The following is a 57,671-nucleotide window of genomic DNA, read 5'->3' on the forward strand; positions in this document are numbered from 1 at the left end:
GCTTCCAGGCGTTGCAGCATCGGATGGCCGATTTGCTGCTCGAAATCGAACAGGCGCGCTCGGCGGTGATCAATGCGGCCGCCGCACTTGACGGCGAGCGCCGGGGGCGCGAGCGTGCGCTATCGGCGGCGAAGTACAGCATCGGCAGGATCGGCGCGCTAGTTGCCGAGGAATGCATTCAGCTGCATGGCGGGATCGGTATGACGTGGGAACTGCCGCTCGCTCATTATGCGAAGCGCCTCGTGATGATCGATCATCAGCTGGGGGATGAGGATCATCATCTTGAGAGGTTTGTGGCGCTGGGGGCGGAGTGAGGGTTGTGGCCGTGTGAGAGATGCGTCAGGGGGCGCGCACGGTATGCGCGACTTTTTTTGCTAACGACGACGCATCCAAAAAAGGCCTCACAAGCAATGCTTGTGAGGCCTTGATTTCTTTGGCCGGGGCGAGAGGATCAGATATCTGCCCGCATGTTGACGCTGGCATGCCCCCTCATCCCAGCATAACGGTCGTCCGACAGCGGCAATCGCGGACGGCTGCTGTGACATCGACGAACGCGTACTTGCGACCCGCTTCTGCCGTTCGACCCGGCGGCTACCTCGAAGGCAGCTTTCAGGGAGTGCCGCCGTCATTCACGCGTTCGAATCGCACTCCAGGTTGACGTGAGAAGAGCTCTTGCTGTTCAAGCCCGTTCCAGACTGAATTCCGTTAGTGCATTTGCCAGAATGTTCACGGCCTGCTCTGTCACGGCGTTGTAAAGAGACGCCCGCAAACCGCCAATTGAACGGTGCCCTTCCAGTCCAATGATGCCCCGCTCACGAGCCACCTCGATAAACGCATCGTCGAGCCGCGAATCGCCGAACGTGAAAGCCACGTTCATCTGCGAACGCCAGCGCCTGTCCGCGTGAATCGTCACGCCCCCCTCCAGGGCGTCCAGCGTGTCATATAGCCGTCGCGCCTTTCTTTCATTAATGCTTTGCATCGCGTGCAGACCGCCAACATCGAAGCGCAGCCAGCGCGTAATCAACGTCAGCACATAGATCGCAAACACGGGCGGCGTGTTGTAGTTGGAACCATGCGATACATGAGTGCGAAAATCGAGGATTGCCGGCAAACCATCGGGGACGCGTTCAAGAAGCGAACGCTTGATTACCGCTACCGTCACCCCGGCCGGCCCCAGATTCTTCTGGGCATGGGCATAGATCATCGAATAGGCGTCCGGCCGGATGGGCTTCGACAGAAAATCGGACGACATGTCCGCAATCAGCGGTACCTGCGTCGCCGCTTCGCAAACCGGGAATTGCAAGCCTTCCACGGTCTCGTTCGACACATAGTGCAGATAAGCGGCGGAGCTGGAGATATCCAGTTGATCGAGATTGGGCAATTGGCGGTAGCCCGTCGCGCGGCCGTCCCATGCAACTTTTGTCCTGGTGACCTTTGCAGCCTCCGATGTCGCCCGCCCGCTCCAGTAGCCGGACGTCACATATTCGGGCGGCGCGAATCCTTCCCCGGCAAAGTTCATCGGGACCATCGCGAACTGCAGACTACTTCCTCCCTGCTGGAAAGTAATGGCGTAGTCGTCGGAGATGCCAAGCAGAACGCGCAAATTCAATTCGGCTTCGTTCAGTATCGAGCGGAACCACTCTGAACGATGGCTCATGCCGAGTACGGAAATGCCAGTTTCCGGCAACGCGTCGATCGCGACGCGCGTCTGCTCCAGGACCGTTTCGGGGAGCGCTCCGGGACCACCGGAAAAATTCAAAGCATTGGACTTCACTATGCCTCCATGGCCAGAAGTTAGATTTGATCCGAGTTCGACGCCGCGCGGCGCAGCATGTCATGAAAGGCGTCAGCGACCCGCCGAATTTGAGGGGCCTTGTAAGGAAAGATGTCCGGGTCGTCCATGTCATGCACGACCATACCCGTCGCTATCTCGAATATGAGCAGTCGGCCATCGTTCGTTTCGGCGCAATCGAATCCTACGTAGTCGAGACCGGTCAATTTGGCGATGTTGTGAAATGCCTCGCGGTGACGTAACGCAAACTCGGCGTCAAAGCTCGCCATCAGGCGCGCTTCTTCGTCTCGCCGATCGGGATGGGCCAACATTTCCGCGTAAGGGTAGTGAACCATCCATTCTCTCGATATGCCCATATGGCACACGAATGGCTTCCCCTCGATTATCACGATCCGGTATTTCCGAAACAGGCCGTCGGCGCTACTGTAGTCGACGAAGGGCGCCATGTAATATTCCGTGGCATCCGACTCTGCCATGTAACGGCCGAGCTCCTGTTCGTCAGACACCTTTGCAAGTCCTTGTCCGGCGTGCGATCCTATCGGGCGGATGATGAATGGATAGTTTCCGTCCAGCACATCGGATAGCTTGAACGCACCCGCAGCCGCTTCATTGACCTGCTCGCGGGACAGGCGCACCGTGTGGGCCATACAGATACCGGGGGCAGCGCCCAGCAGAGCATAGGCGGAGTCGCGCATTGTCTTCGCAACATGCTCGGACCGGTTTAGTATGCGGCAGGCCGCCCCGCTGGTCAGCGACGTAATTTGGGCGAGAACGCCGGCGGTTTCATCTGACGCACACGCCGCCACGAAGATAACGTCGTGCTCGGGTAACTCGGCGTCCACCAGGGGCCGCGCATCGGCATACAGGACTTCTAACTGAAGGTCGGCGTTTTCAAGCAGACATTCAAGAGGCGTGTTCGCCATCAGATCGCCCGGCGCCTTGAGTACGAGCACCTTCAAGGGAGACTGTGTCGTCTGGGCGCTTTTTAGCCGATAACGCCTGGTGATTTGAAACGCTTGCTGTTGGACCGCGAGAGCAGCCGCCTTCTGGTATTTCAGTTGGAGCACGAGCGACAAGTCTAGTAGAGCGTATGGGTCGTCATGGCGCTTTACGTGCTCAAGCAGCAATTCGCCCAGCGGCGTCAGATCGTTTCCAGCGGTCGCTGCGCGGAGCAACGTAGCCAGTCCGAGTGGCTGATGCATCCATGGATGGCCGGCATCACCCGTTGCTTGAGTTCGAACAGTATTCATGGATCGCGCATTTCAGTGGAGTGAAAACCCCCGGCCGCAAAAGAATCCGTTTGCCGGTGTTGATTTAGATGAAGTCCGTCCAGGTCATTGACGGTGACCGTGAGTCGAGACGCGGGCACCCGCCGGCGTTTCGCCGATGTAACCGACCTCTTCGTCGAACCATCTTTGTGGCATCCGCTCGCCCGTCGTTGCTTCACGCTCCGGGGGAACGGCGGCGGCACTCGACTTGTTGACCACGAGGCACAACCTGGCCGAGCCGGCGCGTCGGTTTTCAAATGACATGCATCTCTTCCTTCGATATGAACAGCAGGTGTTTGTAATCCGCAACGTGTCTGGCAAGCTGCTTTGATTCCATTGTGCAACTCATGATACGAGCCAGAAGCTGAGCCGAAACGAGGGAACAGAGGGGCGATTGGGCCTCTATTCAGAGGCTTTTGAGCAAGCTCATCGAAGGCCATAACATAGGCCATTGAAAGCAGGATTCCAGTAAGAGACGTCGAAATCGGCAGCCTGAGCTTCAGCAATCCGGCGCTGAGCGACTAACCAGCTTCGCTTATCGGCGTTCGCGTATTTGCGTTCCTGCGCAGCATCTGTGAGCCCATCGTCCTGTTGACGCGGGGCCATGGCTTTTTTGTCAGGTCGGCCAGCGCTTCGACGCCCGCGGTGTTTTCTTTGCCTGGTTGAATTCGAGCAGCAGCATGTCGCGAAACCCTTTTGCCGCCGTAGACAACGGTCGAGCGGTCGACGTAATCAGATACGCGCGATAGTCGATGCGCGGCTTGAACGCGGCGATGTGATAGCCGAGATGCGCGAACTCGAGCGCCGACTCGCGGATCACGAGCCCGACGCCCAGACCATGCGCCACCATATGGCAGACCGTCGATGCCCACGGGGTCTCCGCACGAATGCGTCGCTCGACGCCGCTCGAATCGAACACCGCATCGATCGAAGTGCGCGCCTTCACCTTGGCTGCCATCGAAATGAAGTCTTCGCCGGACAGATCGGTCGGCTGCAACACAGGTCGTCCAGTCAGGCGGTGCCCTTTGGGCAGAATGCAGACGATCTCCGAACTGGTGATTTCCTCGCTGCGCAAACCCTCGCGATCCGATGCGCGCAGCGCGATGCCGAGATCGATGGTCTGCCGCGACACGGCTTCGATCACGCTATCGGTCGACATCGGCTCCAGCGACGTCAGCAGTTCCTCACGCCCCGCGACATAGCGTGTGATGCGCTCAGTGATCCAGCCCTCGGCGAATGCGGGGAATACGCCGACGCGCAAATAGCCGCGCCGCGTGGTGCCGATTTCTCTCGCCACTTCGTTCAGATAATCGAGGCCGCGATATACCTGCGTGACTTCGGCGAAGAAAATTTCCGCTTCTGGCGTCGGCACCAGCTTGCCTCGGCGCCGCTCGAAAGCGACGAAACCGGCCTCCTGCTCGAAGCGCTCGATCATCCGGCTCACGGCCGGTTGCGATACGTTAAGGCGCTGTCCGGCGGCGGTGATCGAGCCGTGCGTCATCACCGCGACGAACACTTCCATCTGCTTGGCATTGAGCCTGGCCACGAGCCTGTCTCCCCGATTATTGGCGCAACGCGGTGGTGTTGAAAGCCACCGTGCAGCAATCCTAGGGCATTACATAGAGTACGATCAAACGAACAAAATTGTACTGGATGTAATAGTTTTGCCTGCCTATAGTCGCTTCATCGACGCATTGCGCGCCTTTCAAAACGACTGCTTCACGAGGACAGGCCAGTGGACATTGAAGCTCGAGAAGACATGCAGGACCCCGCAGCGTTTTTCACGGAGACGCCGCTCGCCCGCAGGCAAAATGGCGCAGTGTGCAAGGCCGGCGTGCAGCAGCCTGCGGGCTTGCGCATTCACGCGCGCCCGAAGAGATCCGACTGGTTCTGGTACGCCATGCTGCTTGTCGTCGTCATACTGTTCGTCGAACTGGTCGTCGACAACCCGCGCTGGCAATGGGACATCGTCGCCCATTACCTGTTCAACAAGCGCGTGATGAAGGGACTAGGGAATACGCTGATCCTGACCGCGTTGTCGAGCGCGCTTGGCCTGTGTTTTGGGGTCGTGATCGCCGCCTGCCGGATGGCGGACAACGCAGTGCTGCGCGCCGCCGGTTACGTGTACATCTGGATCATCCGCGCGACGCCGCCGCTTGCGATGCTGCTGTTCCTGTTCTTCCTGTCGGCGCTAATCCCGCGGCTCTATCTGCCGCTGCCGTTCCTTCACGCGAATCTGTTCGACATCGACACCAACCAGATCATCTCGCGCTTCAGCGCGGCCGTGATCGGTCTTGCGATGTACCTCGGCGGCTATAGCGCGGAAATTTTTCGCGGCGGCGTCTCGGCCGTCGATCGCGGCCAGCGCGAAGCCTGCAAGGCGATCGGCATGAGCGATTTCCGCACGATGTGGCATGTAGTCATGCCGCAAGCGGTGCGCATCATCATTCCGCCGCTCGCCAACGAGCTGATCACGATGTTCAAGAACACGTCGCTCGTCACGGTCATCGGATATGTCGAACTCCTGACAACCGTGCAACTGATCTACGCGACCAACTTCGAAACGATTCCGCTGCTGACCGTCGCCTGCATCTGGTATCTGGCGCTGACGAGTCTCGCAATGGCGGCGCAGAGTCTGCTGGAACGTCACTTCAGGAAAGGGGTGCGGACGTGAACGGGATCCTCAAGGACACATCGGCAATGAACGACACGACACGCTTCCTGGACATGCGCGCCGTCACGAAGCAGTTTGGCGACTTCACCGCGCTGGATGCCGTGGACTTCTCGCTGTCCAAAGGCGAAGTCGTCGCGATGATCGGGCCGTCCGGTTCGGGCAAGAGCACACTGCTACGCTGCATCAATATGCTCGAGTTGATCGACGCAGGCAGCATCACCTTCAAAGGCGAAGTGCTCGGCACGGAAATGCGCGGTACGCGCTGCGTACGCCTGCCGAAGAAAGCGCTCGACCAGCAACGCCGTTACTTCGGCATGGTCTTTCAGGGTTTCCATCTATTCCCGCACTATTCGGCACTCGACAACGTGCTGGCCGGCCCGTGCATCGTCGGGCGCAAGCGCAAGCGCGACGTGATGGAGCGCGGCAAGTATCTGCTCTCGCGCGTTGGACTCGCGGACCGAATGCACCACTACCCGGCCGAACTGTCCGGCGGACAGAAGCAGCGCGTCGCGATTGCACGCGCACTCGCGATGGAACCCGAGGTGATGCTGTTCGACGAGCCGACCAGTGCGCTCGATCCGGAACTCGTCAACGAAGTGCTCAACGTGATCAAGGAACTGGCGCTCGCGGGCACCACGATGATCGTCGTCACGCACGAGATGGAATTCGCGCGCAAGGTGGCGAGCCGCGTGGTGTTGATGGACGCCGGCCGCATCGTCGATGAGGGAACACCGGCTTACATCTTCGACGGTGGTGGAACCGAACGCTGCAAACGCTTTCTTTCGAGCCTGCGCACCTAGCGCATGACGGTTAATCGGTGTTTTGGAAACTTCGATCGGGATTGTAAAAATGACTGCTACAGACGGAAAGATCAGAATTGGCCTGTCGATGCGCTATCTGGGTTATCACATGGCCGCATGGCGGCATCCGGATGTGCCGACTGCAGGCGCCATCGATTTCAATTATTTCCTTCGTACTGCAAAGAAAGCCGAAGAGGCAAAACTCGACATGATTTTTTTTGCCGACGGAATCGGCATCCGTGCAAACGATACGCCTAAAGGATCGCTCGCCCGCGACGCAAAGAATGCCGAACTCGAACCACTGACCTTGCTGGCGGCGATCGGCGCGTGCACGTCGCATATCGGCCTCGTCGCGACGGCTTCGACGACGTACAACGAGCCTTTCCATATCGCACGTAAGTATGCGTCGATCGACCATATCAGCGGCGGTCGCGCGGGCTGGAACGTCGTCACGTCGTGGTCGCAGCAGGAAGCGTGGAATTTCAGCCGCGACGAGCATCTCGGCTATGAAGAGCGTTATGAGCGCGCGGACGAGTTCGTCGAAGTGGTCAGGAAGCTGTGGGATAGCTGGGAAGACGACGCGTTTATCCGTGACAAGGCGAGCGGTGTCTTCTATGACGAGGCCAAGCTGCACGTGCCGGATCACAAGGGCAAGCACTTCAAGGTGCGCGGCCCGCTGAACTCCGCCCGCACGCCGCAAGGCCGTCCAATCATCGTGCAAGCCGGTGCCGCCGAAGCCGGACGCGGGCTTGCCGCACGCTATGCCGATGTCGTTTATAGCAATGCAAGCGGCATGGAAGGCGCTAAGGCCTATTACGACGATCTCAAAGGCCGCCTTGCGAAATACGGCCGCAGGCCGGATCAACTTTTGATCATGCCCGGCGTCACACTGTATGTCGGCAAGACGCGCGGCGAAGCGCAGGACAAGTTTGATCAACTGCAAAACCTGATCGATCCGCTTAGCGGACTGGCCATTCTGTACGGCGTGCTCGGCGATCTGTCCGAATACGATCTCGACGGCCCGGTGCCCGATGTCGGCAATCAGCGTGTGCGCAGTATCGCGGAGAATCTGCTGGCGCTGGCGCACAGGGAAAACCTGACGATCCGCCAGATGTACAAGCGCGTGGCCTCGGGCAATAACTGGCAAATCGTCGGTACCGCGGAAGACATCGTCGACGAAATGGAAAAGTGGTTCCGGGCCGGCGCCGCCGATGGCTTCAATATCTGCCCGGCGACGCTGCCCCAAGGTATCGACGACCTGACGCAATACATCCTTCCCGAGTTGCGCAAGCGCGGACTGTTCCGCACCGAGTACGAGGCGAGCACGCTGAGGGGCAATCTCGGACTGCAGCCCCTGCACTTTGGCGACTAGATTTCAGCGACTAAAAGAGTATCGTGCACCGCTTGCCAACGAGCGGTGCCTTTCTGACGCGAGGCGTTTCACATGAGCACCGACACGACCGACCAAAATTTCCGCAATGCGATGGCGCGCTTCACCAACGGCGTCACGGTCATCACGACCGCTACGAACGGCACGCCGTTCGGCCTGATCGCGACATCGGTGTGCAGTCTTTCAGCCGATCCGCCGACGGTGCTCGTCTGCGTGAACCGAAGCGCGAGCGCACACGACGTGATCCTGGGCGCGAAGATATTTGCCGTCAATCTGCTGTCCGCCGATCAGAAGAACGTCGCGCAACGCTTTGCCAGCGAGAAAGGGCCGTCCCGTTTCGATCCGGCGCAATGGACAGCGGGCAAGAGTGGCGCGCCGTTGCTGACCGGCAGTATCGTCTCTCTCGATTGCAAAGTCATCGCGACGCACAACGGGTATTCGCATACGATCTTTATCGGCGAGATCACCGATTCATCAACGCACGACGATCCGTCCGCGCACTGTCTGTTGTGGCATCAGCGTCATTTCGCGGCCGCGGCGATGCAAGCGCGATGAGCGTCACAGCAGAACATACGCTTTAGTCCGGTCAACCCTATTCGAATCATCCCCACATCATGACCAAGTCCGTCCGTTTCACCCGGATCGTTGCGCGACTCACCGTTGTCGCCGTGCTCTGTCTGAGCGTTGCACCGTGCGTCGTGTCACCCGCTTTCGCCGAAGACGCGGCGAATCTTGACGCGATCACCGCCAACCCCGCGCTTTTCGCGCTCGTGCCGGAGTTCTATCGTCAGAAGCAACCGATCACGGTTGCGGTCAATCCGGAGATCGCGCCCGTCAAGTTCATCGACGAAGACGGCGATGTGGCGGGTTTCGCGCCCGATCTGATCTCTGCCGCAGCTAAAGTGCTGGGGCTGAAAATCAAGTTTGTGCAGGCATCGTTCGATTCGTTGATTCCGGGCCTCGCGGCGAACCGCTTCGATGTGCTGCTGTCGCTTGGCGATTTTCCCTCGCGCCATAGCAAAGTGACGTTCATCGACTACTTAAACGTCGGCCAGACGATCGTCGCCTCGCCTAAGCGACAGATGACGCTCAAGTCGCTCGATGATCTATGTGGGATGCAGATCGCGCTGCCGCGCGGCACGGCGCCGATGCAACGGGCCAATGAAGTGAGCAACAAATGCGTAGCGGACGGTAAGAAAGCGATCTCGATCGCCACCTATCCGGACACCAACATGACACTGATGTCGCTGACCAACGAAGCAAGCCAGGCCGTGTGGGTCGACTCGCCCGCTGCGAACTACAACATCAAGAAGTTTCCAGACAAGTACCAGGCGGTGTATTACTACGACCTCTCGTCGTACGGAATCGGCTTTGGCGTCGACGAGAACGGCAAGCGGCTCGCTCATGCGTTCCAGCAAGCCCTGATCAAGCTGCAGAAGCAAGGGTTCTATCAAAGTGTGATGCAGAAGTGGGGGCTGTCGGCGAAGGACGGACGCCCCACCTTCCCCGTCAACGATCCGCAGATGTGAAGGCCCAGGCGGGAAGCGAGCCAACCTACGGCCTTTGTTTCTTCCTGCTCTGCGCCGCCACCCAGGCACGCGCGTGCTCTTGACATGCCTTGACTGACGTCTACCGGTCGCAAGGCAAGTACGGGAGAATCAATGTAGGACCGTCATCCGTTGGTCGCAGGTTCGAATCCCTCACGGTACCAAACATCAAACAGAAAGCCGGTCATCGCGACCGGTTCTTTGCATTTCTGGTGGGTGTCCGGTGTATTCCGGTTGAGGACCGTAAGGCCAAGTCGATCGCCCCATGCACTTGCCTCAGGGGGCAGCGATGCGGTGCTCCGTTCCGCCGCCCCCTTGACGCTTTGTTCACCATCCCCGAATAGCGCGTAAATTGTGTGCGACCAAGCGAAACGCCACAACCTGAGTACGGATTCGGGCACCGTCTCGCCCCGTGGAAAATTCCGCTTTGTTCCCGCGAGAGCCGTCCGTTTTGTGGGGGCAAACGTGGGGGCAAATTCCAACCCAAACGAAAAAGGCCTCACAAGCATTGCTTGTAAGGCCTTGATTTCATTGGTCGGGGCGAGAGGATTTGAACCTCCGACCACCTGCACCCCATGCAGGTACGCTACCAGGCTGCGCTACGCCCCGAACAGCACAAAATTATAACAGACACTTCATTCGATTAGAACCGCTTCGTACGAACAAAGTGACCTAATGCTTCAACAAATCGATCACGTGCAGCAATTCCTTGCGCAACTGTTCGACGTCCACCGCGGCTGTCGCAACCGCAGGCGCCTGCGCGGCGACTGCGCCCTCGCCTTCCTCGACCGATTCAGGCGGTGCACCATGCGCGCCGCCGCCGTGCGAATCGAGCCGGTTGCGCGCGCCGTTGATCGTGAAGCCCTGCTCGTACAACAACTCACGAATCCGCCGGATCAACAGCACCTCATGATGCTGATAGTAGCGACGATTGCCGCGCCGCTTGACCGGCCTCAACTGCGTGAACTCCTGCTCCCAGTAACGCAACACATGCGGTTTCACACCGCATAGTTCGCTGACCTCACCGATCGTGAAGTAGCGCTTCGCCGGAATCGGAGGCAAGACGACTTTTTCGATCGTCGCTGTCATCGTCAGTTAGCCGTCGTAGTGGTTGCGCATGAGCGCGCGAGTCAATCAGCGCGCGAAGCTCGCTTCAGCGCCGTTCTCAACCAGCGCCTTCAGCTTTTGACTTGCATGGAACGTCACAACGCGACGCGCGGCGATTGGAATCGCCTCGCCGGTCTTCGGGTTTCTGCCGGGACGCTGGGGCTTGTCACGCAACTGAAAGTTGCCGAACCCCGACAGCTTCACACTGTCGCCACTCTCCAGCGCATCGCGAATCACCTCGAAGAACGCTTCGACCATGTCTTTCGCTTCCCGCTTGTTGAGCCCGACATTGTCGAACAGCAACTCGGCAAGCTCCGCTTTGGTGAGCGTCGGCGTTTCAGTCGAAACGACGGCGGGTGATGTCGGAATATCGCGAATCATGGCGCTGCGTTGCGCCGTAAGAAGGGCTTCGAAATCACTCGAGTTCATTTCATTCATATCTATCAAATGGCGCGCCAAGCAAAAGACAAAGGATGCGGAAACAGCCGTGCAATTGTTAAATGCGGGTTATCCGCGCAACCGTGCGCCATATACTCGAGCCAGACGTTCCACCAGAGTTTGAATGGCCAGATCGACCGTTTCATCCTGAAGGGTTCCGCCAGTATCTTGCAAGGTCACACGGAACGCAAGGCTTTTCTCGTGAGCGGCCAAGCCACCGGAAGTGTTTGATTTTGGACGAAATTCGTCGAAAAGCGCAACCTTCTGAACGCTCTTGCAAGCGGGTTCGGACTGGGCTTTCTGGAGCTCGTCGAGCAGCGCCTGGACCTCGATTTTTTGATCGACGACCACCGCGATATCGCGACGCACCGGCGGGAATTTAGATACTTCCGCGGGAGTCGGCAATACGCGCTGCATTAATGCTTCCGCTTCGATTTCAAACAGAATCGGCGCATGCGGCAAATCGTATTTCTGCATCCAGCGCGGATGCAATTCGCCGATCCAACCCACTGCGCGGCCATTTACTTCGACACGCGCGCTGCGTCCCGGATGCAAAGCCGGATGCTCCGCTTTCACGAAACGCGCCACCGCCGGCGCCACCAGCGCTTCCAGATCGCCCTTCATGTCGAAGTAATCCACCGTGCGCGTCGGCGCGCCCCACTGCTCGTCGAGCGCGGAACCGTACGCGAGTGCGCCGATCATCTTCGGTTGCGCGAAACCTTCGACCGTCAGCTCACCCGCCTTGATCGACGGATCGTGCAGGAACACACGGCCGGCTTCGAACACGCGCACGCGATCCGCCGCGCGGCGATTCAGGTTCGTGCGCAGCACGTTGATGAGGCTGCCGAACAGCGTCGTGCGCATCACCGATAACTGGCTCGCGATCGGATTAAGCAGACGAACCGGCTTGTCGTTGCCGGCGAAATCCTGCTCCCACTCGGCGTCGACGAAACTGAAGTTCACCGTTTCAGCGTAATCGCGCGCGGCGAGCGCGTGACGGATCACGTGGATCGAGCGCTGCGTTTCGTTGGTCGGGAGCATTTCGCTGGTCGCGACCGGCGGGCGTGCCGGAATCTTTTCGAAGCCGTAGATGCGCGCGACTTCTTCGATCAGGTCTTCTTCGATTTCGATATCGAAGCGGTACGACGGCGGCATCACCGCGAAGGTATCGCCGTCGCGCTCGAACGAGAGGCCGAGGCGCGTGAAAATCTGCGCGATTTCTTCCGCGTCGATCTGCACGCCGATGATGCGGTTTGCACGCGACACACGCATTTTCACGGGCTCGCGCTTCGGCACGTTGACGATCTGGTCGTCGACCGGACCAGCCTCGCCGCCGCAGATATCGAGGATCAGTTGCGTGATGCGCTCGATATGATCGACCGTGGTCGCATAGTCGACGCCGCGCTCGAAACGATGGCCCGCATCGGTCGAGAAGTTGTACTTGCGCGAGCGGCCGCGAATGCTATCGGGCCACCAGAACGCGGCCTCGAGATAGATGTTGGTGGTGTCGAGCGTAACGGCCGTGCTGTCGCCGCCCATGATGCCCGCGAGACTTTCGATGTGCTGCTCGTCGGCGATCACGCCAACGGTTTCATCGAGCTCGACGGTGTTGCCGTTCAGCAGTTTGAGCGTTTCGCCCTTGCGGCCCCAACGCACGTCCATGCCGCCGTGGATCTTGTCGAGATCGAACACGTGCGACGGACGGCCCAGTTCGAGCATCACATAGTTCGAGATGTCGACGAGCGCGGAGATGCTGCGCTGGCCCGAACGCTCGAGGCGCTCGACCATCCAGTGCGGCGACTTCGCGCGCGCGTTCACGCCGCGAATCACGCGGCCGGAGAAACGGCCGCACAGATCGGGCGCGGAGATTTTGACCGGCAACGTTTCGTTGAGCTTGACGTCGACCGGCTTGATGTCCAACGGGCGCAACGGCGCGCCGGTGATTGCCGACGTCTCGCGCGCCACGCCGAACACCGACAGGCAGTCCGCCTTGTTCGGCGTCAGCTTGATCTCGAAAACGGTGTCATCGAGGTTCAGCGTTTCGCGGATGTCCTGGCCGATCGGCGTCGCTTCCGGCAGGATCATCAGGCCGCTATGATCTTCCGAAAGTTTCAGCTCACGTGCGGAGCACAGCATGCCTTCGCTTTGCACGCCGCGCAGCTTCGAGAGCTTGATCGCAAACGGCGCGCCGCCCTCTTCAGCCGGCGGCAGTTGCGCACCCACCAGCGCAACCGGCACCTTGATGCCCGGCGCCACGTTCGGCGCACCGCACACGATGTTCAGCGTCGCGCCGGTGCCGGCGTCGACCTGACACACGTTGAGCTTGTCCGCGTCCGGGTGCTTGACAACTTCCAGCACCTGGCCGACGACGATCTTCGAGGTCGGCGGCGCGGCCGGCCGCAGGTCTTCGACTTCGAGACCGGCCATCGTCAACGCGTGCGACAGTTCGTCGGTCGTCAGTTGCGGATCGACAAAGGTTCTCAGCCAGGATTCCGGGAATTGCATGGTTCTGTGTACGTTCTGATCAGGTTAGGTCCACGTCCGGCAGGGGCTTCGCGTGACTCGGGATTCGTACCCGTTTCACTCGCAACGCCCCGCCGGGGACGCTGGCGGCATGCACGAGGTGCGATGCCGCGCTCTATGCTTGTCGCGTTCGTACGCGCCGGTTCAGGCGAATTGACGCAGGAAACGCAGGTCGTTTTCGAAGAACAGACGCAGGTCTTGCACGCCGTAACGCAACATCGTGAGCCGCTCGAGGCCGCTGCCGAAAGCAAAGCCGATGTAGCGCTCCGGGTCGAGGCCCATGTTGCGGATCACCGTGGGATGAACCTGGCCCGAGCCCGAAATTTCGAGCCACTTGCCGGCGTTCTTGCCCGTTTCGAACAGCATGTCGATTTCGGCCGACGGTTCGGTGAACGGAAAATACGACGGACGGAAGCGCACGAGAATGTCGTCACGCTCGAAAAATTTCTTCAGGAAGTCGGTGTAGACGCCCTTCAGGTCCGCGAAGCTGATGTTCTCGTCGATCCACAGGCCTTCGACCTGGTTGAACATCGGCGAATGCGTCGCGTCGCTGTCCACGCGATACGTACGCCCCGGCACGATGACCTTGATCGGCGGTGTGTTGGTGCGCGCGTAGCGCACCTGCATCGGGCTCGTATGCGTGCGCAACAGCAGCTGGCGACCGTCGGCGTCTTTGCCGTCGACGTAGAAAGTGTCCTGCATCGAACGCGCCGGATGGTTTTCCGGGCTGTTCAGCGAGGTGAAGTTGTACCAGTCGGTTTCGATCTCGGGGCCGTCGGCCACGTCGAATCCGATCGTACGGAAAATCTGTTCAACGCGCTCCCATGTGCGCATCACCGGGTGCAGGCTGCCTGCAGCGGTGCCGCGGCCGGGCAGCGTGACGTCGATGGCTTCAGCGGCGAGGCGCTGATTCAGCAGCGCGTCGGCCAGCGCCTGACGGCGGGCCGTCAACGCGGCTTCCACTTGCTGCTTGACGAGGTTGATCCGTGCGCCTTCGGTCTTGCGCGTTTCGGGATCGAGTTTGCCAAGGCCCTTCAACAGCTCGGTCAGCGCACCCGATTTGCCGAGAAAGCGCGCTTTCTCGTTCTCGAGGGTGGTGACGTCGGAGGCTTCTGCGAAGGCTTTTTGCGCGTCGGCGACAATCTGGTCCAGATCCATTGATCCCATCATTTCAACGTCAGTGTTCAATCGAAGCAAACTGGTTCTACCAACAAAAACGGGGCTCGGTGAGGAGCCCCGTTTTTGCTGCAACGTCACCGAGACTACCGGATATTCGCTGCAACGAACCACGCAGTGTTAATTGCCAGAAGCGCAATCAGGCTGCAACGGCGGCTTTCACCTGCTGAACGATCGCAGCAAAAGCAGCCTTGTCGAACACAGCCATGTCGGCCAGCACCTTGCGGTCGAGTTCGATCGAAGCCTTCTTCAGGCCGTTGATGAACACGCTGTACGTCATGTCGTGCTGACGCACCGCCGCGTTGATACGCGTGATCCACAATGCACGGAACACACGCTTCTTGTTGCGGCGATCGCGGTAGGCGTATTGGCCTGCGCGCATGACCGCCTGCTTGGCGATGCGATAGACGTTATTGCGACGGCCGCGGTAACCCTTGGCCAGCTTGATGATCTTCTTGTGGCGGGCCCGTGCGGTAACCCCACGTTTTACTCGAGGCATGTCTTGCTCCTATGAGTGTCGGTTAAGGGTTAAGCGAACGGCAACATTGCGCGCACGGAGTTCAGATCGGAATCATGAACTGCCGTCGAACCGCGCAAATGGCGTTTGTTCTTGGTGGTCTTCTTGGTAAGAATGTGGCGCTTGAAGGCCTGACCGCGCTTGACGGTACCGCCCGGACGCACCACGAAGCGCTTTGCAGCACTCTTCTTGGTCTTCATCTTCGGCATGACAACTCCATTATTAGATGGATATGGGTGTGCGGTCGGCCAGATGGCCATCACCCGCCCTTCGAAACCCATTCCACTTGGTATGCAGACCGCCAACACCGCCGGCGGCCGCTTTTCAGGAATCGGCGCGCACTTGCATGCACGCCGCTCCGAAACCTGCCGACACCGCGCCGGACACCCGGCACCGCATCGTTTCAAACTTCAATTCAAACTTATAGCCACCGGAGCACGCACCACGTGGCGCGCCGCCACTCCAGCCACTTACTTCTTTTTCTTCGGAGCGAGCACCATGATCATCTGGCGCCCTTCCATTTTCGGCATCTGCTCGACCTGACCGACTTCGTCGAGGTCCGTGCGCAGGCGCTCGAGCATGCGCATACCGATTTCCTGGTGAGCCATTTCGCGGCCACGGAAACGTAACGTGATTTTCGTCTTGTCGCCGTCATCGAGGAAGCGGATGAGGTTGCGCAGCTTGACGTTGTAATCGCCGTCGTCGGTGCCCGGACGGAATTTGACTTCCTTGACCTGGACGACCTTCTGCTTGAGCTTGGCCTCGTGTTGTTTCTTCGCTTCCGAGTACTTGAACTTGCCGTAGTCCATCAAGCGGCAAACCGGCGGAACCGCTTGCGGCGCGATTTCGACCAGATCCACGTCTTGCTGTTCCGACATGCGGAACGCATCAGCGAGTTTCACGATGCCGAGCGGTTCGTTCTCGACGCCGACCAGACGCACCTCGGGTGCCGTAATTTCACCGTTGATGCGGTGCGCAGACTTATCAGTAGCGATGTTACGTTTCCTCTAAAAATTAAAAAAAACGAGCCGGCCTACCAAGTGGCTCAATTGAACGACTGCACGTCCTGGCGCAGACGCTCAATGAAGGCATCGAGGGGCATCACGCCCAGATCGACACCACCACGGGCACGCACGGCTACCGTTTGGGCTTCACGCTCTTTGTCGCCGACCACGAGCAGGTACGGGACCTTTTCCAGCGTGTGCTCGCGTATTTTATAGCTAATCTTCTCGTTGCGCAAATCGGCCTCAACTCTAACCCCTTGTTTTTGCAACGATTGGGCTAGCGACTGCGCATATTCGGTCTGATTTTCCGCGATATTCATCACGACAACCTGCATCGGCGCGAGCCATGAAGGCATTGCACCGGCATGGTGCTCGATCAGAATCCCGAGAAAACGCTCCATCGATCCGACGATTGCCCGGTGCAGCATGATCGGGCGGCGGCGGCTGTTGTCTTCTGCGACGTATTCGGCACCGAGGCGCTCCGGCAGCACCATATCGAGCTGCAACGTGCCACATTGCCACGAGCGGCCGAGCGCGTCCTTGATGTGGTACTCGACCTTCGGGCCGTAGAACGCGCCCTCGCCCGGCAACTCCTCCCACGTCACGCCGCAGGCCGTCAGCGCCTCGCGCAGGCCTTGCTCCGCGCGATCCCACGTTTCGTCCGTGCCAGCGCGCGCGTCCGGGCGCAGCGACAGCTTGATCTCGACGTTGTCGAAACCGAAATCCTTGTAGACGCTCATCGCCAGCGTGTTGAACGCGATCGATTCGCTGATGAACTGGTCTTCGGTACAGAAAATGTGAGCGTCGTCCTGCACGAAACCACGCACACGCATCAAGCCATGCAACGCGCCCGACGATTCGTTGCGATGGCACGAACCGAACTCCGCGTAGCGCAGCGGCAGATCGCGATACGAGCGCAACCCGTGGTTGAACACCTGCACGTGACCCGGGCAGTTCATCGGCTTGATCGCGTAGTCGCGCTTTTCCGATTCCGTCGTGAACATGTTTTCACGATAGTTCTGCCAGTGGCCCGACGCTTCCCACAGCGAACGGTCCATGATCATAGGCGTCTTGATTTCGAGGTAGCCGGCGTCGTTCACGCGACGGCGCATGTATTGCTCGACCTGCTGCCACAGCGTCCAGCCACGCGGATGCCAGAACACCATGCCCGGCGACTCGTCTTGCATGTGGAACAGATCGAGCTGCTTGCCGAGCTTGCGGTGATCGCGCTTCTCCGCCTCTTCGAGCATGTGCAGATACGCTTCCTGGTCTTCCTTTTTGGTCCAGGCCGTACCGTAGATGCGCTGCAATTGTTCGTTCTTCGAATCGCCGCGCCAGTAGGCGCCCGCGACCTTCATCAGCTTGAAGACTTTCAGCTTGCCCGTGGACGGCACGTGCGGGCCGCGACACAGATCGGTGAAGCTGCCGTGCGAGTACAGCTTGATCTCGTCGGTCGACGGAATCGATTCGATGATCTCAGCCTTGTACTTCTCGCCAATGCTCTTGAAGTAGTCGATCGCCTCATCACGCGATACGACGCGGCGCGAGACCGGCTCGTCTTTCTTCGCGAGTTCCTGCATGCGCTTTTCGATCTTTTCGAGATCTTCCGGCGTGAAGGGACGGTTGTACGCGAAGTCGTAGTAGAAACCGTTGTCGATGACCGGGCCGATCGTAACCTGCGCTTCCGGATACAGATCCTTCACTGCATACGCGAGCAAGTGCGCCGCCGAGTGACGAATGATATCGAGACCGTCTGCGTCTTTTTCAGTGACGATGGCGAGCGCCACGTCGCGATCGATCAGCGCGGAGGTATCAACCAGTTCACCGTCGATCTTGCCGCCGAGCGCAGCCTTAGCGAGGCCGGGGCCGATCGAGGCGGCCACTTCGGCGACGGTCACCGGATGCTCGTACTGTCGAACAGAACCGTCAGGCAGACGTATCGAAACCATTGCGTTCTCCGTGGTGCCGACCGGCGGCGGCACATACATCAAGGTCAAAAAGCCAAAAAAAATGCGGCCCCGCTTTCGAGGGGCCGCATTCACATTTCCTGCAAACTACATTGGCGAAAGTGGTCCTCGACTAGCGTCGCTCCGAAGTGCTTTCGGTCAACGTTCGCGGTGTCATAACCGTATTCGCCTTTTGCGCCACAAGCGCTTGCTGCAGTTCGCGAAACCCCGGCAAAACCGGAATTTCTCTTTCGTTGGTAGGCTCGATTGGACTCGAACCAACGACCCCCACCATGTCAAGGTGGTGCTCTAACCAGCTGAGCTACGAGCCTGAAGAAACGAGATTATATGGAGCCCCACACCGCTTGGCAAGTACTTTTCTGCACCGGCTTTAAATTTCTACCCATGTGCGCAAGTGCGTCCTGCGAATGCACGGCAGATAGATGCGCGGCAGAAGCTTCCACGCGCGCCATCTTACACACGCGTCAGTTCTTGCGTGATGCGCGCACCACGCCCGTCACCTCGCCGAGCAGCGTGCACGCGCGCTGGATCTGCGAGGCGCTCGACACTTCGACGGTGAATTGCATGAACGCGGCATTGCGGCGCGTTTGTGTCTTCACGCCGATCACATTCATCTTTTCACGCGCGAACACTTCGGAAATATCACGCAGCAAACCCTGCCGGTCCGTCGCTTCGATCGAGAGGTCGACAGGATATACGGATTGGCCACGGCCGCTCATCACATCCGCCGACCACGCCGTCTGCAACACACGCTCCGGCGCGCGCTCGGCCATCCGCCGGAACGTCGGGCAATCGCTGCGGTGAATCGACATGCCCTTGCCACGCGTGACGAAACCGCAGATGTCGTCGGGCGGTGCCGGCCGGCAGCAGCGCGCAAGCTGCGTGAGCAACGCATCGACACCGACCACCAGCACCCCCGTGGACGCTCCGCGCGCGACGCTCGCCCCGCTGCTGCGCTTCTCGAATTGCTCCGGCGCCTCGACCACGGGCTCCGGCGGCGGCGCGTCGTGCAGCGCCTGCTCGACGAGCCGCAGACTGAACTCCTCCTTGCCGACCACGGAGAACAGATCGTCGGTGGCTTTGAAGCCGAGCTTGGCGGCCAGCTGATCGAGATTGACCGACGTCTTGCCCTCGCGCTGCAAGGTCTTTTCGACCATTGCACGGCCGCTCGCGATGTGCTCCTGCAGCTCGACCGCGTTGAACCACGCCCGCACTTTCTGCCGCGCGCGCGGACTGTGCAGATAGCCGAGTTGCGGGTTGAGCCAGTCGCGCGAGGGACCGCCCTCCTTCACCGCGACGATCTCGACCGTCTGCCCGTTCTGCAACTGCGTATTGAGCGGCACCATCGCGCCGTCGACGCGTGCGCCGCGGCAGCGATGCCCCAGCTCGCTATGCAGGTGATACGCGAAATCGACGGGCGTTGCGCCGTGCGGCAGCGGAATCACCCGCGCCTGCGGCGTCAGCACGTAGATATGGTCGTCGTCGAGCGTGGCCTGGCGCAGTTGCTCCCACGGCTGCGCCGCACGCTGCTCGCCGTGCTCGCCCTCGGTGACTTCATCCTTCCACGCAAGCAGTTGCCGCAGCCACGCAATCTTCTCGTCGTACTTCTCGTTGGCGGCGAACTGCCCGCCATAACCACGCGTGCCGGCCTCCTTGTAGCGCCAGTGCGCGGCCACGCCGTACTCGGCGAACTGATGCATTTCCTGCGTACGGATCTGCACTTCGAACGCACGGCCGTCATCGCCGATCACCACCGTGTGCAGCGATTTGTAGCCGTTCGGTTTGGGCCGCGAGATGTAGTCGTCGAATTCTTTCGGCACCGGCTGCCACAGGTTGTGCACGATACCGAGCACGGTGTAGCAATCCTTGATGTCCGGCACGATCACGCGAAACGCGCGCACGTCGTAGAGTTCGGCGAAGTCGAGTTCCTTGCCGCGCATCTTGCGCCAGATGCTGTAGATGTGTTTCGGCCGGCCGCTGACTTCCGCGCGAATCTGCGCCGCGGCCAGCTCCTCCTGCAGGCGTTCGATCGCCTGCGCGACATAGCTCTCGCGCTCGACGCGCTTCTCGTCGAGCAGCTTCGCGATGCGCTTGTATGTATCCGGCTCTTCGAAACGAAACGCGAGGTCCTCGAGTTCCCACTTCAGCTGCCAGATGCCCAGACGGTTGGCGAGCGGCGCATAGATGTCGAGCGTCTCGCGTGCCACGTCCGGTGAAGGCGTGACTTTCGCCGCCGCGTAATACCGCAGCGATTGCAAACGTGACGCCAGACGGATCAGCACCACGCGAATGTCCTGCGCGAACGCGAGCAGCATCTTGCGCAGCGCCTCGACCTGCACGCGGCGCGCGGCCTGTGCATCGCGCCCGACTTCGGGTATCGCATGCTGCGCGGCGCGCAAGCTCACCGTGCCAAGGCGCAGCAGCTTGCGCACGTCGCCGACCAGTTGCGCGACTTCTTCGCCGAATTTGTCGGTGATCACGCGCTCCGGGTCCTGCAGATGCGGCGTCAACGCAAACAGCGCCGCCGCCAGTACCGCCGGCGGATCGACATTGAGCTTGCGCATGATCGACGCGGTCCCCGCCGCGTGATCCGCCAGCGATTCCCCCGACGACAGCCGCACCTCGCCCGCATGCTCGCGCACGAACGCCATCGCTTCGTCGAAAGAAGGAATGGGCTGAGGCGTGCTCGTAACGATTTCGGTATTCATGGTGCGACGGCCCGCCGGGCCAGACGAATCAAGGGAATTTCAACAACGGTGACCGCGCGAGGCCTAGCTGCGCTGCGCCGCGACCACGACGATTTCGACGAGGCACTTCGGGTTGGCGAGTTTGGCCTCGACGGTGGCGCGCGGCGGCGTGTCGCCTTGCGCGACCCACTCGTCCCACACCGCGTTCATGCCGGCGAAATGCACCATGTCCGAGATGTAGATCTGCACCGACAGCAGATGCGACTTGTCGCTGTTCACTTCACCCAGCAGGCGGTCGATGTGCCCGAGCACTTCGCGCGTCTGCCCCGTGATGTCCTGATCCGTGTCTTCGGCGATCTGGCCTGCGAGGTACACGGTGCCGTTGTGCACGGCGGTTTCCGAGAGGCGCTTGCCGACGTGATGACGAATGACTGCCATGAAAAATCCTGAGATGGGTTGAAAGTTGATCCGAATGCGCTCCGCATGGCGCCCATCGAAGACGCCGCGCGAAACCGTCTATTATGACGCGTCGAGCGCCGGGCCGATAAAGAACCGTCTTGCGAGTTCGATCTGATCGGCCGCGAGAAAGGCAGGTGCATGCCCGACGCCGGCGATCTCCGCGCTCGACACGGCACGTCCGGCCGCGACCATCTTCGTAACGGTTTCACGCGACAGCAGATCGGAATGCTCGCCCCGCACTACCAGCACCGGCCCCTGGAACGACGCAAGCGAATGCCAGAGTGCGGCCTCGCCGAGTTTCGTCGCTTCCTCGGTGGTCGCGGCAAACGGCTGCGCGATGCGCGGGTCATAACGGAACAGCCACGCGCCGTCCTGTTCGCGCAGCAGCGGCGTGTTGATTTCACGCCATTCGTCCGGCGTGAGCGGGCCGAAAGTTTGCGCAAGCAACGCGGCGTGGTCGATGCCCTGTTGCAGCGTCTCGAAGCGCGCAGGCTTGCCGAGGTAGTCGCCGATACGTTGCACGGCGCCCGGCTCCAGATGCGGGCCGACATCGTTCAGCAGCAGTTTGCGAACTGGCGTTTCCGGCAAACCGGCCAGCCCAAGCCCGATCAAACCACCCATCGACGTGCCGAACCAGTCGACCGTTTCGACGTTCAGGCGCGCGATCAGCGTGACCATGTCGGCGACGTATTGCGGAATGCCATATAAGTTGGGGTTCGCTAGCCACGACGACAAGCCCCGCCCCACCACATCCGGACACACCACACGATAGGTTCCGGCGAATTGCGCCGCGACGCGGTCGAAGTCGCGCCCGGAGCGCGTCAGGCCATGCACGCATAGCAGCACGCGCGGATTGTCCGGGTCGCCCCATTCGGTGTACGCGACGCGGTGCAAACCCGCAGCGCTCGCGCACTGCACGTAACGTTGGCGCGGCGCGGGCTGCCCGGCGGCGGAAGCGGAGGTCGGTGCGGTCATCTGGGTTCCTTGCGAAAGCGCTGCGGATTAGCTCGGGCACAGCAGGGACAGACAGGCGTTGAATCTTCAAACGATTGTAAACCGCTTTGCCGCGCGGCAAGGATCGGCCGGAAGACATAGGACAGGCTCGGCACGCGCAGTCGGCACAAGCTCGGCACACGCATTGCCCAGGCCCACGACGCGCGGCACAAAAACAGAACGGGCGAGACTCGCGTCTCGCCCGTTTGGGAAACCGTGTGGTTGCCGCCCCGCCGCTCAAAACTCCGATGGCCGGCCGGCGAGCCGCATCGGCCTCAGCTCACCGCGCTCACGTCGAGCGGTGCGCCGGTCTTCGCCTTGATTTCGTCGACGCTCACGCCCGGCGCCAGTTCGGTCACTTTCAGACCGGCATCCGTCACCTCGATCACGCCGAGGTCGGTGATGATCTCATTGACGACGCCCACGCCGGTCAGCGGCAACGTGCATTCGTCGAGAATCTTGTGCTGGTCGCCCTTCGCGACGTGCTCCATCAGCACCACCACGCGCTTGACGCCGGCGACCAGATCCATCGCGCCGCCCATGCCCTTGATCATCTTGCCCGGAATCATCCAGTTGGCCAGATCGCCCTTCTTGCTGATCTGCATCGCGCCCAGAATCGCCAGATTGATGTGGCCGCCGCGAATCATCGCGAACGAATCCGCCGACGAGAAAATCGACGAGCCCGGCAACGTGGTCACCGTCTGCTTGCCCGCGTTGATCAGATCGGCATCGACTTCCTCTTCGGTCGGCGACGGGCCGATGCCGAGCAGGCCGTTTTCCGACTGCAGCCACACTTCCACGCCCGCCGGCACGTGGTTCGCCACCAGCGTCGGCAGACCGATGCCGAGGTTCACGTAGAAACCGTCCTGCAATTCCTTCGCCGCGCGCGCGGCCATTTCGTCACGAGTCCATGCCATGATCAGTCTCCTTTCGCGCGGACGACGCGTTGTTCGATGCGTTTTTCCGGATGCGCATTCAGCACGATGCGCTGCACGAAGATGCCAGGCGTGTGGATCGCGTCCGGATCGAGTTCGCCCACTTCGACGATCTCTTCCACTTCCGCGACGGTGATCTTGCCGGCCATCGCGCACATCGGATTGAAGTTGCGCGCGGTGCGGCGGTAGATCAGATTGCCCGACTTGTCGGCCTTCCATGCCTTGACGAGCGCGACGTCGGCGGTCAGCGAATGTTCGAGCACGTAATGGTTCTCGCCGAACTGGCGGGTTTCCTTGCCCTCGGCGATCAGCGTGCCGTAGCCGGTGTTGGTGAAAAACGCCGGAATGCCCGAGCCGCCCGCGCGCAGCTTCTCGGCGAGCGTGCCTTGCGGCGTGAATTCAAGCTCGAGTTCGCCGGCCAGATACTGGCGTTCGAACTCCTTGTTCTCGCCGACGTATGACGAAATCATCTTCTTGACCTGGCGCGTTTCGAGCAGCAGGCCGAGGCCGAACCCGTCGACGCCCGCGTTGTTGCTGATGCAGGTGATGCCCTGCACGTTCGAATCGCGCAGCGCGCCGATCAATGCCTCCGGAATGCCGCACAGCCCGAAACCGCCGACGGCGAACGTCTGCCCGTCCTTGACGATGTCTTTCAGCGCCTCGGCGGCGCCTGGATAGACCTTGTTCATCAGTATGTCCCTTCCTCTTATGGAAATCCGCAGCCGGAAAAGCCGGCCTCCGGATCGTTGCGGCCGGTATGACGTTCTGCGGGTCGAACCCGACACGTCATTCTAGTCATCCCCAGCGAGCTGTGCGTCCAGGTTACCCTGGACTTCGCACGGTGCCCGCCGCGGACAGCCTGGCCGCGTTGTGATGTGCTCGAAAGAGTACGCTGCGCATGCCATACGGCACAATACGCAAAACTACATAAGTATTTGCCGCCAACCCATGCCCGCCCTGGATTACCGAACCGCATTCCACCTCGCCCCGATCGGACTCGTGCTGTCGCGCGAGCGAATTATCGAAGACTGCAATGACGAGCTCGCGTCGATTTTCGGCTGCAGCCGCGAGTCGCTGCTCGGCCAGTCGTTCCAGGTGCTGTATCCGTCGGCGGCGGAATTCGAGCGGATCGGCGCACGCATTCCGCCGATCATGACCGCGCAGGGCAGCTATGCGGACGACCGCATCATGAAACGCGCCAACGGCGAATTGTTCTGGTGCCACGTGACGGGCCGCGCGCTGCAGCGCGCCGACCCGCACGCGGCAGGCGTCTGGACCTTCGAGGATTTGAGCGCGACGCGGCGCGTGGCGGTGGAACTGACGCCGCGCGAACGCGAAATCGCCGCGCAACTGGTGACGGGCAAGACCAGCAAGCAGATCGGCCGGGTGCTGGAGATCAGCCCGCGCACGGTGGACGTCTACCGGGCGCGGCTGATGCGCAAATACGATACGGGGAATGCAACCGAGCTGTTGCAGCGGCTGCTTGGGAATTGAAGGACGGGCGTGAAAATGTGCGACTGATTCGCGTCTTCGCACTCGCGCGGTGAAACTGCGGCACTGGCCGGTCGGCTAACGAACTCCACCGGAGGATGAACGACATGTCCGGCAGCGTTCAGTCCACTGCACCCATCAAGCCGCCCTGACCAGCGCGGCACGCTCGATGGTCGCGCGCAGCAGATCGGGCACCGGCACCGACTTGCCCGCCGCGTAATCGATCCAGACGCAGCGCGCGGCGCCACGCGCATACACGGTGTGCGGGTCGTCGGCACGCACCAGCTCGAAGCCGGTGTCGAAGCTGCTGCGCCCAGGGGTTGCCACCGACATCCGGCCGATCACGTCGCCGGGATAGTGCAGTTGCTTGAGAAACTCCATCGACGCATTGACGATCACCGGCCCCTGCCCATTGCTATCACCGCCGATGAACCCCAGTTGCTCGAACCAGGAAATCCGCACCTGCTCCATGTAGCGGAAATAGACCGTGTTGTTCACATGGCCGAACGCGTCCATGTCGCCCCAACGGATCGGCATCGACATCTCAAAAACTGCGTGAAAATCGCTCATCGTACTTCCGTTCTTCTTACTGCCTGACAGGATTGAAACCCACTCGACACATGGGCTGACCGGCGTGTAGCCGGCCCGCCCATGCGCTGCAAGATAACGCGGGCGCTCCTGCAACGGAAGCCCCGCACGCGTAAAACACTTTCTGCGAACCAGCGTCAATCCGGCCCGCTCACGCGAGCCCGAAGCCGTCGTCGGCGGCGATGATCGAGCCGTTGATGAACTGCGATTCGTCAGCCGCCAGCAACAGCAGCAGCCCGTCCAGATCGTCCGGCTTGCCGACGCGATGGCGCGGCAGCATCGACACCAGCTTCTGCCCCTGCTCCGTCGACCAGTGATGATGGTTGATCTCGGTGTCGATATAACCCGGGCAGATCGCGTTGACGTTGATGCCGTGCTTGCCCCACTCCAGCGCCATCGCCTTCGTCATATGAACGACGGCCGCCTTGCTCATCGAATACAGGCCGATCTGCGGCAACACGCGCAGGCCCGCCATCGATGCGATATTGATGATCCGGTATGACGGCTTCTGCGCATTGTTGCCGCGCATGATCATGCGCTTGGCGACTTCCTGCGCGACGAAGAAGGCGCCGCGCGTATTCGTGTCGAACACATATTCGAAGTCGGCCGGCGTAACCTCGGTGAGCTTCTGCGTGGTCGACACGCCCGAGTTGTTGACCAGAATATCGATCGTGCCCGCCTCGGTCTCCGCGTGCGCCACCGCCGCCTTGATGCTCTGATAATCAGTCACGTCGAGCGACACGACATGTGCCGCACCGCCCGACGCCTCGATCTCCGCGCGCAGCTCCTTCAGCCGCTCGGTGCGCCGGCTTGCCAGCACGACCTTGGCGCCCGCCTGCGACAACACCTGAGCAAAGCGCTTCCCCAACCCGCTCGAAGCACCGGTAACCAGCGCGACCTTGCCTTCCAGATTGATCGAACGGCCCATTGACGTTCCTTGTTCGGTTGTAACGACAGATACGGTTGACAGGTGCGGTAGGACCGTCGCTGCGGGTCGATACCGTAACATACAAATAGAACGATCGTGCTAATCTATGCTCCTCCGGTTGCAGTGCGGGGATCGATCGCCCACAATACGAACCCGAAAAAAGCATTCTAACGGTAAGAGGAGCATCAATGACCCCCGCAAGTCTCATTGAGCAGTACGGCCCACGCGAGTCGATGGAATACGACGTCGTGATCGTCGGCGGCGGCCCGGCTGGCCTGTCCGCGGCGATCCGCCTGAAACAGCTCGCGGCTGAAAAAGGCGTCGAGCTGGGCGTGTGCGTACTGGAAAAAGGCTCGGAGATCGGGGCGCATATCCTGTCGGGCGCGGTGATGGACCCGCGCGCGATCACCGAACTGATTCCGGACTGGAAAGAAAAAGGCGCGCCGCTCACCGTGGACGTGACCGAAGACCGATTCCTCTTTCTCACGGAAACCGGCTCGAAGAGCGTGCCGGTCTGGGCGCTGCCGGACAACTTCAAGAATCACGGCAACTACGTGATCAGCCTCGCGAACGTCACGCGCTGGCTCGGTCAGCAGGCCGAAGCGCTCGGCGTCGAAATCTTCCCGGGCTTTCCCGCGGCCGAAGTCCTGTACAACGACGATGGCTCCGTCAAAGGCGTCGCCACCGGCAACCTCGGCATCGGCAAGGATGGCGAGCCGACCGAGAACTTCCAGCTCGGCATGGAACTGCACGCGAAGTACACGCTGTTCTGCGAAGGCGCGCGCGGCCATCTCGGCCGTCAGCTGAACGAGAAATTCAAACTGCGCGAAGGCGTCGATCCGCAGGTCTACGGCATCGGCATCAAGGAACTGTGGGAAATCGATCCGGCGAAGCACAAGCCGGGTCTCGTGATGCACACGGCCGGCTGGCCGCTGCAGAACGATACGTACGGCGGCTCGTTCCTCTATCACATGGATAACAACCAGGTGGTGGTCGGCTTCGTGGTGGGGCTTGGGTATTCGAACCCGTATCTGTCGCCGTTCGAGGAATTCCAGCGCTACAAGACGCATCCTGCGATCCGCGCGATCCTGGAAGGCGGCAAGCGCGTGTCGTATGGCGCGCGTGCGATTACCGCCGGTGGCCTGATGTCGCTGCCGAAGCTGGTATTCCCCGGTGGCGCGCTGGTCGGTGACGACGCGGGTTTCCTGAACGCATCGCGGATCAAGGGCTCGCATGCGGCGATCAAGACCGGCATGCTCGCCGCCGAGGCCGCGTTCGACGCCGTGCAGGCCGGACGCACCAGCGACGAACTCACGGCCTACCCGGAGAGCTTCAGGACGTCGTGGCTGCATACGGAGCTGTACCGCGCGCGCAATTTCAAACAGTGGATGAGCAAGGGCCTGTATCTCGGCACGCTGATGGTCGGCATCGAGCAGAAGCTGCTGGGCGGCAACGTGCCGTGGACGCTGCATCACCAGCATTCCGATCACGAGATGCTCAAGCCGGCCTCGCAGTGCACGCCGATCACGTATCCGAAGCCGGACGGCAAGCTGACGTTCGACCGGCTCTCTTCGGTGTTCATCTCGAACACGAATCACGAGGAGAACCAGCCGGCTCACTTGACGCTGAAAGATCCGTCGGTGCCGGTCAACGTGAACTGGCAGACCTATGCCGGTCCTGAGTCGCGCTATTGCCCCGCGGCGGTGTATGAGTTCGTCAAGAACGACGACGGCAGCGAACGGCTCGTGATCAATGCGCAGAACTGCGTGCATTGCAAGACCTGCGACATCAAGGACCCGACGCAGAATATCGTGTGGGTCACGCCGGAAGGTGGCGGCGGGCCGAACTATCCGAATATGTAAGCGCGGCTTTGCTTGTCTTCGCGTGGCGCCTGCATCTTCGCTGGCGCCGCGCGAAGGCGGAAGTTTCAACGACGCTCGCGCGTCATCGCTTCAATCCTCTCCCGCACCTTCGCCACGACCGGCGCCCAGTCGCCGACGCGCGGCTGTCGAACCAGCTCGATCGAATCGTACCAGGCCGTATGCGGCGATGCATCGCCCCAGAACCACGCGGAGACGTGATCGATCATCAAACAGGTCGGCACGCCGAGCGCCCCTGCCAGATGCGCGGGCCCGCTGTCGATCGTCACGACCAGATCCAGATTCGCCAGCAACGCGGCGACGTCGTCGAAGCCGGACTGAAAGTGACCGGTCATGTCGATCACGTCGAGACCCCTGGCTCGCCACTGCGCAGCCGTTTCGCCCCGCCCCGGCGACAACGCAAAATAACTCACGTCCGCCACGTTCAATAGCGGTTCAAGTCGCTCGACGGGCACCGAGCGCCGCATGTCGCGGATATGTTCGGGATTGCCGTTCCACACCACCCCGACTTTGAGATTGCCTCGCGTGGCCGCAAGTTGCGCGTCGACCCGCTCGCGCCATGTCCGCACATGCGCCGGATCGGCGCTCAGGTACGGCGCGCCCCACCCCGCTGCATCGACGATGCCGAGGCGCAGCGGCAAGCTCATCAGGCCGCAGTGGAAATCAGGCCGGGTGTCGAGACTCGTTTCGAGCGGCAGACCGGCGGGCAGTGTCCGCTCGAACAGATGACGCAGCGGCCCATCATGACCGAAGACCACCCGTCCGCCTTCGCACCGCGCCCGCTCGGCCAGCAGCGGCAGAAAGCGTACCGCCCACAGGCAGTCGCCATTGCCCTGCTCGCCGTAGACCACCAGCGTCTTACCGGCCAGCGATTCACCCTGCCAATACGCGCTGATCGCTGCGAGCGCATGCTGCGCGTTGTTCATGCCATCGGCGAACGCGATGCGCGACTCGTAATGCGCCCAACCATCGGCGAAACGGTCTGAGCGGATTTCGAGTTCAGACAGATCGAACAACGCATGCGCGTTGTTCGGCGACAGCGCCAGCACTTGCCTGAGCAATGCCTCGGCTTCGGCGAAACGCGCCTGCTCCTTGATGCACAGCGCGAGCTTGTGAAGCGCCACCGGATTGGCGGGCACGACGCGCAGCGCTTCGCGCAGCAAGCGTTCGGCGGTGGCGAAGTCATCGCGCTGCTGCATGACGGCCGCACGCCACATCAGCGCGTTGGCGTCTTCGGGATGGTGCGAGAGAAGCAGTCCGGCCGCCGAGTCTAGCAGTGCCCAGTCGCGCACGATAAAGGCCATCTGCGCAATCATGGGAAGCAAAGTGGGTTCGCTCGAAGGATCGAGCCGGTAGGCGCGCACCAGAGCGGCGAGCGCCTCGTGCCGGCGGGCCTTGTCGCGGCCGGTGTGCTGCAGCAGCAGTTGGCCGAACGCGAAGCAGTCGCCGGCGGACGCATCCGGCGCGGCGGCACGCGCGCGCAGCGCGGCGAGCTGGCTATCCGCCAGCCCGGCGTTTGAATCGGCCATGGGGATAGCGCCGCGCGCTCAGCGGGTCAAAAGACGTTCGACGCGCGCCGGTTAAGGCGCGCTCGCCGCGATCTTCGGCGTGCTGACGGACACGTCGCCGCACTGCGCGCGATGGCGCAACGCGTGGTCGATCAGCACCAGCGCGAGCATCGATTCGGCGATCGGCGTGGCGCGAATGCCGACACACGGGTCATGCCGCCCGAACGTTTCGACGACTGCCGGCTGGCCCGCCTTGTCGATCGAACGGCGCGGCGTGCGAATGCTCGAGGTCGGCTTGATCGCGATCGACACCGTGATGTCCTGCCCGGTCGAAATACCGCCGAGCACACCGCCCGCGTGATTGCCGACGAAGCCCTCGGGCGTCAACTCGTCGCCATGCACCGAACCGCGTTGCGCGACGCTCGCGAAGCCCGCGCCGATCTCGACGCCCTTCACCGCGTTGATGCCCATCATCGCGTGCGCGATGTCGGCGTCGAGGCGGTCGAACAGCGGTTCGCCGAGCCCGACCGGCACGCCGGAGGCCACGACGTTGATGCGCGCGCCGATCGAATCGCCGTCCTTGCGCAGCGCGTCCATGTACGCTTCGAGCTGCGGCACGATGTCGGCGTTCGGCACGAAGAACGGGTTCTCGCGCACCTGCGCCCAGTCGACGAACGGCACGTCGATCTCGCCGAGCGCTGCCATATAACCACGAATCTCGGTACCGAATTTCTCGCGCAGCCACTTCTTCGCGACCGCGCCCGCCGCCACTGTGGGCGCCGTCAGGCGCGCCGACGAACGGCCGCCGCCGCGATAGTCGCGAATGCCGTACTTCTGCCAGTAGGTGTAGTCGGCGTGACCGGGGCGGAACGTGTCGGCGATGTTGCCGTAGTCCTTGCTGCGCTGATCGGTATTGCGGATCAGCAGCGCGATCGGCGCGCCGGTGGTCTGCCCTTCGAACACGCCCGACAGGATCTCGACCTTGTCTTCTTCCTGGCGCTGCGTGACGTGGCGCGACGTACCGGGCTTGCGGCGGTCGAGTTCGAGCTGGATGTCGGCTTCGTTGAGCGCCATGCCCGGGGGGCAGCCATCGATCACGCAGCCGATAGCGGGGCCGTGCGATTCGCCGAAGGTCGTGACAGTGAAAAGCGTACCGAGCGTGTTGCCGGACATGGGCGTCGTCCAAAGAAATGCGGGGAAAGCGCTATTATGCCAGCCCCATCGCAGGGGGAACGGGTTGCGCGGCATGAGTGGACGATTGGCCAAGGCCAACTCAGCCGCAAGCTTGCGACGATTCGCGCGGGGGCGTCGGCAAACGCGCCGCCGTGAGTGGGGATTTTCGTTTTGACTGTAGGGTGTGTCGTCAGAACGGCGGCGGAGGCGGTTTTGGCTGCAGCGCCGGCCACCATCCCGGCCCGCTACTTCCGCGCCCCGCGCAACTCCGTGACGATCTGCTGCAATTTCTCCGGCGTCGCCTGCGCCGGATCGATCGGCTCGCCCACCGCGAGGCTCAACCGGCTCATCACGCCCTTGCGGATCGGGCGTGGCCAGTGCGTGTCGTTGCCGCGAGAAAACACGCTACCCCACAGGCCGCGCAGCGCCATCGGTATGACCGGCGCAGGCGTGCGCCTGATGATCTCCATCACGCCATGGCGAAACGGATTCATCTCGCCGGTTCGTGTGAGCTTGCCTTCCGGAAAGATGCAAACCAGTTCGCCCTCGGCGAGCGCCTGCGCGCAACGTTCGTAGGCGCGCGGGAGCAGTTCCGGGTCCTGATGCGCCGGCGCGATCGGAATCGCTTTCGCATGACGAAACACCCAGCCCGCGAACGGCGACCTGAAGATTTGATGATCCATCACGAAGCGGATCGGCCGCGGACTCTCGGCCATGATGACGATCGCATCCACGAAGCTCACGTGGTTGCACACCAGCACCGCCGCGCCCTCGTCCGGAATCCGCTCGGCATGCACGAGGCGAATCCGGTAGAACGTATGCACCAGCATCCACGCGATGAAGCGCAACAGGAACTCCGGCACCAGCGAATAGATGTAGGTCGCGACGACGATGTTCAGCAGCGCGGTGACGAGGAAGATCGCCGGAATGCTGAAACTGGCCGAGGTCAGGCCCATCGCCATCAACGCCGACACGATCATGAACAGCGAGTTCAGGATGTTGTTCGCGGCGATGATGCGCGCCCGGTGGCTCGGCTGGCTGCGGCTCTGGATCAGCGCATAGAGCGGCACGCTGTAGAAGCCGCCGAACATCGCGAGCAGGAACAGATCGGCCAGCACGCGCCAATGCGCGAGCCGCCCGAGGAACTCGCCGACGCTCAGCAGGTGCCCGACGGGCGGCAGCGCGTGGCTCGCGAAAAACAGATCGATCGCGAACACGCTCATGCCGATCGAGCCGAGCGGTACGAGACCGATTTCAATGCGCCGTTTCGACAGTTTTTCGCACAGCAGCGAGCCGATGCCGATGCCGATCGAAAACGTGCCGAGAAGCACGGTCACGACGTCCGGATTGGCGGAGAGCACATTCTTCGCGAAACTGAAGAACGACGACAGAAACGTCGCGCCGACGAACCACAGCCAGGAAATGCCCAGCAGGCTCAGGAACACGGTGCGGTTTTCGCGCGCCAGCTTGAGGTTGCGCCACGTCTCGCTAAACGGATTCCAGTTGATGCGCAGCTCGGGTTGCGGCGCGGCCGTGGCCGGCACGAAGCCCGACACGATGCGCCCCGCGAGCGCGATCGCGATGCACGCGGCGGCCAGCACCAGCGCGCCATGTTCGGCGAGCCCGGCGCCCGCGCCGCCGACGATCGTGCCGAGCAGGATCGCGACGAAGGTGCCCATCTCGACCATGCCGTTGCCGCCGACCAGCTCCGTCTTCGACAGATGCTGCGGCAGATACGAGTACTTGACGGGCCCGAACACGGTCGAATGGACGCCCATCAGAAACGTGCACAGGTACAGCAATGGCGCGCTATGCAGCCAGAACCCCGCGCCGCCGATCAGCATCACGACGATTTCGAAGCTCTTGACGAAGCGCGTGAGCATGGCCTTGTCGTACTTGTCGGCGATCTGCCCGGAAGTGGCCGAGAACAGCACGAACGGCAGAATGAAAATGGCCGCGATCAGAAACGCCGCAGTGGCCGGATCGACGCCGGAAAAGCGCGCTGCCTGATAGGTGACGAGCGACGTGAAACCGATCTTGAACACGTTGTCGTTCATTGCGCCGAGGAACTGCGTCCAGAAGAACGGCGCGAAGCGGCGCTGCCTGAGCAGCCGGAACTGGGATTCGTGCGAGTCATGCGCACGGGAGGCGCGACGGGCGGCAGGTAACGGACGATCGCTCATGAAGTTCGGAGAACGGCCCAGAAGAGCAACAACGGAGAAAGCGCGGAGAACGGCGCCGGGCGCAGGCGGCTCATCACATCACGCGAAACACGGAACGGAACTGCGGTACAACCGGGCGCACAGGCACCCGCTTCTGGCGGGCCGCCCACGACGCGGCCGGACACAAAAAAGGCGCACGCTTTCGCGCGCGCCTTGCCCGCCTCTTCGCGCTCATGACAATGCTGGAGCGCGACGGTCAGTCACAGCGCATCAACGCGCCGGTTGCTGTTCCTGCTGTTCTTCCGGCCAGTCGCGGATATACGCCTTGAGCATGCGGTTTTCGAAGCCCTGCTCTTCGACCACCGCCTTCGCCACGTCGTAAAACGAAATGACGCCCATCAGCGTACGGCTTTCCATCACCGGCAAGTAGCGCACGTGATGTTCGAGCATCATGCGGCGGACCTCATTGACGTCGGTCTCGGGCGTGCAGGTGAGCGGATGGTCGTCCATCACCTTGCGGATCGTGGAGGTGCCGACGCTGCCGCCGTTCTTGCTCAGCGTCAGAATGATTTCGCGAAACGTCAGCATGCCGACGAGATCGCCATATTCCATCACGACCAGCGAGCCGATATCGTGGTCGGCCATCGCATTGACCGCGTCGTGCAGCATGGTATCCGGTGTGACCGTGAAAAGGGTGTTGCCTTTGACTTTGAGAATGTCGCTGACTCGCATGATCTGTCTCCGTGATACCCGCTAGCTGGCAATGCATGAATGATTTTCGATCCTAGCGGAAAGGCCCATAAAAGGAAAGCGGCCCGCCCACCAAGGATCAGCGGGCGTTCGCCATCTCGAATTCGTACCGCGCCGGGCGCGCGCATCGGGAAAACCGCGCTTGATGCGGATCATGCCGGTGATAGGATGGCCGCCACTTTCCCCTTTCGCGAGGCCGCTCGTGGCCCCGCCGCCCACGATGTCCGCCAACCGTTTCGACACGCTTGCGCTGCATGCCGGCGCCGCCCCCGATCCCGCTACCGGTGCGCGCGCCACGCCGATTTACCAGACTACCTCCTTTTCGTTCCGCGACTCGGACCACGCCGCGGCGCTCTTCAACATGGAGCGCGCCGGCCACGTCTATTCGCGCATCTCCAACCCGACGGTGGCCGTGTTCGAGGAGCGCGTGGCCGCGCTGGAAAACGGCGCGGGCGCGATCGGCACGGCGAGCGGCCAGGCGGCCCTGCATCTGGCGATCGTCACGCTGATGGGCGCGGGCTCGCACATCGTCGCCTCCAGCGCGCTGTACGGCGGCTCGCACAACCTGCTGCACTACACGCTGCGGCGCTTCGGCATCGAGACGACCTTCGTCAAACCAGGCGAGCTCGACGCGTGGCGCGCCGCGCTGCGCCCGAATACGCGGCTGCTGTTCGGCGAGACGCTCGGCAACCCCGGGCTCGACGTGCTCGACATCGCCGCCGTCGCGCAGATCGCGCACGAGCACCGCGTGCCGCTGCTGGTCGACTCGACCTTCACGACGCCGTATCTGCTCAAACCGTTCGAGCACGGCGCGGACTTCGTCTATCACTCGGCCACCAAATTCCTTGGCGGCCACGGCACGACGATCGGCGGCGTGCTGGTGGACGGCGGCACGTTCGACTTCGACGCGTCGGGGCGCTTTCCCGAATTCACCGAGCCGTACGAAGGTTTCCACGGCATGGTGTTCAGCGAGGAAAGCACGATCGCTCCGTTCCTGCTGCGCGCGCGCCGCGAAGGTCTGCGCGACTTCGGCGCGTGCCTGCATCCGCAAGCCGCGTGGCAACTGCTGCAAGGCATCGAGACATTGCCTTTGCGTATGGAACGGCACGTCGCCAATACGCGCCGCGTGGTCGAGTTCCTTGCCGCTCACGACGCGGTCGAAACGGTCGCTTATCCGGAGCTGCCGTCGCATCCCGACCATGCGCTCGCGCAGCGCCTGCTGCCGCGCGGCGCGGGCGCCGTGTTCAGCTTCAATCTGCGTGGCGACCGCGCGGCCGGGCGCAGTTTCATCGAAGCGCTGTCGCTGTTCTCGCATCTCGCGAATGTCGGCGACGCGCGCTCGCTGGTGATTCATCCCGCATCGACCACCCACTTTCGCATGGATGCCGCCGCGCTTGCCGCCGCCGGTATCGCCGAAGGCACGATCCGCCTGTCGATCGGCCTCGAAGATCCCGACGATCTGATCGACGACCTCAAGCGCGCGTTGAAGGCCGCGCAGAAATCGGGCGGCGCTGCGGTGGCCCGAAGCGGCGCGGCGACTGCATCCGCCGCAGACACCGCAACCGCAAAAACCCGCTCGCCAGCCCCCTCCGACACCGCCGCAACCCCCCCGGAGTCCGCATGATCGTTACCGTTCAAGGCCAACCCGCTTACGCGTACACCGGTGGCAAACCATTCGACGCTGGCCTGCCTACCGCGGTGTTCATCCACGGCGCCGAGCACGACCACAGCGTATGGGCATTGCAAAGCCGCTACTTCGCGCACCACGGCTTCGGCGTGCTGGCGGTGGATCTGCCCGGCCACTGCCGCAGCAGCGGCCCCGCGCTCACCAGCGTGAGCGCGCTGGCCGACTGGCTCGCCGCACTGCTCGACGCCGCCGGTGTGCAGCGCGCATTCGTGGCCGGCCACAGCATGGGCTCGCTGATCGCGCTCGACTTTGCCGGCCGCTATCCGCAACGCGCGACGCATCTCGCGCTGCTCGCCACCGCGATGCCGATGGCCGTCTCCGGCGCATTGCTCGACGCCGCGCTGCATCGGGAGCCTGACGCGATCGGCATGGTCAACCAATGGTCGCATTCGACGCTCGCAGCCAAGCCCTCCTGCCCCGGCCCGGGCTTCTGGCTGCACGGCATGAATCAGCGCCTGATGGAGCGCGTTTCGGCGCGCGGCGAACCGCACCTTTTCCATACCGACTTCACCGCGTGCAACGACTACGCGGACGGTCTCGCCCGCGCCGCCCAGGTGCGCTGCGCGACGCGCCTGATCGTCGGCCGGCGCGATGCGATGACGCCGCCGCGCGCCGCCAAAGCGCTCGCCGACGCGCTTGCACAAGCGGGCGTGCCGGTCGACACCGTCACGCTCGACGCGGGCCACGCGTTGATGACCGAACAGCCCGACACCACGCTCGATGCGCTGTTCAGCTTCGCTTCCAGGCCGCCTCGCGAAGTCCGCTAGCGGCCGTGAGGCGTCGCGTAAACCGGCAAGTGAGTTAGCACGATACGCGTGCTGGAACAGCCGCGCCATCGTCCGAATGGCCAGGTTGCGCGCGGGGCCCGATAGCCGCACAATGGTTCAAGCCTGTCGCGTTGCGAACGCGTGCGAAGCATGGCGGCACGCGGCGAAACCACCCGGAGCGACGGGCATGACGGCGGCAAGCGTCCACATCGGAGGCCATCATGGCTCACACCGCGCATACCGATCACTTCGCGAGTTTCGCGGAGTTCTATCCGTACTATCTGAGCGAGCATCGCAATATGGTCTCGCGGCGGCTGCATTTCGTGGGATCGCTCGGCGTGATCGGCTGTCTGGCGATGGCGCTCGCCACCGGCGACTGGCTATGGCTGCCGGCAGCCGTAATTTGCGGCTACGGGTTTGCCTGGGTCGGGCATTTTTTCTTCGAGAAGAACCGGCCGGCGACCTTCCGCCATCCGCTCTATAGCCTGATGGGCGACTGGGTGATGTTCAAGGACATTTGCGTCGGCAGGATTTCGCTTTAGCTGGGCAGCGGGTTGGCCAATGTGATTGGCGCGTCAGCGGGCATGCCGTGCCGCTTTCTTTGCCAGCCTGCCTCGATCACTTCACCGCTATTTCCAGCGCGCCTGATGGCGCCATCATGCGAGCGCCGCCCGTTCGCGGGCGGCGCGCATTCGTCCCATATCCCGCGCCGCCAGGCATCAATCGCCCCGCATCGTGTCAAGCCGCCTGATGCGGCATCGACGGCGCGACGCGCTCGCTCTCCCCGGCACGAGCCGCTTTGGCCGCCGCGCGCGCCGCCAGCAAAGCGGCGAGCGTCACCTTCAGCTTGTCGTTGTCGAGCGAGGCCAGCAGCGTCGCGCCATCCACGCGCGTGGACTCCAGGTCGAGCTGGTACGCGAGCTCCGCGCGGTCGATCACGAACATGTCGAACAGGCGCTCGACCGTGACCTGCGCCGGGTTCGCCAGCAACAGGAAATGCGGACCGGCGTCGTCCTCCAGCCGCGCGATCCAGTCGATCTCCTCGAGCCGCTGCAGCAGGTAGAGCGTGATGTCCATATCGCGCCGAAGCATCCGCGCAAGTTCGGGCACCGTGTACCCGCGCCCGCCCGCGTCGCGTGCTTCCGAGAGCCGCGCGAGCAGTTCGAGCGAATCGAACAGATTGCTGCCGTCGAAGGTGGGCCGGTGAAACTGGCCGATGCGAATTGCCGGCAACGCGGAGGCGATCATCGCGCCCGCGAGCGTGATGAACCAGCACAGGTACATCCACAAGAGGAACAGCGGCACGGCGGCGAACGCTCCGTACACGGCGGTGTAGGTCGGAATGCGGCGCACGTAATAGCCGAAACCGCGTTTGGCGAGCTCGAACGCGATCGCGGCGGTGACGCCGCCGATCACCGCGTCGCGCCATTCCACGCGGCAGTTCGGCAGATAGACGTAGAGAATCGTGAAGGCGAGCGCCGTCAGCGGCAGCGCGGCGCCCGCCAGCGCCCATTCGATGAGCGGCGTGATGCGCTGCGCCGCGCTGAAGGTCATCGACTGCGTGAACAGATACGAGGAGATCGACAGGCTCACGCCGATCAGAATGGGCCCAAGCGTGATGATCGCCCAGTAGACCAGAATGCGCTGCGCGATCGGCCGCGCCTTGCGCACCCGCCAGATCACGTTGAACGCGGATTCGACGGTCATCATGGTCATCACTGCCGTGAGAAACAGCAGGATCATGCCGATCGTGGTCAGCCCCTTCGCCTTCGACGCGAACTGGTTCAGATACTTGAAAATCTGACTGTTCAGTTGCGCGGGCATCAGGTGGTCCGCGAGGAAAAGCTGCAGCGAATCCTGGAACGAACTGAAAATCGGAAACGCGGTGAACAACGCGAACGCGACCGTGGCGAGCGGCACGAGCGCCAGCATCGCCGTGAACGTGAGACTGCCGGCGACCTGCGGAATACGGTCTTCGCCGATGCGCTGCGCGGCAAACCGCGCGAGTCGTTTGAGCGTGTCGAGATCGAAACGCACCCTGGACAACAAACCCATCTCCTTGCCTCTTGAACCGGTGCCTGGGGAACCGCGCGCGGCACCTGGCCGAACGGCTATGAGTGGCCAGCAGAGCGGACCGAGCCCCTATAATACCCGTTCACCGATGGGGCCTATGAAAGACATTCTCGTGCTTTATTACAGCCGTCACGGCGCCACCCGCGAGCTCGCGCTGGCGATCGCGCACGGCGTCGACAGCGTCCCCGGCATGCAGGCGCGCGTGCGCACCGTGCCGGCGGTTTCCACCGTCTGCGAAGCGACGCAGCCGGACATTCCCGCCGAAGGACCGCCCTACGTCGAACTGCGAGATCTCGAAGAATGCGCCGGCCTCGCGCTCGGCTCGCCCACCCGCTTCGGCAACATGGCCGCGGCGCTCAAATACTTTCTCGACGGCACCACGCCGCTGTGGCTGGCGGGCGCCCTGTCCGGCAAGCCGGCCTGCGTGTTCACGTCCACCGGCAGTCTGCACGGCGGCCAGGAATCCACGCTGCTCAGCATGATGCTGCCGCTGCTCCACCACGGCATGCTGATCGTCGGCATCCCGTACACGGAGAGTGCGTTGAGCACGACCCAAACCGGCGGCACGCCGTACGGGGCGTCGCATTTCGCCCGCGCGGGCAGCGCCGCGCAAGGCATCTCCGCCGATGAGAAAACGCTCGCCATCGCACTCGGAGCACGCGTCGCGCGCACGGCGGCGTCCATGAGCGAAAGGCCGTGAGCGGGCCGGAGGTGACGTCCGGGATGAAGCATGAGTTGAAGCCTGGGTCGAAACCGGGCGGCGTGGTGTCGGCAGAGGCGGCGGCCCACCCAACCGACGACGCAACGGCCGCGTCCCTGCATTCCACCGCCCTGCCCGTAGCGTCCAAACCCGCTGCCGCGCTCGGCGCCATTGCCGCTTTGCTCGCGCTGATCGCGCTGGCCGTCGCATGGGAGTGGTGGCTCGCGCCATTGCGTCCCGGCGGCTCTGCGCTCGTGCTCAAGGCATTGCCGCTGCTGTGCGCGCTGCCTGGCGTATGGCGGCGCCGGCTTTACACCCTCCAGTGGGCGTCGATGCTTATCCTGCTGTATTTCGCCGAAGGCGTCGTACGGGGCTGGAGCGACCACGGGCTGAGCGCGCGCCTCGGCTGGTTGCAGGCCGCGCTCGCAGTGATATTTTTTGTTTGCGCGCTGACTTATGTCGCGCCGTTCAAGCGGGCGGCGAAGCGCGCTGCGAAGGAGGCAGCGAAGCAAGCCGCTGGCGATGCCCTTGAAAACCGGGTGAGCGATCGTGATGTCACCGAAGCAGCAGCGCAGTCAGCAGCGTCGCCGGCAACACGCACAGCAGCGACACAGTCAGCCATGCATCCAGCAGCGCATGCCGCAGCGCCCCGCGTAGCCACCGCCGCGCCGCCCGATCCCGACAGCCACTCCAACCCGAGCCCCTGACGAAAAACCGGCAAGACCAAGACAAAAGCACCCGCTCCGTCCGATCTTTCCGCCCGAACGCCGACCGACCAACATGACCCAGACCGCTTTCCTCACCGCCTGCCGCGACGCCATCGGCGCCGCGCAAGTGCTGACCGATCCGCACGACACCGCCCCGTATCTCACCGACTGGCGCCGCCGCTACAGCGGCGCGGCCTGCGCGGTGCTCTGCCCGGCCACGCCCGCGGAAGTCGCGGCGCTGGTCCGGCTCGCCGTCGAGCATCGCATCGCGCTGGTGCCGCAAGGCGGCAACACGGGTCTGGCCGGCGGCGCCACGCCCGATGCGAGCGGCGCGCAGGCCGTCATCAGCTTGCGGCGTTTGAATCGCGTGCGCGATATCGATCCGCACAACAACACGATCACCGTCGAAGCCGGCGTCATCCTCGCCGACGTGCAGCGGCACGCCGACGCGGCCGGCCGTCTGTTCCCGTTGAGCCTCGCCGCCGAAGGCAGCTGCACGATCGGCGGCAATCTCGCCACCAACGCGGGCGGCACCGGCGTCCTGCGCTACGGCAACACGCGCGAGCTCTGCCTCGGTCTCGAAGTGGTGACGCCGCAAGGCGAACTGTGGGACGGCCTGCGCGGACTGCGCAAGGACAACACCGGCTACGATCTGCGCGATCTGTTCATCGGCGCGGAGGGCACGCTCGGCATCATCACGGCGGCCGTGCTCAAGCTGCACCCGCAGCCGGCCGCGCGGGTCACCGCGCTCGCCGCTCTCGCCTCGCCGCACGCGGCGCTCGACTTTCTGTCGCTCACGCAGCGCGTCGCCGGGCCGCTTCTGACCGGCTTCGAACTGATGTCGGACTTCTGTCTGCGGCTCGTGGGCCGGCATTTCGAGCAGATGCGCTACCCGTTCGCCGAGCCGCACGCACAAGTCGTGCTGCTGGAACTGTCGGACAGCGAAAGCGAGGAGCACGCACGCGCGCTGTTCGAGCGTCTGATGGAAACCGCGCTCGACGAAGGTCTGGTGCAGGACGCGGTGGTCGCGGAAAACCTCGCGCAATCGCGCGCGTTCTGGAATCTGCGCGAACACATTCCGCTCGCCCAGGCCGAGGAAGGTCTGAACATCAAGCACGACATCGCGGTGCCGATTTCGCGCATCGGCGACTTCATCGAGTCAACCGACGCGGCCGTCGCGCAGGCGGCGCCGGGGGCCCGCATGGTCACGTTCGGGCATCTCGGCGACGGCAACCTGCACTACAACGTGCAGGCGCCCGAGGGCGTCGACGCGAAGGCGTTTCTCAAGCAGTATCAGAGCCCGATCAACCAGATCGTCTACGACAGCGTGCACCGGCATCGCGGCAGCATCAGCGCGGAGCACGGGCTAGGCCAGCTCAAGGTCGACGAGGCCGCCCACTACAAGCAGGACGTCGAAGTGCAAATGATGCGCGCCGTCAAGCGCGCATTCGATCCGCTGAACCTGATGAACCCGGGCAAGGTGCTACGCTAAGCTAACGTCCGAAGCCTCCGTCTCCCATGCGGAGGCCTTTGCAGGAGCCGTTGCCGTGAAGATTCGAGTGCTGTCCGATCTGCATCTGGAAAACGACGAGCCCGAGCTGATTCCGCATGCGCAAGCGGATCTGATCGTGCTGGCCGGCGACATCCACAATCACGCGGCCGGCCCGCGCTGGGCCGCGCAAACCTTCGACGGCGCGACGCCCGTGGTCTACGTGCCCGGCAATCACGAGTACTACGACGGCGAGTTCGGCGCGCTCGAAAGCGCGCTCTACGACGCCGCCGCGCAGGTCGACAACGTCCGCGTGCTGAACAACGCCGCGCTGGTCGATCCCCAAGGCCGCTGGCGCGTGCTCGGCACGACTTTGTGGACCGACTTCGCGCTGTATGGCGCCGACCCCGACGCGCTTGCCGAAGCGATCGACGCATCGAGCCGGGTCATGCTCGACTTCCGCGGGCTGATCCAGATGAACTGGCCGCACGACACCCACGACGCCACCCGCGACTTCACGCCCGCCGACTCGCTCGCGCTGCACCGGCAGGCACGCGCATGGCTCGAAAGCGAGCTGGCGAAACCGTTCGGCGGCAAGACGATCGTCGTCACGCATCACGCGCCGCATCGGCTGAGTCTCGCCGAGCGCTACGCGCAGGACCGGGTGTCGGCGGGTTTCGTCAATCATTTGCCGGAGCTGGTGCGCGCGCCTGTCGCGCTGTGGATTCATGGACATACGCATACGTCGTTCGACTATGCGGTGGACGGCACGCGCGTCGTGTGTAACCCGCGCGGCTATTTCGACCGGCGCACGGGGCAGTGGGAAAACCCCCTGTTCGCCTGGGATAAGGTCGTCGAGATTTAGCGTTGTGGCTTGGGGCTGGTCTGGGTAGCGCGGCTGGAGCGCAGGCATTACGCTGTGGGCGGGTGGTTGTGTGGTCGTGGCTGACGGGCTGCGGCTGGTGACTTGTGACGGGGCTGTGGTCGCTGGTTATCGGCGGCAGGTCACTGGTTGCTCGCCGAGCCTGGCATAAGGCTGATGCTCCCAAAACAAGCCAGCAAAGCCGGCCCGATCCACAACCGGCCAGGCCCAAATCGCGCCAACCCGCCACGCAGATCGTTCTCCGGAGGTCGCTCATGTGCGGTCGAATCAGCCAGTATCGCGATCCGCAGCGTTACGCCGGGCATCTCGGCCTGACCGATCCGTTGATGCTCTTCGACGCCGCCGACCGCCGCCCAGGCTACAACCTGGCGCCCGGCACGCATCCGCTTGCGATCTATCCCGATCAAACGCTGCGCGCGATTCACTGGGGATACCGCCCGGACTGGGCGTGCGAACAGCATCTACCGCAGACGATCAATGCGCGCGCCGACACCGCGCCGACCGCGCGTTACTTCGAGCAATTGTGGAAAACCGGCCGCGTGCTGGTGCCGGCGGACGGCTGGTTCGAATGGCGTGTGGAAGCCGCGTCCACCGACAGCAGCCCGGACGACCCGGCGCAAGCGAACGCAAAAAGCCGCCAACCCTACTTCGTGCATCTGAAGAAAGACGAGCCGATGTATCTCGCCGCGTTGTCGAGCGTGCGCGGCGCCGAGCCGCAAACGGACGGGATGGGATTCGTGATCGTGACGGCCAGCGCCGACGCGGGTCTGATCGACGTGCACGACCGCCGCCCGCTCGCCTTCGCACCGGACGCGGCGCGCCGCTGGCTGGATCCGGCATTGCGGTCCGACGAACTCGAGCAACTGGCGCGCACCGCCGGTTTGCCCGCCGGCCGCTTTCGCTGGCACCGTGTGAGTCACGAGGTGGACCGCACGCTCAACGACGAGCCGGGGTTGATCGAAGCGCTGCAATGACAGCGCAGGCGCGTCTCGCAAGAAATGAGACGCGAAAAACGACGAGCGAAGAACGACAAGCGGAACTCAGCAAGAGCAAGCCCGGCGGCCGCAACCTCGATTACGACAACGCGGCGTGCTCGAGCGAAGCGACGTGCTCAAGCTCAGCGGTCGCGCCGCTGTGCCCGCAGATCCTGGCGTTCAACCTTGATGGGAACCAGTTGCGGCTGCTGTTCGCGCAGGCGGCGCAACAGATCGCGCGATGCGGCGATCCCGATCAGTCCCAGCATGACGGCCACGCCGATCATCAGATGCGTATCCATGAATCCCTCGTCCTTCAGTTGTTGCGACGTGCCGAACGGCAGCGACCAGGCGCGTCCGGCTGAAGCGGCAGCGCGTGAACCACACGTTAGCAAATCGGCCGCGAACCGGAAGTAAGGAAATGTTGCGACGCGGCACGTGTGTGTAACAGGCCGCCGTGCGCGATTAGCCCGCCGCGTCGAGAATCGCGCCCCAAAGGGCGGCGCACGACGGCCTAAACGGGCACAGACGGGCACAAACGGGCCCAAGCGCGCAAACCGGCGCCGCGCCGCGTCAGGAGCGCGTGAACTGGCGCAATTCTTCCTGATCCACCGCCAGCGTGGCCGGCAGTTCGTCGCGCAAAAACTCGACCCATGTGCGGATTTTCGCGTCCAGATACTGCCTGGACGGATAGAGCGCATACAGATTCATTTCCTGCGACGTGTACTCCGGCAGCAGCCACACGAGTTCTCCGCTACGCAGACCGCCAATCGCCGAATAGATCGGAATCAGCCCGATTCCCATGCCCTGGCACACCGCGACTGCCATCGCCTCGGCGACGTTCACCTGAAACGTGGTCGAGCCGAGCGTGACCGTTTCCTCGCCGTTCGGACCGTCGAAGGTCCAACGGTCGGGCGGAAACACCGGCGTCACCATTTGCAGACAGGTATGGTTCGCGAGATCCGCGGGCGTTTGCGGCACGCCGCGCCGCTCCAGATAGGCCGGCGACGCGCACGCGATGCTGAACGCGCTACCGAGGCGCTGCGACACGAGCCCCGAATCCGGCAGACCGGTGGCGAGCGTCAGCGACACGTCGAAACCTTCGTCGAGCAGATCGGGCATGCGCTGCGCGAGCGTCAGCTCGATGTGCACGTCCGGATAGCGCTCCTGATAGCGGCCGACGGCCGGCACCACGTAGTGCTGGCCAAAGCTCGTCATCGCGTGAACCTTGAGTTTGCCTGACGGACGCGCATGCGCGTCGCTCGCCTCGGCTTCCGCCTGGTCCACGTAGGCGAGAATCTGCTCGCAGCGTTGCAGATAGCGCTCGCCCGCCTCGGTCAGCGCGATGCGGCGCGTGGTCCGGTTCAGAAGGCGAGTGCGCAGATGGGCTTCCAGATCGGAAACCGCGCGCGACGCGTAGGCCGTGGTCGTATTCAGATGCTGCGCGGCACCCGTGAAGCTACCCGCTTCGACGACCCGGACAAATACGCGCATGTTTTGAAGCGTATCCATACCTATTCCCTGTCGACCGGAGTTAGCGCTTCAGCGCTTACTCCGGTCCCATGCAACCCGTTGCGGTCGACCGGAGTTAGCGCTTCAGCGCTTACTCCGATCCCATGCAACCTGTTGCGGTCGACCGGAGTTAGCGCTTTAGCACTTACCCCGATCCCATGCAACCTGGCCACAGCCGACCGGAGCCAGCCCTTCAGCACCTACCCCGCTCCCCTGCAACCCGTTGCAATCGACCCAAAGTCAGCGCTTTATCGCCAACTCCACTCCCTACAATCCAGTTGCGATTAATCGGAAGCGATTGTTACACGATTCGCAAAGGCGATTGTCTCATATGCCGTAAAAATGCCTTGCATCTTTACCGGTTATTCCCCAATCAATCAAAAAATATAATGACGCACAAGCTTCTATAGTCAATTTTGGAGGAAATCGTGCAGTCTCCGGTACCGAAAAGGGTCTCCGCTGCCGCGGTTCTTACGATCCTATTAACAATCGCCGGCTGCGCAAGTACCGGAGGCGTTGCGCCGCAAAACCGTGGCGTCGAGGCGTCCTCGCTCGACGCCGGCAACGCGATTCGCGCCGCTAACGCCGACGCCCAATGGCCGGCCGCCGACTGGTGGCGCGCCTATAACGACCCGCAGTTGAACCAGTGGATCGAAGCCGCGCAGACTGGCAACCCGAGCCTCGCGGCCGCCCAGGCGCGCGTGCGCGAAGCGATGTCGATGGCGGGCGTCGCCCGCTCGGCCTTGGCGCCGCAGGTCAACGGCAGTCTGTCGATCCAGCGTCAGAAGTGGGCCGACAACGTGTACTACGGCCCGGGCCCGCTCGCGGGCGAGCAATCGTGGAACAACACCGGCACGCTCGGCCTGTCGTATCACCTCGACCTCTGGGGCAAGGACAAGAACGCCGCCGAACGCGCGCTCGACGCAGCCCACGCCAGCGCCGCGGACGCGCGCGCCGCCCAGCTCGAACTGCAGGGCAACGTGGTGCGCACGTACATCGGGATGTCGCTCGACTACGCGCTGCTCGACATCGCCAGGGCCACCTTGCAGCAACAGCAGCAGATCGTGGACCTGGCCAACCGGCGCCTGAAAGGCGGCATCGGCACGCAGCTCGAAGTGAGCCAGGCCGAAACGCCGATGCCGGAATACGAGCGCCAGATCGACGAAATCGAAGAGAAGATCGCGCTCGGCCGCAATCAGCTCGCCGCCCTGGCCGGCAAGGGTCCGGGCGCGGGCGACACGATTCAGCGCCCGACGCTGTCGCTCGCCGCGCCGGCCGGTTTGCCGAGCGCGTTGCCGGCGGACCTGATCGGCCATCGGCCGGACGTGGTCGCGGCGCGCTGGACGGTGGCCGCGCAGGCGCGCGGCATCGACGTCGCCAAGGCCGACTTCTATCCGGACATCAATCTGCTGGCGTCGATCGGCGGCTATGCGGCCATGGGGCCGCTGTTCCAGTTCCTGAAGAGTCCGTCGCATAGCTGGAGCGCGGGTCCGGCACTGTCGCTGCCGATCTTCGACGGCGGCCGGCTGCGCTCGCAACTCGGCGCGGCGTCGGCGGGTTACGACGAGGCGGTGGAGCGCTATAACCAGTCGATCGTCGGCGCGCTGAAGGATATCTCCGATCAGGTGATCCGCATCCGCTCGCTCGCCACCCAGTCCGACGACGCCGACCGCTCGGTCGCGGCGGCGCGCAAGAACTACGATCTGTCGCGGGAAGGTTACAAGCGCGGCCTGACCGATTACCTGAACGTGCTGATCGCGCAAAACCAGTTGCTGCGCGCACAGGAAGGCGTCGCGAAGATCCAGGCCGAGCGCCTCGGCGCGCATGCGTCGCTCGTCACGGCATTGGGCGGTGGGCTCGACGAGCCCGCCAACGGTCCGACGGCGAGCGAAACGCTGCCGGCGCACGGCAAGGGTAAAGACAACGCGTTGCCAGCGAACGGCGACGTCGCCGTGAAGCCGGCCAACGTTGCCGCGTCGGCAAGTCTCCCGGGCAGGGCCGACAACGATGCAACCAGCGGCGACAACGATGCCACCGGCAAGAGCAACGCCGCAACCGTCGCTCGCAAGCCCGCAGCCAAACCGGCAAAAGGCTCCGCGTCGGCAGGCGTAGCCAGCCAGGCAACCGACCGTACGCGCACCGGCAACGTCGCCGCAACCGGCACGACCACGACCACGGCTGCGGCGGCCACCGCCCCGCGCGCCATCGCCGCAACGCCGGCGGCGGAGTAAGGAAGCCGGCCATGTCAGCGTCTCGCTCCTCCACCGCGCGCCCCGCGTCGTTCGCCGCGCTATGCTCGGCCGCCGCCGAATGGGCGCGCACCGACGGCCTCACGTGGGTCTACATGTTCAAGGCGCTCGCCGCCTGCTTTCTCGCACTCGGCATCGCGATGAAGCTCGACCTGCCGCAGCCGCGCACCGCGATGACGACGGTGTTCATCGTGATGCAGCCGCAAAGCGGCATGGTGTTCGCAAAGAGCTTCTACCGGATCTGCGGCACGCTCGTCGGCCTCGTCGTGATGCTCGCGCTGCTCGGCCTGTTCGCGCAGCAGCCTGAGATGTTCATCGTGTCGACGGCGGTCTGGGTCGGCATCTGCACCGCGGGCGCAGCGCGCAACCGCAACTTCCGTTCGTACGGTTTCGTGCTGGCCGGCTATACCGCCGCGCTGATCGGCATCCCCGCCTCGCAGCATCCGGACGGCGCGTTTCTGAGCGCGCTCACGCGAGTCGCCGAAGTCGTGATCGGCATCATCAGCGCGGGCGCGGTGAGCGGCCTCGTATTTCCGCAGTTCGCCGGCTTGCAGTTGCGCGGCACCGTGCGCGCGCGTTTCTCGGCCTTCGTCGAATACGTGTCCGCGACGCTGGCCGGGCGCAACGACCGCGCGCAGATCGAAGCGACCAATGCGCGCTTCATCGCCGACATCGTCGGTTTCGAAGCGGCGCGCAGCGTGGCCGTGTTCGAAGGCCCCGATTCGCGGATGCGCGGCGGCCGTCTCGCGCGGCTGAACAGCGAGTTCATGACCGCATCGACGCGCTTTCACGCGCTGCATCAGCTGATGAACCGGCTGCGCGCGACCGGCACGAACGGCGCGCGCGACGCGATCGCCGCGCTCGATCCGTATTTCAAGGAGATCGCCCCGCTGCTCGCGAAGTCCGGCGCGCCGGTACTGAGCGCCGCCGATGCTGCGCACGCCGCCGCGCAACTCGACACCTACAAGGCCGAGTTGCCGAAGCGCGTGCGCGCGACGCGCGCCGAACTGGAAACGCATCCCGACGCGCCGCTGCTCGACTTCGACACAGGCGCCGAGCTGCTGTACCGCTTCATCGACGACCTGCATGCGTACGCGGCCACCTACGCTTCACTGGCGGTCGATACGCATGCGCGCGAACGCTGGATCGACCGCTACGAACCGAAGACGAACGCAATCGCCGCGGGTGTCGCGGGCCTGCGCGCGACCATCGTGATGATCGTGCTCGGCGCGTTCTGGATCGCGACCGCGTGGCCGAGCGGCTCGACGCTGACGCTCAACGCCGCGGCGGTGTGCGCGCTGGCGTCGTCGTCGCCGAATCCGAAACGCACCGCGTTCCAGATGGCGGGCGGCACGGTGGTCGCCACGCTGATGGGCATGATCGCGGTGTTCGGCGTGTTTCCGCACATCGACGGTTTTGTGATGCTGTGCGCGGCGCTCACGCCGTTCCTGCTGCTCGGCGTGTTCATGACCACGCGGCCGCTGCTGGCCGGCTATGGCGTCGGCTACTGCATTTTCTTCTGTTTCCTGGCCGGCCCGGACAACCTGATGCACTACGATCCGAGCTCCTTTATGAACGACTCGATGGCGCTGATCCTGTCGATGCTGGTGTCGTCGATCGCGTTCGCGGTGTTGCTGCCGCCGTCCACGCCGTGGCTGCGCAACCGCCTGCTGATGGACCTGCGCCGTCAGGTAGTACTGGCGAGCGGCGCGGGTTTGCGCCGGGTGCGCTCGCGTTTCGAAAGCGGCGCGCGCGATCTGATGTTCCAGATCAATGCGCTCGCGCAAAATGAGCCCGAACTCAAACGCGACACGTTGCGCTGGCTGTTCTCGGTGCTCGAAGTGGGCAATGCGCTGATCGATCTGCGCCAGGAAGTCGCGGCGCTGCCCGCCGACGCCCGCTACGCGCAATCGACGCCGTGGCGCATCTCGTTGCAGACGATGCGCGACGCGCTGAGCGCGCTGTTCGAGCGGCCGCGCGAGGCGCGCTTCGCGCACGCGCTCGCCAGCACGACCGATGCGATCGACCAGCTTCAGCAGGTGCTGGCCGGCTTCTCGCCGCCGCGCGAAGAGCGGCATCGGCTGCAACGCATTCTGAGTCAACTGCATTTCATCCGTACCGCGCTGCTCGATCCGCAATCACCGCTCGAACCGCTGACGAGCGGACGCGCCGGCGCGCCAGAAGGAGTTCTTCATGCCTCGTGATATCGCCATCCTCGATGCCTACATGCCGGCCATCGTGCTGCTGTTCATCGCGGGCGCCGCGCTTACCTGGGTGCTGGATCGCGTGATCGCCTATACGGGCCTGTATCGCGTGGTGTGGCATCCGTCCTTGTTCCGGGCCAGCCTGCTCGTGTGTGTGTGCAGCGTGCTGGGTCTCGCCGTTTATCGTTGATCAGAGTCGAAACATGACCATCCGAAATATCTTTGGCTTCGTCGCGACAGCCATTATTTTTATCGTCGCGATCCTGATTGGACGCGTGTTGTGGGTGCATTACATGGATGAACCCTGGACCCGCGACGGGCGCGTGCGCGCCGAGATCGTCAACGTCGCGCCGGACGTTTCCGGGGCGGTCGTCGATCTGCCGGTGAAGGACAACCAACTGGTGAAAAAGGGCGACCTGCTGATGCAGATCGATCCGTCGCACTATCAGATCGCGGTCGAGCAGGCGCAAGCCGCGGTCGCCGCGCGCAAGGCCGAACTGCAGATGAAGCGCGACGACGCGCAGCGCCGCGCCGACATGGACGCGCTGGTGGTATCGAAGGAAAGCCGCGAAAACGCGACGCATACGGCGTCGGCCGCCGAGGCTTCGTATCAGCAGGCGCTCGCCGCGCTCGACGCCGCGAAGCTGAACCTGGCGCGCACGCGCGTGGTGTCGCCGGTCGATGGTTACGTGACCAACCTGAACGTGTTCCGCGGCGACTACGCGAGCGCCGGCAACGCGAAGCTCGCGATCGTCGACAGCCACTCGTTCTGGGTCTACGGCTACTTCGAGGAAACCAAGCTGCCGCACGTGCGCATCGGCGACAAGGCGGAAGTCCGGCTGATGAGCGGCGGCACGCTGCAAGGCCACGTCGAAAGCATCTCGCGCGGCATCTACGATCGCGACAATCCGCAGAGCCGCGAACTGCTCGCGGACGTGAATCCGACCTTCAACTGGGTGCGCCTCGCGCAGCGCGTGCCGGTGCGCGTGAAGATCGATTCGGTGCCCAACGACGTGATGCTGGCCGCAGGCATCACCTGCACGATCGTCGTGAAACCGGGCGACGCGAAGGCGAGTTGACGGCGGCGCAGCTGGCTGCACGACGAAGTGCGGTGCCGTGTGGTGCCGTGCCGTGCCGTGCGGTGCCGCACGGCGCACCCGCTGCGAATAATCGTGCCGTTGAGCGAGCGTCTATCCTGCACTCGCGCAGGGTAGACGCTCTGCAAACACCGTCAGCGCCACCCCATCCGCTTACAACCTGAACTTCCCCACCATCGCCTTCAGGCCGCGCGCCTGATCGTCCAGCGAGCGGGCCGCGGCCGTGGCCTGCTCCACCAGCGCGGCGTTCTGCTGCGTGCCCGAGTCCATCTGCGTGACCGCGAGGTTGATCTCCTCGATGCCGGCGCTCTGCTCGGACGAGGCCGCCGAGATCTCGCCCATGATGTCGGTCACGCGCTTCACCGCCTTGACCACTTCATCCATCGTCTGCCCGGCATCCTGAGCGAGCGTCGAGCCGTTGCTCACGCGTTCGACCGACGCGTTGATCAATCCTTTGATCTCCTTCGCGGCTGCGGCGCTGCGCTGCGCGAGGTTGCGCACCTCGGCCGCGACTACCGAAAACCCCCGTCCTTCCTCGCCCGCGCGGGCCGCCTCGACCGCCGCGTTCAACGCGAGAATGTTCGTCTGAAACGCGATCCCCTCGATCACGCCGATGATATCGCCGATACTGCGCGCGCTCTCGTTGATGTCGTTCATCGTCGCGACCACGCGGCTCACCACCGCGCCGCCCTTCTCCGCGATCTCCGACGCGTTGTTCGCGAGCGTGCTCGCCTGCTTCGCGTTGTCCGCGTTCTGGCGCACCGTCGAGGTCAACTGCTCCATGCTGCTCGCGGTGCGCTCGAGCGCCATCGCCTGCTGCTCGGTGCGTTGCGACAGATCCAGGTTGCCCATCGAGATTTCGCCCGACGCGGTCGCAATCGCATCCGCGCTCGACGCGATGTCGGAGACCGTCGTCGCGAGTCCGCTTTGCATGTCGTGCAGCGCGTACAGCATGCTCGACTTGTCCTTGCGGCCGAGCGCGATCCGGTTCGACAGATCGCCCGCCGCGATCCGGCTGGCGATTTCCTTCGCATACGCGGGCTCGCCGCCGAGCTGGCCGGCCAGACGCCGCACCACCCACTCGCTGATGCCGAACGCGAGCGCGATCAGCCCGAGCGTCATCACCGCAATCATCACGAACGACGAGTGATAGATGAAGCCCGACGCGTCGATGGTCGCCTTCGCGGCGGTGCCGCGCTGCGCGACGAGTTCGTCGACGAGTTTTTCGAGCTTGCCGGTTTCGACCAGCAGTGACACGTCCTGCGTGCCGACCTGCCAGTTCATCTGCGACAGATCGAGCGGCTGCGCTTTCACGAGCGTCACGAAGTCGCGCAGATGGCCGCTCCATGTGGTGACGGCGGCGGCGAACGCCTTCTGCTGCCCGAGCGCCTTCGCGTCGGTGCTGTCGACGTACTGCTGGAGCGTGGCGAGTTGCGCGTTCAGACCGGCGAGACCCTTGTCGATGTCGGCGCCGAGTTCGTCGCGCTCTTTCGCGGTGGTCGCGGTCAGCAGCATTTTTTGCGCGCGGCTTGCGCGCAGCATGTGGCCGCGCGCCTCTTCGGCTGCGCGGCTCGCGACGTGGCCCTGATCGTAGATGGATTGCGCGGACGCATTCAGACGGCCGATCTGCATCAGCGAAAACACGCCGATCAGCAGCGTGCCGATCAGCAGCACCGCGAACGCGACGCGCAGCGTCGCCTTCACCGACAAGCCGCTGACCTTCACGGCGCGCGAGCGGCCGCCCTGTTTATGCGACGGCGCCGTGCCTGCCGCCTGTCCTTGCGCCAAGAACCCCGCGCCCTGCTGCCCGCCTGGCAAAACTGCTTTCATATTCCCCGTCCCCACGTATCGTCCTGCCGGAAAGGTCGGTTCCGGCATTGCTGCCTATCTCTCCGGGTTGACGGCAGCAAGTCTGCGATCTTTAAGCCGCTCGCGCCTGCCGACCGCGTGTCGCCCGGTCCTTGACGCTCCGCCTCGTAAGCTTCGCGCCCGCGACGGTTTTATACACGGCCAAAAATCGCCAGGCCGCATTTATCAGACGGCTGAATCGCCACCGGCGTACGAGGACGCGCTCCGCCAGCGACAGACCGTTGACGCCCATTCATATGACCCCATGTCCGATTCGCGACAAAACTTGTCCTTACAATTCACTCAAGCCACATTAAACTTCGATCAACGACTGAAAACACCGGAAATCGCGTCGAAATGCCGCAGCAGACCCCCCCAGAACGCGCGATCCGCCGGACTCCGCTGACGCCTTATTCGCCACCTTTGTTCTCTCTCATCTAGCGTATGGAAACGAGCCTCGACAAAAGCGCCCTCGCCGGCGCGCCACCCGCAAGCGGCACCCCTGCCGCGCAACCGGCCGCCAAGGTCCAGCGCACGGTGTATTCCGTGCTGGGTGCGATCAGCTTTTCGCACCTGCTCAACGACATGATCCAGTCGTTGATCCTCGCGATCTATCCGATGCTGAAAGACAACTTTTCGTTGTCGTTCGGGCAGATCGGGCTGATCACGCTGACCTACCAGATCACCGCGTCGCTACTGCAGCCGCTCGTGGGCGCCTATACCGACAAGCATCCGAAGCCGTATTCGCTGCCCGTCGGCATGGGCTTCACGCTCGCGGGCCTGCTGCTGATGTCGGTCGCGCCGAGCTTCGGCGTGCTGCTGGTCGCGGCGGCGCTGGTCGGCTGCGGGTCGTCGGTGTTCCATCCGGAGTCGTCGCGGGTCGCGCGCATGGCCTCGGGCGGCCGTCACGGCCTCGCGCAGTCGCTGTTCCAGGTCGGCGGCAACGCGGGTTCGTCGCTCGGACCGCTGCTCGCCGCGCTGATCGTGATTCCGCACGGCCAGCGCAGCATCGCGTGGTTCTCGGCGGCGGCGCTCGTCGCGATCGTCGTGCTCACGCAGATCGGCCGCTGGTACAAACAGCATCCGTCAGTCAGGAAGGCGCGTAGCAACGTGGCGCACGCGACGCTGTCGCGCAACCAGGTGATGCTCGCGATGGGCGTGCTGATCCTGCTGGTGTTCTCGAAGTACTTCTACCTCGCGAGCATCAACAGCTATTTCACGTTCTATCTGATCGACAGGTTCCATCTGTCGGTGCAGGCCGCTCAGATTCATCTGTTCGTATTCCTCGCGGCGGTCGCGGCGGGCACGGTGATCGGCGGCCCGATCGGCGACAGGATCGGCCGCAAGTACGTGATCTGGGTGTCGATCCTCGGCGTCGCGCCGTTCACGCTGCTGCTGCCGTATGCGAACCTGTTCTGGACCGGCGTGCTGACGGTGATCATCGGCGTGGTGCTGGCCTCGGCATTCTCGGCGATCCTCGTCTACGCCCAGGAGTTGATCCCCGGCAAGGTGGGGATGGTCGCGGGCATGTTCTTCGGCTTCGCGTTCGGCCTCGGCGGCATCGGCGCGGCGGTCCTCGGGCAACTGGCCGACGCCACCAGCATCGCGTTCGTCTACAAGGTCTGCTCGTTCCTGCCGCTGATCGGCGTGCTGACGGTGCTGTTGCCGGATGTCGAGGGCAAGCGCGCGAAAGCCTGATGGGTTTGAGCGGGCGTTGCATCAGGGAAAAGGCGCTGCGGCGCCTTTTTCTTTTGGTTATGCGCGTGCGCCGCTCATGGTGAACCCGCGTTGTCCGCCGCACTGCGCGTACTCTATGCTTGTGCGATGCTCAGGCGGTGCCTGTGTGATGCCTGTGCAATCGCACACCCAGCTCCCGCGCCGCGCAACACGGCCGTACGACCCGACCTCCGTTCACTTACGCAGCAGAAGGATCGCCGCAGATGACCAGCTATCGCGACTTCCACCGCCGTTCGATCGAGCACCCCGAGGCTTTCTGGCGCGACGAGGCGCAACGGATTCATTGGCACACGCCGTTCGACACCGTGCTCGACCGCTCGAATCCGCCGTTCGCGCGCTGGTTCGTCGGCGGTCGCACGAATCTCTGTCACAACGCGGTGGACCGGCATCTCGCCGAGCGCGCGCAGCAGAATGCGCTCGTGTACGTGTCGACCGAAACCGGTATCGAGCGGCGCTATACGTACGCCGAATTGCACGCGGAGATCAACCGCATGGCCGCGGTGATGCGCTCGCTCGGCGTGAAGCGCGGCGACGTCGTGCTGCTCTATCTGCCGATGATCCCCGAAGCGCTGTTCGCGATGCTCGCCTGCGCGCGCCTTGGTGCGATTCACTCGGTGGTGTTCGGCGGCTTCGCGGCACCGAACCTCGCGGCCCGCATCGACGACGCGAAGCCCGTGCTGATCGTCACCGCCGACGCCGGCGCGCGCGGCGGCAAGGTGATCGACTACGCGCCGCTGATCGACGAGGCGCTCGCGCGCGCGATGCACAAGACGCCGCGCGTGCTGCTGATCGACCGGCAACTCGCGCCCGAACGCCTGAACGCTCACTACTTGACCGCATACGAGCCGTTGCGCGAACAGTTCTTCGACGCGCACGTGCAGTGCGAGTGGCTCGAATCGAACGAGCCTTCGTATGTGCTGTACACGTCCGGCACGACCGGCAAACCTAAGGGCGTGCAACGCGACGTGGGCGGCTATGCGGTGGCGCTGGCGGCGTCGATGGAACACATCTTCCAGGGCAAGCCCGGCGACACGATGTTCACCGCGTCGGACGTGGGCTGGGTGGTCGGCCATAGCTACATCGTCTACGCGCCGCTGATCGCGGGCCTGACCACCGTGATGTACGAAGGCACGCCGATTCGCCCCGACGGCGGTATCTGGTGGCGCCTCGTCGAGCAGCACAAAATCAATCTGATGTTCACCGCGCCGACCGCGTTGCGCGTGCTCAAGCGGCAGGACCCTGCGCTGCTGAAGCAAGCCGATCTGTCGAGCCTGCGCACGCTGTTCCTCGCCGGCGAGCCGCTCGACGAGCCGACCGCCGCGTGGATCAGCGACGCGCTCGGCAAGCCGGTAATCGACAACTACTGGCAGACCGAGACCGGCTGGCCGATGCTGGCGATTCCGCGCGGGGTCGAAGCGCTGCCGACCAAGCTCGGCTCGCCGGGCGTGCCGTCGGCCGGGTTCGATCTCACGTTGCGCAACGAACTGACCGGCGAGCCCTGCCCGCCCGGCGCAAAAGGCGTGCTCACGCTCGGCTATCCGCTGCCGCCGGGCTGCATGTCGACGGTATGGGGCGACGACAGCCGCTTCATCGGCACCTACTGGTCGAGCATTCCGAACCAGCAGGTCTATTCGACTTTCGACTGGGGCGTGCAGGACGACGACGGCTACGTGACGATCCTCGGCCGCACCGACGACGTGATCAATGTCGCGGGACACCGGCTCGGCACCCGCGAGATCGAGGAAGCGCTGTCGAGTCACGCGGCGGTCGCGGAAGTCGCGGTGGTCGGCGTGACGGATGCGTTGAAGGGTCAGGCGGCGATGGCTTTCGTGGTGCTGCGCGGCGCGCAGCCGTATGCGGATAGCAGTGAGCGCGCCCGGCTGGAGGCCGAACTCGCGGCGACGGTCGAGCGCCAGCTCGGCGCGATTGCGCGGCCGGCTCGCGTGGTGGTGGTATCGATGCTGCCGAAAACGCGCTCGGGCAAACTGCTGCGCCGCGCGATCGCGGCGCTCGCCGAAGGGCGCGAGCCGGGCGATCTGCCGACTATCGAAGACCCGGCGGCGTTGCAGCAGGTGCGGGAGGCGTTGGACGGAAAAGTGTGACGTGAGCAGGCGCGGTGCGCTTGCCTCATCGCCCGCTTTCGAACCTCAGACCGCGGCGCCTCGCGTGTCGAGAAACCGCGTCAGGATCGCGTTCGAATACACCCCCGCGATTTCCGTCAAAAACGACACGAACGACGCCGGCGCATGATCGTCGGCGGTATCGGAGATCGTGCGCACGACCGCGCACGGCACGCCGTACTCATGGCAGACCTGCGCGATCGCCGCGCCTTCCATCTCGACGGCGAGCGCATCCGGCAGCGCAGCGCGCAGCGCCTCGACGCCCGCCGCGCTGGCAACGAACTGATCGCCGCTGATGATCAAGCCGCGATGCACGCGCGGCTCGCGTGTGCCGAAGCGCGCCGCCGACGCCGCGCCCGCTTCCGCGACGAAGCGCTCGCAAGCCGCCGCGAGCTGCTCGGCCAGCGCGACATCGGCGGCAAAGCGCGAGACGCCCAGCAAAGGCACTTCGAAGCGCGGAAACAGCGGCGAGGCATCGAGGTCGTGCTGCAACAGCGCTTCGGCGACGACGATGTCACCGACCCGCACCTCGGCGCCCACCCCGCCCGCGACGCCGGTGAACACGACCGCTTCGACGTCGAACGCATGAATCAGCGCACTCACCGTTGCGGCCGCCGCGACCTTGCCCACACGCGCCAGCGTCACGACGCACGGCGCGCCGTGGACGGTGCCGAGGTGATAGTCGCGCTGACCGTGCGTGATCGTGCGCACGCCGGACTCGGCGCGCATCGCTTCGATGAGATCGCCGAGTTCCTGCGGTAATGCCGCCAGAATCCCCAGCGGACGATGCGAATGCGGCGCGCCGCCGCTACCCAAAGCGCCGCTCATTCGACCGCCTGCAGTTTCGCGACCGCCAGCGCGAGCCACTTCTCGCCATGCCGCTTGAACTTGACTTGCGCCTTCGCGTCGGTGCCGCCGCCTTCGAGGGCGGTAATCGTGCCTTCGCCGAACTTGGTGTGGAATACCTGTTGCCCGACGCGAAAGCCCGTCTCGGCCGCGCGCTGCTCGTTCGCGAAGGACGGCAACGGCGCCGGCGTCGACGATGCGGGCCCCGTATACCCGGGCCGCGCAAACCAGTCGCGCCCATAACCCGCGTTATCCGAGCGGCCGCCCCAACGCGCGCCCGCCTCGACCTTCGGCGTGAGCCACTTGAGCGTTTCCTGTGGCAGCTCGTCGAAGAAGCGCGAACGGATGTTGTAGCGCGTCTGGCCGTGCAGCATCCGGCTCTGCGCGAACGACAGATACAAACGCTCCTTCGCCCGCGTGATCGCCACGTACATCAGGCGACGCTCTTCCTCCAGACCGTCCGATTCCATCGCGCTGTTCTCGTGCGGGAACAACCCCTCTTCGAGACCGGTGATGAACACCGCCGTGAATTCGAGCCCCTTGGCCGCGTGCACCGTCATCAATTGCACCGCTTCCTGGCCGGCTTGCGCCTGGTTGTCGCCCGCTTCGAGCGATGCGTGCGACAGGAAACCGGCGAGCGGCGTCATCGTGTCCGGGTTTTGCGCCGGATCGGCGATGCCGGGTGCGTCCAGCACGACCGTATTCGGATCGTCGGTGGCGACCGCCAGTTCGGGCGCGGCGCTCGCGCCGGGGCGCAGCGGAATCGAGCGCGCCGGCGTGTCCATCCCGTAGCCCTCTTCGCTGACGAACGCGGCGGCCGCGTTGACCAGTTCCTGCAAGTTCTCCAGCCGGTCCTGGCCTTCACGCTCGTTCTGATAGAAGTCCGCGAGGCCGCTTGCGCGGACCACGTATTCGACCGTTTCCGGCAGGCTCATCCGTTCCGTTTCCGCGCGCATCTTGCCGACCAGATTCGCGAACGCCGCGAGACTCGACCCCGCCTTGCCCGCGACGTAGGGAATCG

At 63.5% G+C, this 57,671-nt stretch carries 50 protein-coding genes, 2 tRNA genes and 1 pseudogene (2 of these 53 only partly in view); 22 read left to right on the forward strand and 31 right to left on the reverse strand.

The window, feature by feature from the left end:
• On the forward strand, positions 1-314 hold the final stretch of the coding sequence (locus tag ACZ9H4_RS30845) for an acyl-CoA dehydrogenase family protein (RefSeq protein WP_476122402.1). Its footprint begins 826 nt before the window's first position; 314 of the gene's 1,140 nt are visible here — the last part of the coding sequence; its start codon lies beyond the left edge, outside the window; the stop codon is at positions 312-314.
• Between the two features lie 365 nt (positions 315-679).
• Here the strand turns inward: ACZ9H4_RS30845 and serC are convergent, their stop codons facing one another.
• From serC to ACZ9H4_RS30865, 4 genes are all read right to left on the reverse strand, one after another.
• On the reverse strand, positions 680-1,774 hold the full coding sequence (gene serC / locus ACZ9H4_RS30850) for a 3-phosphoserine/phosphohydroxythreonine transaminase (protein WP_408145090.1): 1,095 nt from the start codon (positions 1,772-1,774) through the stop codon (positions 680-682).
• Between the two features lie 20 nt (positions 1,775-1,794).
• Positions 1,795-3,042 carry an ATP-grasp domain-containing protein gene (locus tag ACZ9H4_RS30855; RefSeq protein WP_476122403.1) on the reverse strand — a complete coding sequence of 416 codons (1,248 nt, stop codon included), beginning with the start codon at positions 3,040-3,042 and terminating at the stop codon, positions 1,795-1,797.
• An 84-nt stretch (positions 3,043-3,126) separates the two neighbouring features.
• Complete coding sequence (locus tag ACZ9H4_RS30860) at positions 3,127-3,324, reverse strand: hypothetical protein (protein ID WP_408145086.1); 198 nt, start codon at positions 3,322-3,324, stop codon at positions 3,127-3,129.
• A 352-nt stretch (positions 3,325-3,676) separates the two neighbouring features.
• Positions 3,677-4,606 (reverse strand): LysR substrate-binding domain-containing protein, encoded by a 930-nt coding sequence (locus ACZ9H4_RS30865; RefSeq protein ID WP_408157532.1) that lies wholly within the window; start codon positions 4,604-4,606, stop codon positions 3,677-3,679.
• Positions 4,607-4,819: 213 nt separating this feature from the next.
• On the opposite strand from ACZ9H4_RS30865, the gene ACZ9H4_RS30870 reads away from it, so the two are divergent.
• From ACZ9H4_RS30870 to ACZ9H4_RS30890, 5 genes are all read left to right on the forward strand, one after another.
• Positions 4,820-5,734 (forward strand): amino acid ABC transporter permease, encoded by a 915-nt coding sequence (locus ACZ9H4_RS30870; RefSeq protein WP_408145082.1) that lies wholly within the window; start codon positions 4,820-4,822, stop codon positions 5,732-5,734.
• 26 nt (positions 5,735-5,760) lie between these two features.
• Positions 5,761-6,534 (forward strand): amino acid ABC transporter ATP-binding protein, encoded by a 774-nt coding sequence (locus tag ACZ9H4_RS30875; RefSeq protein ID WP_408145080.1) that lies wholly within the window; start codon positions 5,761-5,763, stop codon positions 6,532-6,534.
• Between the two features lie 49 nt (positions 6,535-6,583).
• Positions 6,584-7,906 (forward strand): LLM class flavin-dependent oxidoreductase, encoded by a 1,323-nt coding sequence (locus tag ACZ9H4_RS30880; protein WP_476122404.1) that lies wholly within the window; start codon positions 6,584-6,586, stop codon positions 7,904-7,906.
• 72 nt (positions 7,907-7,978) lie between these two features.
• Positions 7,979-8,479: a flavin reductase family protein gene (locus tag ACZ9H4_RS30885; protein ID WP_476122405.1), complete on the forward strand. Its 501-nt coding sequence runs from the start codon at positions 7,979-7,981 to the stop codon at positions 8,477-8,479.
• Positions 8,480-8,538: 59 nt separating this feature from the next.
• Positions 8,539-9,453, forward strand: a complete 915-nt coding sequence (locus ACZ9H4_RS30890; RefSeq protein ID WP_476122406.1) for an ABC transporter substrate-binding protein — start codon at positions 8,539-8,541, stop codon at positions 9,451-9,453.
• Positions 9,454-10,003: 550 nt separating this feature from the next.
• On the opposite strand, the gene ACZ9H4_RS30895 is transcribed toward ACZ9H4_RS30890, so the two are convergent.
• The 15 genes from ACZ9H4_RS30895 to ACZ9H4_RS30965 form a co-directional block, all read right to left on the reverse strand.
• Positions 10,004-10,080 (reverse strand) — tRNA-Pro (locus ACZ9H4_RS30895).
• Between the two features lie 63 nt (positions 10,081-10,143).
• On the reverse strand, positions 10,144-10,560 hold the full coding sequence (locus tag ACZ9H4_RS30900) for a MerR family transcriptional regulator (protein ID WP_408145046.1): 417 nt from the start codon (positions 10,558-10,560) through the stop codon (positions 10,144-10,146).
• Between the two features lie 45 nt (positions 10,561-10,605).
• The gene (locus tag ACZ9H4_RS30905; RefSeq protein WP_075301562.1) at positions 10,606-11,016 is read right to left on the reverse strand and encodes an integration host factor subunit alpha; all 411 of its coding nucleotides are present in this window, start codon (positions 11,014-11,016) and stop codon (positions 10,606-10,608) included.
• A gap of 69 nt (positions 11,017-11,085) precedes the next feature.
• Positions 11,086-13,521: a phenylalanine--tRNA ligase subunit beta gene (pheT, locus tag ACZ9H4_RS30910; RefSeq protein ID WP_476122407.1), complete on the reverse strand. Its 2,436-nt coding sequence runs from the start codon at positions 13,519-13,521 to the stop codon at positions 11,086-11,088.
• 162 nt (positions 13,522-13,683) lie between these two features.
• Positions 13,684-14,697, reverse strand: a complete 1,014-nt coding sequence (gene pheS, locus ACZ9H4_RS30915) for a phenylalanine--tRNA ligase subunit alpha (RefSeq protein ID WP_168663730.1) — start codon at positions 14,695-14,697, stop codon at positions 13,684-13,686.
• A 157-nt stretch (positions 14,698-14,854) separates the two neighbouring features.
• Positions 14,855-15,214: a 50S ribosomal protein L20 gene (gene rplT, locus ACZ9H4_RS30920; protein WP_006052502.1), complete on the reverse strand. Its 360-nt coding sequence runs from the start codon at positions 15,212-15,214 to the stop codon at positions 14,855-14,857.
• 29 nt (positions 15,215-15,243) lie between these two features.
• Positions 15,244-15,441 (reverse strand): 50S ribosomal protein L35, encoded by a 198-nt coding sequence (gene rpmI, locus ACZ9H4_RS30925; protein ID WP_006052501.1) that lies wholly within the window; start codon positions 15,439-15,441, stop codon positions 15,244-15,246.
• A 261-nt stretch (positions 15,442-15,702) separates the two neighbouring features.
• Positions 15,703-16,227: a translation initiation factor IF-3 gene (infC, locus tag ACZ9H4_RS30930; protein ID WP_075643546.1), complete on the reverse strand. Its 525-nt coding sequence runs from the start codon at positions 16,225-16,227 to the stop codon at positions 15,703-15,705.
• A 50-nt stretch (positions 16,228-16,277) separates the two neighbouring features.
• Positions 16,278-18,185 carry a threonine--tRNA ligase gene (gene thrS, locus ACZ9H4_RS30935; protein WP_476122408.1) on the reverse strand — a complete coding sequence of 636 codons (1,908 nt, stop codon included), beginning with the start codon at positions 18,183-18,185 and terminating at the stop codon, positions 16,278-16,280.
• 252 nt (positions 18,186-18,437) lie between these two features.
• A tRNA-Val gene (locus ACZ9H4_RS30940) sits at positions 18,438-18,514 on the reverse strand.
• 153 nt (positions 18,515-18,667) lie between these two features.
• Complete coding sequence (locus ACZ9H4_RS30945; protein WP_408145038.1) at positions 18,668-20,911, reverse strand: RelA/SpoT family protein; 2,244 nt, start codon at positions 20,909-20,911, stop codon at positions 18,668-18,670.
• A 63-nt stretch (positions 20,912-20,974) separates the two neighbouring features.
• A complete protein-coding gene (locus tag ACZ9H4_RS30950; RefSeq protein WP_408145036.1) occupies positions 20,975-21,328 on the reverse strand; it encodes a RidA family protein in 354 nt (117 codons plus the stop codon).
• Positions 21,329-21,409: 81 nt separating this feature from the next.
• Positions 21,410-22,324, reverse strand: coding sequence for an alpha/beta fold hydrolase (locus ACZ9H4_RS30955; RefSeq protein WP_476122409.1), 915 nt, complete (start codon positions 22,322-22,324; stop codon positions 21,410-21,412).
• A gap of 293 nt (positions 22,325-22,617) precedes the next feature.
• Entirely contained in the window at positions 22,618-23,259 is a 642-nt protein-coding gene (locus tag ACZ9H4_RS30960; RefSeq protein WP_408145032.1) for a CoA transferase subunit B, read from the reverse strand.
• A gap of 2 nt (positions 23,260-23,261) precedes the next feature.
• A complete protein-coding gene (locus ACZ9H4_RS30965; protein WP_007181110.1) occupies positions 23,262-23,966 on the reverse strand; it encodes a CoA transferase subunit A in 705 nt (234 codons plus the stop codon).
• 259 nt (positions 23,967-24,225) lie between these two features.
• On the opposite strand from ACZ9H4_RS30965, the gene ACZ9H4_RS30970 reads away from it, so the two are divergent.
• Positions 24,226-24,771 (forward strand): LuxR C-terminal-related transcriptional regulator, encoded by a 546-nt coding sequence (locus tag ACZ9H4_RS30970; RefSeq protein WP_408145270.1) that lies wholly within the window; start codon positions 24,226-24,228, stop codon positions 24,769-24,771.
• A gap of 135 nt (positions 24,772-24,906) precedes the next feature.
• Here the strand turns inward: ACZ9H4_RS30970 and ACZ9H4_RS30975 are convergent, their stop codons facing one another.
• A complete protein-coding gene (locus ACZ9H4_RS30975; protein ID WP_408326314.1) occupies positions 24,907-25,338 on the reverse strand; it encodes an acyl-CoA thioesterase in 432 nt (143 codons plus the stop codon).
• 169 nt (positions 25,339-25,507) lie between these two features.
• Entirely contained in the window at positions 25,508-26,284 is a 777-nt protein-coding gene (locus tag ACZ9H4_RS30980) for an SDR family oxidoreductase (RefSeq protein WP_121315208.1), read from the reverse strand.
• A 188-nt stretch (positions 26,285-26,472) separates the two neighbouring features.
• Between ACZ9H4_RS30980 and ACZ9H4_RS30985 the strand changes: the two genes are divergently transcribed.
• Entirely contained in the window at positions 26,473-28,146 is a 1,674-nt protein-coding gene (locus ACZ9H4_RS30985; RefSeq protein WP_476122410.1) for an electron transfer flavoprotein-ubiquinone oxidoreductase, read from the forward strand.
• A gap of 65 nt (positions 28,147-28,211) precedes the next feature.
• Here ACZ9H4_RS30985 and ACZ9H4_RS30990 read toward each other — a convergent pair whose 3' ends face one another.
• The 4 genes from ACZ9H4_RS30990 to ACZ9H4_RS31005 all read right to left on the reverse strand — a co-directional run bounded on the left by ACZ9H4_RS30990 (position 28,212) and on the right by ACZ9H4_RS31005 (position 33,739).
• Entirely contained in the window at positions 28,212-29,693 is a 1,482-nt protein-coding gene (locus ACZ9H4_RS30990) for a tetratricopeptide repeat protein (protein WP_476122411.1), read from the reverse strand.
• Between the two features lie 51 nt (positions 29,694-29,744).
• The gene (gene aroC, locus ACZ9H4_RS30995; RefSeq protein WP_102631336.1) at positions 29,745-30,845 is read right to left on the reverse strand and encodes a chorismate synthase; all 1,101 of its coding nucleotides are present in this window, start codon (positions 30,843-30,845) and stop codon (positions 29,745-29,747) included.
• A 245-nt stretch (positions 30,846-31,090) separates the two neighbouring features.
• Positions 31,091-33,028 (reverse strand): MFS transporter, encoded by a 1,938-nt coding sequence (locus tag ACZ9H4_RS31000; RefSeq protein ID WP_476122412.1) that lies wholly within the window; start codon positions 33,026-33,028, stop codon positions 31,091-31,093.
• Between the two features lie 249 nt (positions 33,029-33,277).
• Positions 33,278-33,739, reverse strand: coding sequence for a CBS domain-containing protein (locus tag ACZ9H4_RS31005; RefSeq protein ID WP_408153787.1), 462 nt, complete (start codon positions 33,737-33,739; stop codon positions 33,278-33,280).
• 238 nt (positions 33,740-33,977) lie between these two features.
• Here ACZ9H4_RS31005 and ACZ9H4_RS31010 point away from each other — a divergent pair, with 238 nt between their 5' ends.
• The 3 genes from ACZ9H4_RS31010 (at position 33,978) to ACZ9H4_RS31020 (ending at position 36,753) form a co-directional block, all read left to right on the forward strand.
• Positions 33,978-35,381: an O-acetylhomoserine aminocarboxypropyltransferase gene (locus ACZ9H4_RS31010; RefSeq protein ID WP_476122413.1), complete on the forward strand. Its 1,404-nt coding sequence runs from the start codon at positions 33,978-33,980 to the stop codon at positions 35,379-35,381.
• Positions 35,378-36,211, forward strand: coding sequence for an alpha/beta fold hydrolase (locus ACZ9H4_RS31015; RefSeq protein WP_476122414.1), 834 nt, complete (start codon positions 35,378-35,380; stop codon positions 36,209-36,211). Before ACZ9H4_RS31010 ends, ACZ9H4_RS31015 begins: the two co-directional genes overlap by 4 nt.
• Before the next feature lie 221 nt (positions 36,212-36,432).
• The gene (locus tag ACZ9H4_RS31020; RefSeq protein ID WP_121315215.1) at positions 36,433-36,753 is read left to right on the forward strand and encodes an Mpo1-like protein; all 321 of its coding nucleotides are present in this window, start codon (positions 36,433-36,435) and stop codon (positions 36,751-36,753) included.
• Between the two features lie 196 nt (positions 36,754-36,949).
• Here ACZ9H4_RS31020 and ACZ9H4_RS31025 read toward each other — a convergent pair whose 3' ends face one another.
• Entirely contained in the window at positions 36,950-38,266 is a 1,317-nt protein-coding gene (locus tag ACZ9H4_RS31025) for a YihY family inner membrane protein (RefSeq protein ID WP_408146382.1), read from the reverse strand.
• A 115-nt stretch (positions 38,267-38,381) separates the two neighbouring features.
• Here ACZ9H4_RS31025 and wrbA point away from each other — a divergent pair, with 115 nt between their 5' ends.
• The 5 genes and pseudogenes from wrbA (at position 38,382) to ACZ9H4_RS31050 (ending at position 43,037) form a co-directional block, all read left to right on the forward strand.
• Complete coding sequence (gene wrbA, locus ACZ9H4_RS31030) at positions 38,382-38,984, forward strand: NAD(P)H:quinone oxidoreductase (protein WP_476122415.1); 603 nt, start codon at positions 38,382-38,384, stop codon at positions 38,982-38,984.
• Between the two features lie 65 nt (positions 38,985-39,049).
• Positions 39,050-39,499, forward strand: a pseudogene (locus ACZ9H4_RS31035) (DUF2069 domain-containing protein); the annotation flags it as partial.
• 265 nt (positions 39,500-39,764) lie between these two features.
• The gene (locus tag ACZ9H4_RS31040; protein WP_476122416.1) at positions 39,765-41,183 is read left to right on the forward strand and encodes an FAD-binding oxidoreductase; all 1,419 of its coding nucleotides are present in this window, start codon (positions 39,765-39,767) and stop codon (positions 41,181-41,183) included.
• 55 nt (positions 41,184-41,238) lie between these two features.
• The gene (locus ACZ9H4_RS31045; RefSeq protein ID WP_408153793.1) at positions 41,239-42,045 is read left to right on the forward strand and encodes a metallophosphoesterase; all 807 of its coding nucleotides are present in this window, start codon (positions 41,239-41,241) and stop codon (positions 42,043-42,045) included.
• A 272-nt stretch (positions 42,046-42,317) separates the two neighbouring features.
• Entirely contained in the window at positions 42,318-43,037 is a 720-nt protein-coding gene (locus ACZ9H4_RS31050) for an SOS response-associated peptidase (protein ID WP_408146370.1), read from the forward strand.
• A gap of 143 nt (positions 43,038-43,180) precedes the next feature.
• Here the strand turns inward: ACZ9H4_RS31050 and ACZ9H4_RS31055 are convergent, their stop codons facing one another.
• Together ACZ9H4_RS31055 and ACZ9H4_RS31060 are read right to left on the reverse strand one after the other, a co-directional pair.
• Positions 43,181-43,339 carry a hypothetical protein gene (locus ACZ9H4_RS31055; protein WP_476122417.1) on the reverse strand — a complete coding sequence of 53 codons (159 nt, stop codon included), beginning with the start codon at positions 43,337-43,339 and terminating at the stop codon, positions 43,181-43,183.
• 271 nt (positions 43,340-43,610) lie between these two features.
• On the reverse strand, positions 43,611-44,549 hold the full coding sequence (locus tag ACZ9H4_RS31060; protein ID WP_476122418.1) for a LysR family transcriptional regulator: 939 nt from the start codon (positions 44,547-44,549) through the stop codon (positions 43,611-43,613).
• Between the two features lie 428 nt (positions 44,550-44,977).
• Between ACZ9H4_RS31060 and ACZ9H4_RS31065 the strand changes: the two genes are divergently transcribed.
• The 4 genes from ACZ9H4_RS31065 to ACZ9H4_RS31080 are packed head-to-tail and all read left to right on the forward strand — an operon-like array spanning position 44,978 to position 50,081.
• Positions 44,978-46,780, forward strand: coding sequence for an efflux transporter outer membrane subunit (locus tag ACZ9H4_RS31065; protein ID WP_408153795.1), 1,803 nt, complete (start codon positions 44,978-44,980; stop codon positions 46,778-46,780).
• Between the two features lie 11 nt (positions 46,781-46,791).
• Positions 46,792-49,002 carry an FUSC family protein gene (locus tag ACZ9H4_RS31070; protein ID WP_476122419.1) on the forward strand — a complete coding sequence of 737 codons (2,211 nt, stop codon included), beginning with the start codon at positions 46,792-46,794 and terminating at the stop codon, positions 49,000-49,002.
• Positions 48,992-49,192, forward strand: coding sequence for a DUF1656 domain-containing protein (locus tag ACZ9H4_RS31075; RefSeq protein WP_476122420.1), 201 nt, complete (start codon positions 48,992-48,994; stop codon positions 49,190-49,192). The genes ACZ9H4_RS31070 and ACZ9H4_RS31075 overlap by 11 nt, the downstream gene beginning before the upstream one ends.
• A gap of 13 nt (positions 49,193-49,205) precedes the next feature.
• Complete coding sequence (locus tag ACZ9H4_RS31080) at positions 49,206-50,081, forward strand: efflux RND transporter periplasmic adaptor subunit (protein WP_408146360.1); 876 nt, start codon at positions 49,206-49,208, stop codon at positions 50,079-50,081.
• A 171-nt stretch (positions 50,082-50,252) separates the two neighbouring features.
• Here the strand turns inward: ACZ9H4_RS31080 and ACZ9H4_RS31085 are convergent, their stop codons facing one another.
• On the reverse strand, positions 50,253-51,929 hold the full coding sequence (locus ACZ9H4_RS31085; protein ID WP_476122421.1) for a methyl-accepting chemotaxis protein: 1,677 nt from the start codon (positions 51,927-51,929) through the stop codon (positions 50,253-50,255).
• A 462-nt stretch (positions 51,930-52,391) separates the two neighbouring features.
• On the opposite strand from ACZ9H4_RS31085, the gene ACZ9H4_RS31090 reads away from it, so the two are divergent.
• A complete protein-coding gene (locus ACZ9H4_RS31090) occupies positions 52,392-53,645 on the forward strand; it encodes an MFS transporter (protein ID WP_408146357.1) in 1,254 nt (417 codons plus the stop codon).
• A 242-nt stretch (positions 53,646-53,887) separates the two neighbouring features.
• Complete coding sequence (locus tag ACZ9H4_RS31095) at positions 53,888-55,786, forward strand: propionate--CoA ligase (protein ID WP_476122422.1); 1,899 nt, start codon at positions 53,888-53,890, stop codon at positions 55,784-55,786.
• A 45-nt stretch (positions 55,787-55,831) separates the two neighbouring features.
• On the opposite strand, the gene ACZ9H4_RS31100 is transcribed toward ACZ9H4_RS31095, so the two are convergent.
• Positions 55,832-56,632 (reverse strand): 5'-methylthioadenosine/adenosylhomocysteine nucleosidase, encoded by an 801-nt coding sequence (locus ACZ9H4_RS31100; protein ID WP_408146353.1) that lies wholly within the window; start codon positions 56,630-56,632, stop codon positions 55,832-55,834.
• Positions 56,629-57,671, reverse strand: the final stretch of a protein-coding gene (locus tag ACZ9H4_RS31105) for a UvrD-helicase domain-containing protein (protein ID WP_408146351.1). It continues 1,309 nt past the right edge of the window; only the last 1,043 of its 2,352 coding nucleotides appear in the window; its start codon lies off the right edge, out of view — the gene reads right to left on this strand; it ends in the stop codon at positions 56,629-56,631. Before ACZ9H4_RS31105 ends, ACZ9H4_RS31100 begins: the two co-directional genes overlap by 4 nt.

The sequence above is a fragment of the Paraburkholderia sp. TE9906 genome, from assembly GCF_056279605.1.

Coding starts and splice junctions, on each gene's coding strand:
- ACZ9H4_RS30855 (WP_476122403.1), bottom strand. CDS start 3,042: ATGAATACTGTTCGAACTCAAGCAACGGGTGATGCCGGCCATCCATGG.
- ACZ9H4_RS30860 (WP_408145086.1), bottom strand. CDS start 3,324: ATGTCATTTGAAAACCGACGCGCCGGCTCGGCCAGGTTGTGCCTCGTG.
- ACZ9H4_RS30870 (WP_408145082.1), top strand. CDS start 4,820: ATGCAGGACCCCGCAGCGTTTTTCACGGAGACGCCGCTCGCCCGCAGG.
- ACZ9H4_RS30875 (WP_408145080.1), top strand. CDS start 5,761: ATGAACGACACGACACGCTTCCTGGACATGCGCGCCGTCACGAAGCAG.
- ACZ9H4_RS30880 (WP_476122404.1), top strand. CDS start 6,584: ATGACTGCTACAGACGGAAAGATCAGAATTGGCCTGTCGATGCGCTAT.
- ACZ9H4_RS30885 (WP_476122405.1), top strand. CDS start 7,979: ATGAGCACCGACACGACCGACCAAAATTTCCGCAATGCGATGGCGCGC.
- ACZ9H4_RS30890 (WP_476122406.1), top strand. CDS start 8,539: ATGACCAAGTCCGTCCGTTTCACCCGGATCGTTGCGCGACTCACCGTT.
- ACZ9H4_RS30900 (WP_408145046.1), bottom strand. CDS start 10,560: ATGACAGCGACGATCGAAAAAGTCGTCTTGCCTCCGATTCCGGCGAAG.
- ACZ9H4_RS30905 (WP_075301562.1), bottom strand. CDS start 11,016: ATGAATGAAATGAACTCGAGTGATTTCGAAGCCCTTCTTACGGCGCAA.
- pheT (WP_476122407.1), bottom strand. CDS start 13,521: ATGCAATTCCCGGAATCCTGGCTGAGAACCTTTGTCGATCCGCAACTG.
- pheS (WP_168663730.1), bottom strand. CDS start 14,697: ATGGATCTGGACCAGATTGTCGCCGACGCGCAAAAAGCCTTCGCAGAA.
- rplT (WP_006052502.1), bottom strand. CDS start 15,214: ATGCCTCGAGTAAAACGTGGGGTTACCGCACGGGCCCGCCACAAGAAG.
- rpmI (WP_006052501.1), bottom strand. CDS start 15,441: ATGCCGAAGATGAAGACCAAGAAGAGTGCTGCAAAGCGCTTCGTGGTG.
- thrS (WP_476122408.1), bottom strand. CDS start 18,185: ATGGTTTCGATACGTCTGCCTGACGGTTCTGTTCGACAGTACGAGCAT.
- ACZ9H4_RS30945 (WP_408145038.1), bottom strand. CDS start 20,911: ATGAATACCGAAATCGTTACGAGCACGCCTCAGCCCATTCCTTCTTTC.
- ACZ9H4_RS30950 (WP_408145036.1), bottom strand. CDS start 21,328: ATGGCAGTCATTCGTCATCACGTCGGCAAGCGCCTCTCGGAAACCGCC.
- ACZ9H4_RS30955 (WP_476122409.1), bottom strand. CDS start 22,324: ATGACCGCACCGACCTCCGCTTCCGCCGCCGGGCAGCCCGCGCCGCGC.
- ACZ9H4_RS30960 (WP_408145032.1), bottom strand. CDS start 23,259: ATGGCATGGACTCGTGACGAAATGGCCGCGCGCGCGGCGAAGGAATTG.
- ACZ9H4_RS30965 (WP_007181110.1), bottom strand. CDS start 23,966: ATGAACAAGGTCTATCCAGGCGCCGCCGAGGCGCTGAAAGACATCGTC.
- ACZ9H4_RS30970 (WP_408145270.1), top strand. CDS start 24,226: ATGCCCGCCCTGGATTACCGAACCGCATTCCACCTCGCCCCGATCGGA.
- ACZ9H4_RS30975 (WP_408326314.1), bottom strand. CDS start 25,338: ATGAGCGATTTTCACGCAGTTTTTGAGATGTCGATGCCGATCCGTTGG.
- ACZ9H4_RS30980 (WP_121315208.1), bottom strand. CDS start 26,284: ATGGGCCGTTCGATCAATCTGGAAGGCAAGGTCGCGCTGGTTACCGGT.
- ACZ9H4_RS30985 (WP_476122410.1), top strand. CDS start 26,473: ATGACCCCCGCAAGTCTCATTGAGCAGTACGGCCCACGCGAGTCGATG.
- ACZ9H4_RS30990 (WP_476122411.1), bottom strand. CDS start 29,693: ATGGCCGATTCAAACGCCGGGCTGGCGGATAGCCAGCTCGCCGCGCTG.
- aroC (WP_102631336.1), bottom strand. CDS start 30,845: ATGTCCGGCAACACGCTCGGTACGCTTTTCACTGTCACGACCTTCGGC.
- ACZ9H4_RS31000 (WP_476122412.1), bottom strand. CDS start 33,028: ATGAGCGATCGTCCGTTACCTGCCGCCCGTCGCGCCTCCCGTGCGCAT.
- ACZ9H4_RS31005 (WP_408153787.1), bottom strand. CDS start 33,739: ATGCGAGTCAGCGACATTCTCAAAGTCAAAGGCAACACCCTTTTCACG.
- ACZ9H4_RS31010 (WP_476122413.1), top strand. CDS start 33,978: ATGTCCGCCAACCGTTTCGACACGCTTGCGCTGCATGCCGGCGCCGCC.
- ACZ9H4_RS31015 (WP_476122414.1), top strand. CDS start 35,378: ATGATCGTTACCGTTCAAGGCCAACCCGCTTACGCGTACACCGGTGGC.
- ACZ9H4_RS31020 (WP_121315215.1), top strand. CDS start 36,433: ATGGCTCACACCGCGCATACCGATCACTTCGCGAGTTTCGCGGAGTTC.
- ACZ9H4_RS31025 (WP_408146382.1), bottom strand. CDS start 38,266: ATGGGTTTGTTGTCCAGGGTGCGTTTCGATCTCGACACGCTCAAACGA.
- wrbA (WP_476122415.1), top strand. CDS start 38,382: ATGAAAGACATTCTCGTGCTTTATTACAGCCGTCACGGCGCCACCCGC.
- ACZ9H4_RS31040 (WP_476122416.1), top strand. CDS start 39,765: ATGACCCAGACCGCTTTCCTCACCGCCTGCCGCGACGCCATCGGCGCC.
- ACZ9H4_RS31050 (WP_408146370.1), top strand. CDS start 42,318: ATGTGCGGTCGAATCAGCCAGTATCGCGATCCGCAGCGTTACGCCGGG.
- ACZ9H4_RS31055 (WP_476122417.1), bottom strand. CDS start 43,339: ATGGATACGCATCTGATGATCGGCGTGGCCGTCATGCTGGGACTGATC.
- ACZ9H4_RS31060 (WP_476122418.1), bottom strand. CDS start 44,549: ATGGATACGCTTCAAAACATGCGCGTATTTGTCCGGGTCGTCGAAGCG.
- ACZ9H4_RS31070 (WP_476122419.1), top strand. CDS start 46,792: ATGTCAGCGTCTCGCTCCTCCACCGCGCGCCCCGCGTCGTTCGCCGCG.
- ACZ9H4_RS31075 (WP_476122420.1), top strand. CDS start 48,992: ATGCCTCGTGATATCGCCATCCTCGATGCCTACATGCCGGCCATCGTG.
- ACZ9H4_RS31080 (WP_408146360.1), top strand. CDS start 49,206: ATGACCATCCGAAATATCTTTGGCTTCGTCGCGACAGCCATTATTTTT.
- ACZ9H4_RS31085 (WP_476122421.1), bottom strand. CDS start 51,929: ATGAAAGCAGTTTTGCCAGGCGGGCAGCAGGGCGCGGGGTTCTTGGCG.
- ACZ9H4_RS31090 (WP_408146357.1), top strand. CDS start 52,392: ATGGAAACGAGCCTCGACAAAAGCGCCCTCGCCGGCGCGCCACCCGCA.
- ACZ9H4_RS31095 (WP_476122422.1), top strand. CDS start 53,888: ATGACCAGCTATCGCGACTTCCACCGCCGTTCGATCGAGCACCCCGAG.
- ACZ9H4_RS31100 (WP_408146353.1), bottom strand. CDS start 56,632: ATGAGCGGCGCTTTGGGTAGCGGCGGCGCGCCGCATTCGCATCGTCCG.